At 63.5% G+C, this 56701-nt stretch carries 51 protein-coding genes, 1 tRNA gene and 1 pseudogene (2 of these 53 running past the window's edge); 27 read left to right on the top strand and 26 right to left on the bottom strand.

The window, feature by feature from the left end; all coding sequences use genetic code 11:
* Window positions 1-654: the 3' portion of a LysR family transcriptional regulator gene (locus Q0Y42_RS01230; protein WP_297799282.1), read on the top strand. Its footprint begins 231 nt before the window's first position; only the last 654 of its 885 coding nucleotides appear in the window; the start codon falls outside the window, past its left edge; it ends in the stop codon at window positions 652-654.
* Here Q0Y42_RS01230 and Q0Y42_RS01225 read toward each other — a convergent pair.
* On the bottom strand, window positions 651-2102 hold the full coding sequence (locus tag Q0Y42_RS01225) for an amidohydrolase family protein (protein ID WP_297799280.1): 1452 nt from the start codon (window positions 2100-2102) through the stop codon (window positions 651-653). The genes Q0Y42_RS01230 and Q0Y42_RS01225 overlap by 4 nt on opposite strands.
* A 42-nt stretch (window positions 2103-2144) precedes the next feature.
* Between Q0Y42_RS01225 and Q0Y42_RS01220 the strand changes: the two genes are divergently transcribed.
* A complete protein-coding gene (locus tag Q0Y42_RS01220; RefSeq protein ID WP_297799278.1) occupies window positions 2145-2864 on the top strand; it encodes an NAD-dependent deacylase in 720 nt (239 codons plus the stop codon).
* Here Q0Y42_RS01220 and Q0Y42_RS01215 read toward each other — a convergent pair.
* Window positions 2861-3184 (bottom strand): YnfA family protein, encoded by a 324-nt coding sequence (locus Q0Y42_RS01215; RefSeq protein WP_297799276.1) that lies wholly within the window; start codon window positions 3182-3184, stop codon window positions 2861-2863. The genes Q0Y42_RS01220 and Q0Y42_RS01215 overlap by 4 nt on opposite strands.
* Before the next feature lie 147 nt (window positions 3185-3331).
* Here Q0Y42_RS01215 and Q0Y42_RS01210 point away from each other — a divergent pair, with 147 nt between their 5' ends.
* The 5 genes from Q0Y42_RS01210 (at window position 3332) to truA (ending at window position 6370) form a co-directional block, all read left to right on the top strand.
* Complete coding sequence (locus tag Q0Y42_RS01210; protein WP_297799272.1) at window positions 3332-3751, top strand: acyl-CoA thioesterase; 420 nt, start codon at window positions 3332-3334, stop codon at window positions 3749-3751.
* 89 nt (window positions 3752-3840) lie between these two features.
* Window positions 3841-4401: a peptide deformylase gene (def, locus tag Q0Y42_RS01205; RefSeq protein WP_297799270.1), complete on the top strand. Its 561-nt coding sequence runs from the start codon at window positions 3841-3843 to the stop codon at window positions 4399-4401.
* Window positions 4402-4614, top strand: a complete 213-nt coding sequence (locus tag Q0Y42_RS01200) for a hypothetical protein (RefSeq protein ID WP_297799268.1) — start codon at window positions 4402-4404, stop codon at window positions 4612-4614.
* A gap of 65 nt (window positions 4615-4679) precedes the next feature.
* On the top strand, window positions 4680-5618 hold the full coding sequence (fmt, locus tag Q0Y42_RS01195; protein WP_297799266.1) for a methionyl-tRNA formyltransferase: 939 nt from the start codon (window positions 4680-4682) through the stop codon (window positions 5616-5618).
* Window positions 5619-5620: 2 nt separating this feature from the next.
* Entirely contained in the window at window positions 5621-6370 is a 750-nt protein-coding gene (gene truA / locus Q0Y42_RS01190) for a tRNA pseudouridine(38-40) synthase TruA (protein ID WP_297799264.1), read from the top strand.
* Here the strand turns inward: truA and Q0Y42_RS01185 are convergent, their stop codons facing one another.
* Window positions 6371-6817 carry a YidB family protein gene (locus tag Q0Y42_RS01185; protein ID WP_297799262.1) on the bottom strand — a complete coding sequence of 149 codons (447 nt, stop codon included), beginning with the start codon at window positions 6815-6817 and terminating at the stop codon, window positions 6371-6373. It abuts the gene before it with no gap.
* A gap of 248 nt (window positions 6818-7065) precedes the next feature.
* Between Q0Y42_RS01185 and Q0Y42_RS01180 the strand changes: the two genes are divergently transcribed.
* From Q0Y42_RS01180 to Q0Y42_RS01170, 3 genes are all read left to right on the top strand, one after another.
* Entirely contained in the window at window positions 7066-7644 is a 579-nt protein-coding gene (locus Q0Y42_RS01180) for a CHAP domain-containing protein (protein WP_366107865.1), read from the top strand.
* A 122-nt stretch (window positions 7645-7766) separates the two neighbouring features.
* Window positions 7767-8612: a tryptophan 2,3-dioxygenase gene (locus Q0Y42_RS01175; RefSeq protein ID WP_297799260.1), complete on the top strand. Its 846-nt coding sequence runs from the start codon at window positions 7767-7769 to the stop codon at window positions 8610-8612.
* A 68-nt stretch (window positions 8613-8680) separates the two neighbouring features.
* Complete coding sequence (locus Q0Y42_RS01170; protein WP_297799259.1) at window positions 8681-9130, top strand: PA2169 family four-helix-bundle protein; 450 nt, start codon at window positions 8681-8683, stop codon at window positions 9128-9130.
* Between the two features lie 63 nt (window positions 9131-9193).
* Here Q0Y42_RS01170 and rplS read toward each other — a convergent pair whose 3' ends face one another.
* The 4 genes from rplS to Q0Y42_RS01150 form a co-directional block, all read right to left on the bottom strand.
* Window positions 9194-9604, bottom strand: coding sequence for a 50S ribosomal protein L19 (gene rplS / locus Q0Y42_RS01165; protein WP_292054068.1), 411 nt, complete (start codon window positions 9602-9604; stop codon window positions 9194-9196).
* Window positions 9605-9620: 16 nt separating this feature from the next.
* Complete coding sequence (gene trmD, locus Q0Y42_RS01160) at window positions 9621-10331, bottom strand: tRNA (guanosine(37)-N1)-methyltransferase TrmD (protein ID WP_292054065.1); 711 nt, start codon at window positions 10329-10331, stop codon at window positions 9621-9623.
* 86 nt (window positions 10332-10417) lie between these two features.
* Window positions 10418-12259, bottom strand: a complete 1842-nt coding sequence (locus Q0Y42_RS01155) for a DUF885 domain-containing protein (RefSeq protein WP_297799255.1) — start codon at window positions 12257-12259, stop codon at window positions 10418-10420.
* Between the two features lie 106 nt (window positions 12260-12365).
* Complete coding sequence (locus Q0Y42_RS01150) at window positions 12366-14030, bottom strand: thiamine pyrophosphate-binding protein (RefSeq protein WP_297799253.1); 1665 nt, start codon at window positions 14028-14030, stop codon at window positions 12366-12368.
* 148 nt (window positions 14031-14178) lie between these two features.
* Here Q0Y42_RS01150 and Q0Y42_RS01145 point away from each other — a divergent pair, with 148 nt between their 5' ends.
* On the top strand, window positions 14179-14316 hold the full coding sequence (locus tag Q0Y42_RS01145) for an entericidin A/B family lipoprotein (protein WP_297799251.1): 138 nt from the start codon (window positions 14179-14181) through the stop codon (window positions 14314-14316).
* Window positions 14317-14327: 11 nt separating this feature from the next.
* Here Q0Y42_RS01145 and Q0Y42_RS01140 read toward each other — a convergent pair whose 3' ends face one another.
* From Q0Y42_RS01140 to Q0Y42_RS01125, 4 genes are all read right to left on the bottom strand, one after another.
* Complete coding sequence (locus Q0Y42_RS01140; RefSeq protein WP_297799249.1) at window positions 14328-14783, bottom strand: hypothetical protein; 456 nt, start codon at window positions 14781-14783, stop codon at window positions 14328-14330.
* Window positions 14784-14920: 137 nt separating this feature from the next.
* Window positions 14921-15280, bottom strand: a complete 360-nt coding sequence (locus Q0Y42_RS01135) for a YdbL family protein (RefSeq protein WP_297799247.1) — start codon at window positions 15278-15280, stop codon at window positions 14921-14923.
* 14 nt (window positions 15281-15294) lie between these two features.
* Window positions 15295-15486, bottom strand: a complete 192-nt coding sequence (locus tag Q0Y42_RS01130; protein WP_297799245.1) for a YnbE family lipoprotein — start codon at window positions 15484-15486, stop codon at window positions 15295-15297.
* Window positions 15487-15581: 95 nt separating this feature from the next.
* Window positions 15582-18788 (bottom strand): YdbH domain-containing protein, encoded by a 3207-nt coding sequence (locus Q0Y42_RS01125; protein ID WP_297799243.1) that lies wholly within the window; start codon window positions 18786-18788, stop codon window positions 15582-15584.
* 450 nt (window positions 18789-19238) lie between these two features.
* Here Q0Y42_RS01125 and Q0Y42_RS01120 point away from each other — a divergent pair, with 450 nt between their 5' ends.
* Window positions 19239-20591, top strand: a complete 1353-nt coding sequence (locus tag Q0Y42_RS01120) for a M23 family metallopeptidase (protein ID WP_297799241.1) — start codon at window positions 19239-19241, stop codon at window positions 20589-20591.
* Window positions 20592-20662: 71 nt separating this feature from the next.
* On the opposite strand, the gene Q0Y42_RS01115 is transcribed toward Q0Y42_RS01120, so the two are convergent.
* Window positions 20663-22303 (bottom strand): TadG family pilus assembly protein, encoded by a 1641-nt coding sequence (locus Q0Y42_RS01115; RefSeq protein WP_297799238.1) that lies wholly within the window; start codon window positions 22301-22303, stop codon window positions 20663-20665.
* Window positions 22303-22719, bottom strand: a complete 417-nt coding sequence (locus tag Q0Y42_RS01110) for a TadE/TadG family type IV pilus assembly protein (RefSeq protein WP_297799236.1) — start codon at window positions 22717-22719, stop codon at window positions 22303-22305. Before Q0Y42_RS01110 ends, Q0Y42_RS01115 begins: the two co-directional genes overlap by 1 nt.
* Window positions 22720-22877: 158 nt before the next feature.
* Here Q0Y42_RS01110 and lepA point away from each other — a divergent pair, with 158 nt between their 5' ends.
* Window positions 22878-24686 carry a translation elongation factor 4 gene (gene lepA, locus Q0Y42_RS01105; RefSeq protein ID WP_297799234.1) on the top strand — a complete coding sequence of 603 codons (1809 nt, stop codon included), beginning with the start codon at window positions 22878-22880 and terminating at the stop codon, window positions 24684-24686.
* Window positions 24687-24744: 58 nt separating this feature from the next.
* Here lepA and Q0Y42_RS01100 read toward each other — a convergent pair whose 3' ends face one another.
* Both Q0Y42_RS01100 and Q0Y42_RS01095 read right to left on the bottom strand, forming a co-directional pair.
* Window positions 24745-25842: an FUSC family protein gene (locus tag Q0Y42_RS01100; protein WP_297799232.1), complete on the bottom strand. Its 1098-nt coding sequence runs from the start codon at window positions 25840-25842 to the stop codon at window positions 24745-24747.
* The gene (locus Q0Y42_RS01095) at window positions 25839-26312 is read right to left on the bottom strand and encodes a MarR family transcriptional regulator (protein ID WP_297799230.1); all 474 of its coding nucleotides are present in this window, start codon (window positions 26310-26312) and stop codon (window positions 25839-25841) included. Before Q0Y42_RS01095 ends, Q0Y42_RS01100 begins: the two co-directional genes overlap by 4 nt.
* A gap of 132 nt (window positions 26313-26444) precedes the next feature.
* On the opposite strand from Q0Y42_RS01095, the gene Q0Y42_RS01090 reads away from it, so the two are divergent.
* The 4 genes from Q0Y42_RS01090 (at window position 26445) to Q0Y42_RS01075 (ending at window position 30528) form a co-directional block, all read left to right on the top strand.
* Window positions 26445-27206 carry an NYN domain-containing protein gene (locus Q0Y42_RS01090; RefSeq protein ID WP_297799228.1) on the top strand — a complete coding sequence of 254 codons (762 nt, stop codon included), beginning with the start codon at window positions 26445-26447 and terminating at the stop codon, window positions 27204-27206.
* A gap of 110 nt (window positions 27207-27316) precedes the next feature.
* A complete protein-coding gene (locus tag Q0Y42_RS01085; RefSeq protein WP_297799226.1) occupies window positions 27317-27607 on the top strand; it encodes a hypothetical protein in 291 nt (96 codons plus the stop codon).
* 81 nt (window positions 27608-27688) lie between these two features.
* Window positions 27689-29557: a cobaltochelatase subunit CobT gene (gene cobT, locus Q0Y42_RS01080; protein WP_297799224.1), complete on the top strand. Its 1869-nt coding sequence runs from the start codon at window positions 27689-27691 to the stop codon at window positions 29555-29557.
* A complete protein-coding gene (locus Q0Y42_RS01075) occupies window positions 29554-30528 on the top strand; it encodes an esterase-like activity of phytase family protein (protein ID WP_297799222.1) in 975 nt (324 codons plus the stop codon). Before cobT ends, Q0Y42_RS01075 begins: the two co-directional genes overlap by 4 nt.
* Here the strand turns inward: Q0Y42_RS01075 and Q0Y42_RS01070 are convergent.
* The 3 genes from Q0Y42_RS01070 to Q0Y42_RS01060 form a co-directional block, all read right to left on the bottom strand.
* Window positions 30525-31109 (bottom strand): demethoxyubiquinone hydroxylase family protein, encoded by a 585-nt coding sequence (locus Q0Y42_RS01070; protein WP_297799220.1) that lies wholly within the window; start codon window positions 31107-31109, stop codon window positions 30525-30527. The genes Q0Y42_RS01075 and Q0Y42_RS01070 overlap by 4 nt on opposite strands.
* Before the next feature lie 10 nt (window positions 31110-31119).
* Entirely contained in the window at window positions 31120-31659 is a 540-nt protein-coding gene (locus Q0Y42_RS01065; protein WP_297799218.1) for a disulfide bond formation protein B, read from the bottom strand.
* A 61-nt stretch (window positions 31660-31720) separates the two neighbouring features.
* Entirely contained in the window at window positions 31721-32299 is a 579-nt protein-coding gene (locus tag Q0Y42_RS01060; RefSeq protein WP_297799216.1) for a YqaA family protein, read from the bottom strand.
* Between the two features lie 204 nt (window positions 32300-32503).
* On the opposite strand from Q0Y42_RS01060, the gene Q0Y42_RS01055 reads away from it, so the two are divergent.
* The 6 genes from Q0Y42_RS01055 to Q0Y42_RS01030 all read left to right on the top strand — a co-directional run bounded on the left by Q0Y42_RS01055 (window position 32504) and on the right by Q0Y42_RS01030 (window position 35862).
* A complete protein-coding gene (locus tag Q0Y42_RS01055; protein ID WP_297799214.1) occupies window positions 32504-32698 on the top strand; it encodes a hypothetical protein in 195 nt (64 codons plus the stop codon).
* Window positions 32699-32806: 108 nt separating this feature from the next.
* A complete protein-coding gene (locus Q0Y42_RS01050) occupies window positions 32807-33838 on the top strand; it encodes an isoaspartyl peptidase/L-asparaginase (RefSeq protein ID WP_297799300.1) in 1032 nt (343 codons plus the stop codon).
* A complete protein-coding gene (locus tag Q0Y42_RS01045; protein WP_297799212.1) occupies window positions 33838-34311 on the top strand; it encodes an isoprenylcysteine carboxylmethyltransferase family protein in 474 nt (157 codons plus the stop codon). The genes Q0Y42_RS01050 and Q0Y42_RS01045 overlap by 1 nt, the downstream gene beginning before the upstream one ends.
* Complete coding sequence (locus Q0Y42_RS01040) at window positions 34302-34586, top strand: hypothetical protein (RefSeq protein WP_297799210.1); 285 nt, start codon at window positions 34302-34304, stop codon at window positions 34584-34586. Before Q0Y42_RS01045 ends, Q0Y42_RS01040 begins: the two co-directional genes overlap by 10 nt.
* A gap of 85 nt (window positions 34587-34671) precedes the next feature.
* Window positions 34672-35679, top strand: a complete 1008-nt coding sequence (locus tag Q0Y42_RS01035) for a fumarylacetoacetate hydrolase family protein (protein WP_297799208.1) — start codon at window positions 34672-34674, stop codon at window positions 35677-35679.
* Window positions 35680-35777: 98 nt separating this feature from the next.
* Window positions 35778-35862 (top strand) — tRNA-Leu (locus Q0Y42_RS01030).
* Between the two features lie 19 nt (window positions 35863-35881).
* Here the strand turns inward: Q0Y42_RS01030 and Q0Y42_RS01025 are convergent.
* From Q0Y42_RS01025 to Q0Y42_RS00995, 7 genes and pseudogenes are all read right to left on the bottom strand, one after another.
* On the bottom strand, window positions 35882-37720 hold the full coding sequence (locus tag Q0Y42_RS01025) for a LuxR C-terminal-related transcriptional regulator (protein WP_297799206.1): 1839 nt from the start codon (window positions 37718-37720) through the stop codon (window positions 35882-35884).
* On the bottom strand, window positions 37717-38907 hold the full coding sequence (locus tag Q0Y42_RS01020; protein ID WP_297799204.1) for an HlyD family efflux transporter periplasmic adaptor subunit: 1191 nt from the start codon (window positions 38905-38907) through the stop codon (window positions 37717-37719). Before Q0Y42_RS01020 ends, Q0Y42_RS01025 begins: the two co-directional genes overlap by 4 nt.
* Window positions 38900-41020, bottom strand: coding sequence for a type I secretion system permease/ATPase (locus tag Q0Y42_RS01015; RefSeq protein ID WP_297799202.1), 2121 nt, complete (start codon window positions 41018-41020; stop codon window positions 38900-38902). Before Q0Y42_RS01015 ends, Q0Y42_RS01020 begins: the two co-directional genes overlap by 8 nt.
* The gene (locus tag Q0Y42_RS01010; protein WP_297799200.1) at window positions 41017-42294 is read right to left on the bottom strand and encodes a TolC family protein; all 1278 of its coding nucleotides are present in this window, start codon (window positions 42292-42294) and stop codon (window positions 41017-41019) included. Before Q0Y42_RS01010 ends, Q0Y42_RS01015 begins: the two co-directional genes overlap by 4 nt.
* A 124-nt stretch (window positions 42295-42418) precedes the next feature.
* Entirely contained in the window at window positions 42419-48793 is a 6375-nt protein-coding gene (locus Q0Y42_RS01005; protein ID WP_297799198.1) for an Ig-like domain-containing protein, read from the bottom strand.
* A gap of 170 nt (window positions 48794-48963) precedes the next feature.
* Window positions 48964-49401 (bottom strand): nuclear transport factor 2 family protein, encoded by a 438-nt coding sequence (locus Q0Y42_RS01000; RefSeq protein WP_297799196.1) that lies wholly within the window; start codon window positions 49399-49401, stop codon window positions 48964-48966.
* A gap of 11 nt (window positions 49402-49412) precedes the next feature.
* A pseudogene (locus tag Q0Y42_RS00995) lies at window positions 49413-51428 on the bottom strand (NADPH-dependent 2,4-dienoyl-CoA reductase).
* Between the two features lie 112 nt (window positions 51429-51540).
* On the opposite strand from Q0Y42_RS00995, the gene Q0Y42_RS00990 reads away from it, so the two are divergent.
* The 3 genes from Q0Y42_RS00990 to Q0Y42_RS00980 all read left to right on the top strand — a co-directional run bounded on the left by Q0Y42_RS00990 (window position 51541) and on the right by Q0Y42_RS00980 (window position 55526).
* Window positions 51541-52092, top strand: a complete 552-nt coding sequence (locus Q0Y42_RS00990) for a PadR family transcriptional regulator (RefSeq protein WP_297799193.1) — start codon at window positions 51541-51543, stop codon at window positions 52090-52092.
* A 111-nt stretch (window positions 52093-52203) separates the two neighbouring features.
* A complete protein-coding gene (locus tag Q0Y42_RS00985) occupies window positions 52204-53448 on the top strand; it encodes a multidrug effflux MFS transporter (protein ID WP_297799191.1) in 1245 nt (414 codons plus the stop codon).
* A gap of 53 nt (window positions 53449-53501) precedes the next feature.
* Window positions 53502-55526 (top strand): M1 family metallopeptidase, encoded by a 2025-nt coding sequence (locus tag Q0Y42_RS00980; RefSeq protein WP_297799188.1) that lies wholly within the window; start codon window positions 53502-53504, stop codon window positions 55524-55526.
* 79 nt (window positions 55527-55605) lie between these two features.
* On the opposite strand, the gene Q0Y42_RS00975 is transcribed toward Q0Y42_RS00980, so the two are convergent.
* Window positions 55606-56106: a hypothetical protein gene (locus Q0Y42_RS00975; protein ID WP_297799186.1), complete on the bottom strand. Its 501-nt coding sequence runs from the start codon at window positions 56104-56106 to the stop codon at window positions 55606-55608.
* A 211-nt stretch (window positions 56107-56317) separates the two neighbouring features.
* Here Q0Y42_RS00975 and Q0Y42_RS00970 point away from each other — a divergent pair, with 211 nt between their 5' ends.
* A protein-coding gene (locus tag Q0Y42_RS00970) for a complex I NDUFA9 subunit family protein (protein WP_297799184.1) crosses the window boundary here: on the top strand, window positions 56318-56701 show its 5' end (the start). 582 nt of this gene lie beyond the right edge of the window; only the first 384 of its 966 coding nucleotides appear in the window; it begins with the start codon at window positions 56318-56320; its stop codon lies beyond the right edge, outside the window.

Raw genomic sequence — 56701 nt, 5'->3', positions numbered from 1 at the left:
GAGGCGCTGGCGGCCATCCAGCCCGATGACCACGCCCCGCGCGGCCTGCTGCGGATGACCTGCTCCGTCTCCTATGGCGAGCGGTTCATCGCGCCTGCCGTCAACACCTTTGCCCGTCAGTATCCCGAACTGCGGATCGACCTCGATCTGGATAATCGCCTGCGCGACCTCGTAGGCGAGGGCTATGATCTGGCCATCCGTTTCGGCCATCTGACAGACTCGCGGCTGATGGCACGCCGTCTGGCCTCACGCTCGCTGATCCTGTGCGCTAGCCCCGACTATCTGACCCGCCGAGGTGCCCCGCGCGACCTGTCCGAAATCGCCAGCCACGACACGCTCAGCGGCACATCCCAGCAATGGCGTTTCACCGAGAGCGGGCGCGAAATCACCCTGACGCCCATGAGCCGCTGGCGCTGTAACTCCGGCACGGCGGTGATGGATGCGGCCCTGCAAGGGCTGGGTCTGTGCCAGCTGCCGGACTTCTATGTGCGCGAGGCCCTGAAAACCGGAGAACTGGTCTCTGTTCTGGATGCACACCGTCCGCCCGATGAAGGGGTGTGGGCTGTCCATCCCCACCCGCGTCACGTCCCGCCCAAGGTGCGAGCCATGATCGACTGGCTACAGGACCATTTGGCGGCGACCACCAGACCCTAGGGGTTGGCAGCCCTCGCCTCGGCCACCTTGGCACGGATGTCGGCATCCAGTTGCTGCAAGGCTTCCAGATCATGGACACGCCCGCCCAGCACGACCGTCCGGATTTGGCGGGTGGCCGCAATATCCTCAAGCGGATTGGCCTCCAGCACGATCAGGTCCGCGACCTTGCCCGCCGCGACCGAACCATAGTGGGCACCCTGCCCCATCAGGGCCGGACCGTTGATGACCGAGGCTTCCAAAGCCTCGCGCGGTGTCAGGCCATTGGCGACATAGAGCGCCAGTTCGTCATGAAGCGAGAAGCCCGGATAGTTGTAGCTGTTCAGATAGCCCGCATCCGTCCCCGCCAGAATACGCACGCCCGCCTGACGCAGCAGCGGCAGGGTCTTGAGCGTCACCTCTTCGACGAAATGGCGGTCGGCCACCATCTGCGGAGTCGCCTGCTTCGACCGCTCGACGCGCCAATCATAGGTGGCGACAATCCCCGGCCCTACATAGGCCAGTTCGCGGTCGGCGGAATGATCCCCGCTGTCCAGATGGGCAATAACCGACGAGCCATGCTGGGTGGGCGAGGCCATAACGCCCAGCTCGACCAGACGGCGATAGGCGCGAAGGGCGACCTCTTCGTCAAAGGTCTGTGCATAGCGGGCCATGGCCTCGGCATAGGTCAGCCTGCCCGCGATATAGTCCGCCGAAATCTGCGCCTCGTCGCGCGATCCGGCCTTCATCAGATAGTTCAGATGCTCGATGGTCGACAGGCCTGCCTCCGCCGCCTGAAGCACCGTTAATTCCATCGGAATATGGGCCGACGTCTTCATGCCCCGCGCCTTGGCCTGTGATACGGCATAGAGGAAAAGCTCGGGCGTCAGGGTGTTGTCGGTGATCTTGACGAAGTCGACATCGAGCGCCTGAAGTCGGTCCAGCGCCGCATCCACATCGGCCTCGCTGCCCGCCTCGATGACACCTTTCCAGACGGGGGCGATGCCTTCGATCTTGGGACCGGAGGTGAAGATGCGCGGTGCAATCGCGCGCGGGCTTTGCGCCCGCCATTCCAGAACCGTCTGCGCCAGATCGCCCGCCGCATCGCGCACCGCCGTTACACCGTTCAGGACAAACAGAGGCAACAGGTCAGCGTTTTCCTCTTCCAGACCCGCACCGCCAAAATGGATGTGATTGTCCCACAGGCCGGGCATGACATAGTCCCCCCCGACATGAAGCATCCGGCCCGCGTCATACCGCTCGGCCTGATCACAGTCGGCGACCACATCGACGATCACCCCGTCGCGGATGGCGATCGACTGGTCCGGCATCACGCGGCCCGCTGCCACATCCACAACGCGGGCATTCTGGATGATCAGATCGACCTGTACCGGCTCGGCATGGGCGGCAGAGGCCAGAACAAGACCCAAGGTGCCAAGGGCGACGGTGGCGGCATACAAACGCTTGAACATCGTTCGACTATGATCAAGGGTTGATGACCTCACAATCCCGCCGTGTGGATTTCCATGAACATTGTCGTCCTGACCGGAGCCGGAATATCTGCCGAAAGCGGCGTGCCGACCTTTCGGGCCAGCGATGGCCTGTGGGAAGGGCATCGCGTGGAAGAGGTCGCCACGCCCGAAGGCTTTGCCGCCAACCCTGCACTGGTCCAGCAGTTCTACAACCAGCGCCGCGCCTTCCTGTCAGAGGTGGAGCCGAACGCCGCCCATCTGGCGCTGGCCGAACTGGCGGCCCGTTGGCAGGGGGATTTCACCCTCGTCACGCAGAATGTCGATGACCTTCACGACCGCGCCCACGAGCGGATCAAACCCGCCGACGGTTTCTCCCTGATCCACATGCACGGCGAGCTGCTCAAGGTCCGCTGTACCCGCACCGGCAAGGTCAGGGACTGGCACAGCGATCTTCAGCCCTATCACCCGTCACCGTTCGATCCGGCGGGCTATCTGCGCCCGCACATCGTCTGGTTCGGGGAGATCCCGCTGGAGATGGAACGGATCGAGAAGGCCCTGTCGGAGTGCGAAATCTTCCTGTCCATCGGAACGTCGGGCAATGTCTATCCGGCGGCGGGCTTTGTGCAGCTGGCCGCCATGGCGGGCGCACGGACGATCGAGATCAATCTGGAGCCGACCGTCGGCCGCAACCTGTTCTCGGAGCATCTCTACGGTCCCGCGACCAAGGTCCTGCCGCCTTTTCTGGCTGACCTGCAGCCCTAGGTTCTCGGTCCAAGCAGGATGATGGCCGCCCCGATCAGGCAGACCGCCCCGCCGATCAGGTCCCAATGGTCCGGCACGGTCTTTTCAACCACCCTCATCCACACCAGAGACGCACAGATATAGACCCCGCCATAGGCCGCGAACGCCCGCCCAGCCGCGTCGCTGGGCACCAGTGTCAGCAGCCACGCAAAGGCGATCAGGCTCACCACCCCCGGCACCAGCCACAGCGGCGAGCGGTCGAGCTTCAGCCATGCCCAAAAGGCAAAGCATCCCGCAATCTCGGCAAACGCCGCCAAGGGATAGACCAGAGCCAGTTTCATCCCCTGTGTGAAGCATCCAAGCCCCCGCCACACAAGCGTTTCATCCCGATACCCAAGGTGATTTGCGAAAACGGGTCGTCATCGCCATTTTGCGACGCAACAAAGGCCCGCCCCCTTAGTTTTCGTTTTCGGGCCAACGGATTCATCATGACGACCGACGCCATCAATCCCCCGACCCTGCCGACGACCAAGCCCTATGGCCGCATCATTGCCATGCCTGCCGACACCAACCCCGACGGCGACATCTTTGGTGGCTGGCTTCTGGCACAGATGGACTTGCACGGTGCCACCCCTGCGTTCGAGCGCGCCGGTGGCCGCTGCGCGACCGTGGCTCTGGACGGCATGGTCTTCCACCAGCCGGTGACCATCGGTGACGAGGTGACCATCTATGCCCGCATCATCCACACGGGCCGTACCTCGATCCGCGTCCACGTCGAGGCCTGGAAGCGTGCCCGTGGTCAGGCCGAGGAAGAAAGCGTCCGCGTGACCGAGGGCATCTTCACCTATGTCGCCATCAACGAGGACCGCAAGCCGCGCCCGATCCCGGAAGTCTCGCCGCTGGCCTGATCGGCAGCGCCTTCGTCCCAAATGTGATACTATGATGCCAAGGTCGCGCATTCCTTGACCTTGGCATCAGCAGACCCTACCTCCCGACCATGGCTATCCGACGCATCCTGACCATCGACATTCCGGCCGATCTGGCCATCCTCAAGACCGTGGCCAAGCCGGTCGAAAGCGTGACGGACGAAACCCGTGCGCTGATGGATGACATGCTGGAAACCATGTACGACGCCCCCGGCATCGGCCTGGCCGCGCCGCAGATCGGCGTGCTGGATCGCGTTGTGGTCATGGACCTGGGCGACGGCATCGTCCCTGAGGGTCTGGAAGGCGAGGAAGCCGAGAAGGCCGCCCGTAACCCGCGCTATTTCGTCAATCCGGAAGTGCTGTGGGCATCCGAAGAGACCCAGCCGTACGAAGAAGGCTGCCTGTCGGTCCCGTCCTACTATGACGAGGTCCAGCGCCCGGCCCGCGTGCGCGTCTCCTACCTGAACTATCAGGGCGAGAAGATCGAGGAAGAGATCGACGGCCTGTACGCTGTCTGCTTCCAGCATGAACTGGACCACCTCAACGGCGTTCTGTTCATCGACCACCTGTCGCGCCTGCGTCGCGACCGTGCTGTGACCAAGGTCAAGAAACACCAAAGGATGGCTGCCTAAATGTCCCGTCGCCAACGCCGTGAAATCCAGTCCCGCCGTCCGATGACCCGCGCTGCCAAGGTGGGCGTGGCTTCGGCTGCGACCATCGTGGGCGTCGCCGCCATCGGCGTGATCGCCGGCCTGCTGCTGGATCGTCTGCTCGATTTTGACGACGCGCTGGACGCGGGCGGTGCATGGGATCTGGACGGCTCGACCCACACCCGCTGGCAGTAAGCCTCACCTTCCTTTAAAGGCGAGGCCCTCCCGTCCATGTTCCGGCACGGGATGAAGGAGTCATCATGCGCCTCGCCTTTATGGGAACCCCCGAATTCGCCGTGCCGTCGCTGGCCGAGCTGATCGCCGCCGGTCACGAGATCGTCGCGGTCTATTCCCAGCCGCCCCGCCCCAAGGGCCGTGGCCAGAAGCTGACCCCCTCGCCCGTCCATGCCTTTGCAGAGTCGATGGGCCTGCCGGTGTTTACGCCGGAATCCATGAAATCGGATGAGGCCATTGCCCAGTTCCAGTCGCTGGATCTGGATGCCGCCATCGTCGTCGCCTATGGCCAGATCCTGAAAACCGAAGTGCTGGAAGCGCCGGCTCTGGGCTGCTTCAACCTGCATGGCTCCATGCTGCCGCGCTGGCGCGGTGCCGCCCCGATCCAGCGCGCCATCATGGCCGGTGACAAGCAGACCGCCGTTCAGGTCATGCGCATGAGCGAGGGTCTGGACGAGGGTGCCATCATCTTGTCGGAAGTCATGGACATCCTGCCGACCGACACCGCCGCCTCCCTGTCCGAGCGTATGAGCCACACCGGCGCCGCCCTTTGGTCGCGCGCCCTTGCCGCCATCGAGCGCGGAGGTGCCCAAGAGGTCGAACAGGTCGGCGAGGTCACCTACGCCAAGAAGATCACCTCCGCCGAGGCCCAGATCGACTGGACCCGTCCCGCCGCCGAGGTCGACTGCCACATCCGCGGCCTGTCGCCCTTCCCCGGCGCATGGTTCGAGGTCGAGGTCGATGGCCAGCCCGTCCGCATCAAGGCACTCCTGTCCGAAGTGGTGGATGCCTCGGGCCAAGCGGGCGAACTGCTGGACCAGAACCTGACGATTGCCTGTGGTGAAGGTGCCGTACGCCTGATCCGCGCCCAACGTGCGGGCAAGGCCCAGCAGTCGGGCGCGGAGCTGCTCAACGGCTTTAAGATCCCGACGGGGACCATTTTTAGTTCGGCTCAGCGCACCTAAAGATGCCCCGCTATCGCTTCACGGTCGAATACGACGGCTCGGCCTACAACGGCTTTCAGGCCCAGAAAGACCAGCCCACGGTTCAGGGCGCGCTGGAAGCTGCCATCAAGGCGTTCAGCGGTCAGGACGTGCGGATCGCCGCTGCGGGCCGCACCGATACGGGCGTCCACGCTACAGGACAGACCTGCCATGTCGATCTGGACAAGGACTGGCCTGCCCGCACCGTCATGAACGCCATGAACGCCCACATGCTGGACGAGCGTGTGTCGGTGCTGGACTGCGTTCCGGTGTCGGATGAGTGGCACGCGCGGTTCACCGCCAATGGCCGCAAATACCTGTACCGCATCCTGAACCGACCGGGCCGTCCGGCCATCGATCAGGGCCGCGTCTGGCACGTCAAAAAGCCGCTGGATGCCGAGGCCATGCACGCGGCCGCGCAATATCTGTTGGGCCAGCACGACTTCACCACCTTCCGTGACGCCCAGTGTCAGGCCCAAAGCCCGATCAAGACCATGGACGTGGCGCGTGTAACCCGTGTCGGCAACGAGGTGCATCTGGTGTTCGAGGCGCGCAGCTTCCTGCACCGTCAGGTGCGCTCCATGACCGGATCGCTGGCCGAGGTGGGCCTTGGCCGCTGGACGCCCGAAGATTTCAAGGCCGCCCTCGATGCCGCCGACCGCACGCGTTGCGGACCGGTTGCACCGTCGGACGGCCTTTATCTGACCGGCGTCACCTACGACACCGAAAGCTGATTACTTCTTCAGCATCCCGCCAAGGATGCTGCCCAGGTTGCCCAGTCCGCCACCAGCACCGCCACCCAACAGACCGCCGAGGATGTCGCCCATATCCACGCCCTGTTTCGGGTTGGCGGCATCGCCATCGGGCGTCAGCTTGTCGATGATGATCGGCAGGGCCATGGCCAGCACGCCTGCGGCCTGAGCGGGCGAGACACCCAGCTTTTGTGCGAATTGGCCAATCGGGCCAGAGCCGATGATAGCTTCGATCTGCTGGGCCGAGATCGGCAGGTTGTTACCGCGACCCAGCCACGACTTGGCAATGTCGCCCAGTCCGCCAGCGCTGAACTTCTGGGTCAGGCCCTGCACGCCGCCCTGTGACTCGATCAATTCCTGCACGCCGCCGATCGCTTCGGCACCGCCCGGAAGGCCGCCCTTACCCATCAGTTCTTCCAGAAAGCTCATGGCAACCTCCACACTGTGCGCCGTTTGACCGGTCAAGCTGGCATTAGCTGTGGATTTTTCTATCCGCGTAAATGCAAACCTCTGTGACCGTCAAACACAGGTCTACGAGTGCCCAAAAGCCCTGTGATTTCGCGGGAGCAGCATGATCGGTAACAGCAAAGGTTAACCCCGCATTAACCTTTCAAATCCACATTTTCACAGTGGTTTTGCAGTGACAATCCGAAACAAAGCTTCAAACCCGCAAAAACATGCGCTACCAGTTTGCCACCAACAGACAACCAGCCAGGGGAGCACGCCCGATGATGAAACGGCTCACTGCTGCTACGCTAGCGGCTGCACTCGGCTTTTTCTCGTTCAATCCGGCACCGGCTCAGGCTGGCGATCCGTATTGGCAATGCGTCACCTTCGCCCGGATGTTCTCCGGGATTCAAATTTTCGGCGATGCCTGGACCTGGTGGCGCCAAGCGGTTGATCGCTTCCGTACAGGTAACGCACCAGAGACCGGTTCGGTTCTCGTTTTTCAGCCACACGGTCGTATGCGTTCCGGTCACGTCGCTGTCGTTTCGGACGTGCTGACCGATCGGGTGATCCGCGTCACCCACGCCAACTGGGGCGGAAGCCGCGGAAAGGTCGAAGAGAATGTCACCGTCGTTGACGTCTCTCCCGAAGGCAACTGGAGCCGCGTGAAGGTCTGGTACAATCCGATCAACGGACTGGGGACCACCATCTACCCGACCTACGGCTTCGTTTATAACAATGCCCGTAACGCCATGGCCGAGGGCCGACAGATCGCCCAGAACGCCATTTCGGCACACGAAACCAACTGAGCCCCGCTCGGTTGAAACAAGCCCCGGCCCACCGCCGGGGCTTTTTCGTGGGCGCTGTGCGGCGGCTCACGTTAAAAATCTGCACACTGGAATGACACGGCATAACGGGCGATAGATTCCGTATGACAAAGTCATCCGACCAAATCCGCAGCCAATCCATCGAGAACGCCCGTCATGAGCCGCAAGGGATCACCTATGCCGGCTATCTGGCGCTGGACGAGCTTTTGTCGGCCCAGAAGCCGCGATCGGACGAGCATGACGAGATGCTGTTCGTCATCATCCACCAGACCAAGGAACTGTGGCTCAAGCAGATCCTGCACGAGGTCGCGCTGGCCCAAAGCCTGATCCGTGCGGGCAATCTGGTGCCCGCCTATAAGTCTCTGGCCCGCGTCAGCCGCATCCAGTCGGTCATGACCCAGAGCTGGGACATTCTGGCGACCATGACGCCTGCCGACTACTTGCGCTTCCGTGGCGACCTTGGCTCGTCCTCGGGCTTCCAGAGCGACCAGTTCCGCCGTCTGGAGACCATGCTGGGCCTGAAGGACCCGCGCTTCCTTCGCTTCCACGCCGAACGGCCAGAGGCCCACGCCGCCCTTGTCGCCGCACTGGAGGCCCCCAGCCTCTATGACGATGCCCTGCGCCAGTTGGCGCTCGCGGGCGTATCGGTGCCGCAGGAGGTGCTGGAACGCGACGTCTCCCAAACCTATGAGCCACACCCCGGTGTCGAGGCCGCGTGGCTGGAGGTCTATCGCAATACCGAGAAATGGTGGCCCCTGTATCAGTTGGCCGAAAAGCTGGTCGATCTGGACGACGCCCTGCTGACGTGGCGGCACAAACATGTGGTCACGGTCGAGCGCATCATCGGCCGCCGTCAGGGGACGGGCGGCACCGACGGCGTCGGCTATCTGGTCGAGACATTGAAACGCCGTTGTTTCCCGGAACTGTGGTCGCTGCGTACAAAGTTGTAACCTAGCAACCATTCCTCGAGGGCGGGAGTTCACGTCATTCCCGCCTCCCCGGCACAAAGGAGTCTGACATGAGTGCAAACGCCCATGATATCAAAGTCCTGAACGGACTGATCGAGGCTCTGATCGATTGCGCAGACGGATATACCGAGGCCGCGCGCGACACCCCCGAGCCGCGCTATTCCCAATGGCTGGACCGCCGCGCCTCGCAATATCTGGCGCTGGTCGAGACCCTGAAGGCCGAGGTTCGCGCCCGCGGCGGAGCGCCCGAGGATAACGGCTCCATCCTCGCCAAGGCCTCGCGGGCCTTCAGCGGCTTCAAACAGGCCGTACTGGGCCATCAGACCCCCATCTTCCAGATGATCCAGTCCGCCGAGGATCAGGTCCGTGGCCGCTTTGAAAAGGCCTCGGCCGACACCGAGCTTTCGGTGACCACTCGCGACATCGTCCGGCGCGGTCTGGAACAGCTGCCGCTCAGTCAGGAAGACCTGAGCGAACTGGACGCCATGGGCCATTCCTGAGGCCAACAAAAAACCCCGTCGCATCCGCGACGGGGTTTTTCATTATCAGCCTTGGGGCCGATCTCAGCCTTCGGTCGACTCTTCAGCGCCGGTGGTCGGGACCGAAACCTTGCGAGCGGTCTGACGCTCGGCGATACGGGCCGACTTACCGCGACGGTCGCGCAGGTAGTACAGCTTGGCGCGACGGACGACACCGCGACGCTTCACTTCGATCGACTCAACGTTCGGCGACAGGATCGGGAAGCGGCGCTCGACGCCTTCACCGAACGAAATCTTGCGGACCGTGAACGTCTCGTTGATGCCGCCGCCGTCACGGGCGATGCAGACGCCTTCGAAAGCCTGGATACGTTCGCGATCACCTTCCTTGATGCGCACGTTAACGCGCAGGGTGTCGCCCGGTTGGAAATCCGGAATGGTCTTGCCTTCGAGCAGGCGGGCTTTTTCTTCAGCAGCGAGCTGTTGAACGATGTTCATGGTCAATCTCCGGAGCTTATTTGCTCTTTACCTGTAAGTTGGCGAGATACTGCTCCCAGAGGTCTGGGCGCCGTTCCCGCGTCGTGATTTCCCGCTGTTCCTGACGCCACTTTGCGATCTTTTTATGATCGCCCGACAGCAGGACCTCGGGAATGTCGTGGCCTTCGAATGTCCGCGGTCGCGTGTACTGCGGATGTTCGAGCAGGTTGTCCTCGAAGCTCTCGGACGACAGGCTTTCCGCCGCACCCAAGACCCCCGGAACCAACCGGACGCACGCCTCGATCGCCACCATTGCCGCCGCCTCGCCACCGGCGAGGACCGCGTTTCCGACGGAGACCTCCTCGAACCCGCGCGCATCGAGTACGCGCTGGTCCACCCCCTCGAAACGGCCGCACAGCACGACGATACCGTCGGCTTTCGCCCATTCCTTCACTCGCGCCTGCGTCAGGGGCCGACCGCGTGCGCTCATGTACAAAAGCGGCCGAGGGGGACCTTGCAGGCTGTCGAGAGCCCGCGCCACCACGTCCGCTTTGAGTACCTGACCCGGACCGCCACCCGCAGGGGTGTCGTCCAGGAAGCCGCGCTTATCCTCGGAAAACGCGCGGATGTCCAGTGTTTCCAGACTCCACAGCCCCTTCTCGCGCCATGCGGTGCCGATCAGCGACACGCCGAGCGGGCCCGGAAAAGCCTCGGGGAACATGGTCAGGACGGTTGCGGTAAAAGCCATGCGCGGCCTTTAGCGCCGAACCCCCGTAAAAGCAAAAGGGCGGAAGGTCTGAAAACCTCCTGCCCCAAGCGTTCATCCTGTTCGGCTTACAGGGCCGGTTGGCCACCGCCCTGCGCGATCCAGCGATCCACCTGCTCTTCCAGCACTTCGAGCGGCACAGCGCCCGAGCCCAGAACCACGGTGTGGAAGTCGCGGATGTCGAACTTGTCTCCCAGCGCGGCCTGGGCCTTGCGGCGCAGTTCGAAGATCTTCAGCTCGCCGATCTTGTAGCTGACAGCCTGACCCGGATTGGTGATGTAGCGCTCGACTTCCTTCTGGATGTCACGCTCCGACAGAAGCGAGTTCTGGCGGAAATAGTCCATCGCATCCTCGCGGCTCCAGCGCTTGGCGTGAAGGCCCGTGTCCAGCACCAGACGCACGGCGCGCCACAGCTCGGTCGAAAGACGTCCAAAGTCGGAATACGGGTCCTGATAGAAGCCCATCTCCTTGCCCAGCTGCTCGGAATACAGGCCCCAGCCTTCCGAATAGACGCCATAGCCGCCGAAACGACGGAAGGACGGCACGCCCTCCATTTCCTGAGCATAGGCGATCTGGAAGTGGTGGCCCGGCGCGCCCTCGTGCAGGCTGATGCCCTCGACCTGCGGCTTCAGCACCTGGGTCATGTCCGACAGGTTCATATAGTAGATGCCCGGACGCGAGCCGTCCGGTGCCGGACGCATGTAGAAGGCGACCGAGGCGGTGGCTTCACGGAACGGCTCGACCGCGCGCACTTCCAGAGCCGCCTTGGGCAGGACGGAGAACCACTGGGGCGCGAGCTCCATCACGCGGTTCACATAGCCGCGCGCGTCGGTCAGGAAGGCTTCCTTGCCTTCCGGCGTGTTCGGATACTGGAACTGCGGGTCGGTTTTGATGAAGGTGAAGAACTCCTGCAGGGTGCCGGTAAAGCCAACCTGCTCCTTGATCTTCTCCATATCGGCCTGAATACGGGCCACCTCGGCCAGACCGATGTTGTGGATTTCATCGGCGGTCAGGTTGGTGGTGGTCGAGAACTTCAGACGCGAGTTGTAATAGGCCTCGCCGTCCGGCAGGCGCCACACGCCATCATTGCTGTCCGCCTTGGCCTGAGCCTCGCCCAGAGCCACCAGAACGGTCTCGAAACCGCGCTTGTACGGGCCGGTCAGAGCCGCTTGGGCCGCAGCGAACAGGCGGTCCTTGGTCGCCTGGTCGGTGTCGAGGGCGTTGACCTTCTTCTGGAAGTCTTCCCACACCGGATTGACGCCTGCGCCCTCGAACGGCGCGCCCTGAATGACGGCGCGGGTATTGTCGATGCTCGGCTCGAACACGAAGATCGGCGAGACAATGCCCTTGGCCGTGCGGTCACGCAGGGTGTCCGCGACCTGACCCATATAGCGTTCGGTATCGACCAGACGCGCCACATAGGCCTCGGCATCCGAGACGCTGGTGATGCGGTGGTTGTTGATCATGAACACCGGCAGGCTGGTGGTCGGGTTGCCGTTGGCCGCGAACTGGAAGCCCCAGTCGCGCCACTGGTTCATCAGACGGCTCTGCTCGACCTGATATTCAAACAGGCGGACCGACAGCTGGTTCTGGGTCGACAGCTTCGACACATCGAACGACGACTTCAGCTCAGCCAGTTGCGCCTCGGCCAGCGCCAGCGAGCGGGCTTGGGCTTCCGGCGACTGGTCATCCAGCTTGTCGTAATCGGTCTTCAGACCCATCGACGTCATCTGTTGCGGGCTGAGCGCCAGACGGGCCTGATAGGCGGCCTCGAACCAGTCGGCCAGACGGGCGTCCTCGCTTTGGGCTACAGCCGTCGCAGCCGCCGGCAGGGTGCCATGAGCCATGGCAGCTCCGGCAGCACCACACAGGGCCAGTGCGGCCACGGACGAAATCAGAATACGGCGCATTGCGCTCCCCCTCGTTACGAACTCCGGGGCGCACAGTTTCAGCAAACGGTCTGGCTTACAAGATTACGCCAAGTTGAAATGAGCGCCCGCGCCGCCAGAAGCGAGCCTAGCCCTGACGCAGCTGGGTGATCGTCTTGGCGGGCGAGATCTGCTCGGCATCGGTAATCAGATGAACCAGTGCCGGCTGTCCCTTGGCTGCTGCGTCACGGGCCTTGGCCAGTGCTTCGGGGAAGGCGCCGGTTTCGGTCACACGGATGCCGAAGGCCCCGAACGCCTCGGCATATTTCACGAAGTCGGGGTTCTTCAGATCGGTGGCGATCACGCGGCCCGGATAGTGGCCTTCCTGGTGCATGCGGATGGTGCCGAAGGTGCCGTTGTCGACCACCACGACGATCACGCCCAAGCCGTATTGAGCGGCGGTGGCCATTTCATTGGCGCTCATCATGAAGTCGCCGTCTCCGGCGACGCAGACCACTTCGCGGTGCGGGGCCACAGCCTTAGCCGACAGGGCCGCCGGATAACCATAGCCCATCGCGCCCGAGGTCGGGGCCAATTGGGTGCCGCGCGCGCTGTGGCGGTGGAAGCGGTGAAGCCATGCGGCGAAATTGCCCGCGCCATTGGTAATGATGGCGTCCTTGGGCAGGGCCTCGGCCAGATGGGCGATGACCTCGCTCATGTTCACATCGCCGACCGTCTGGATCGGGGAGGAATAGGCCAGATAGTCGGCATGCGCCTGCGCGGCCTGATCGTGCCACTGGCGTCCCGGCTCGATCTGCGAAAGGGCCAGCGCCGCCAGACTGTTGTCCGCCGCCCCCGACAGCAGCGGTGCCCAGACACGACCCAGCTCCTCGGCCCCCGGATGGATATGGATCAGGGTGTCGGCGGTGCGGTCGCGGTCCAGAACCGTATAGCCCAGCGTCGGATTCTCGCCGAGGCGGGCACCTATGGCGATGACCAGATCAGCCTCCTTGAGGCGCTGGATCAGCTTGGGGTTCGGCCCCAGACCCAGATCACCGGCATAGCAGGGATGCAGGTTGTCGATCAGGTCCTTGCGGCGGAAGGACAGCGCCAGCGGCAGGCCCATCCCTTCGGCCCATGCGCCAATGGCCGTGGTCGCCTCTTCGGTCCAGCCCGAACCGCCCAGAACCAGCAGCGGGCGTTCGGCATGGGCCAGTTTTCCCGCCACCTGATTGACGAAGGCGGGATCAAGCGCGGCGCGAGCGGGCGTGACAGGACGCCTGGGGGCCGGACCGCCATCCTCGTGCAGCAGGTTTTCCGGCAGGGCCACGACCACCGGACCCATCCGCCCCTGAAGGGCGGTGGCAAAGGCGCGCTCTACGATCTCGACCGTACGCGACGGGGTCTCCAGCTCGGTCGCCCATTTGGCCAGACCACCGAACACCTCGCGATAGTCCACTTCCTGAAACGCGCCACGGCCGCGGTCCGACAGGGCGATCTGGCCCACGAACATGATCAGCGGGGTCGAATCCTGATGGGCGGTATGAATGCCGATAGAGGCGTGGGTGGCCCCCGGTCCACGCGTCACCATGCAGATGCCCGGCTTGCCCGTCAGCTTGCCATAGGCCTCGGCCATATTGGCGGCGCCCGCCTCGTGACGGCAGACGATGACCTCGATTTCCTCGCGCACATCCGCTAGCGCATCCAGCACCGCCAGATAGCTCTCACCTGGCACGCAGAACACCTTGTCCACGCCATTGAGAACCAGCGTCTCGACCAGTCGACGGGCGGCTGTGGCGGGTGATGCAGTCATGACTACCTGTATTGGCAAGCGGCCCGACGGTGTGCCGAATTCGGGCTCGAAATTCCGTGGCTCCACACTATTGTGAAGTCAGACCGCTGTCTTAACCCTATAAAACAGCGCTCGCCAACCAGAACAACGTGAGATCCGGAGAGATTTAATGCGCAAAATCGTCGCCCTCGGCATGATTGCCGCTGCGCTTGCCGTTTCGGCCTGCAATACTGTTTCCGGCATTGGCCGTGACGTTCAGGCCGCTGGCCGTGCCGTCACCAACACGTCGGAATCGGCCCGCCGCTAAACCCCGCGCGCCTATTCGACGCGACCGCTTTCGCCCGCCTTGTCCAGAGCCGCCTTCGATGCGGCGCAACCGGTGTAGGTCGTCTCGCCCAGTTGCAGGCGGGCGGCAAGCGGATAGGTCCGATCGCTCATACCGTCGCTGCAGTCGGTCCCTGCGATCGTCAGCACCGCGTGGGTGCCGTTGGACAGGGATGCACGCCATTCGGCGACATTGCCTGTAATGACCGGACCCTGCACCGTGCCCTCGACCGGCGTGGTCAGCTCGGGATCGGAATAGGCCGCCTTCTGGCCGTCGATATCGATATTCCAGAACGGCTCATTGCCCAGAGCCACAATGGCCTTGTCCAGATCGACACCGGCCAGCAGCCGAGGCTCGGGCGGGGCCACCGGCTCTGATTTTTGAGACGTACACGCCGCCAGCGAAACAGCCGCCAGAGCAGCGACGACAACACAACCCGATTTAAGCATTCCAGCCTCCCCGTCTGCGCCAGCGATGATATCCGCGCGCAAGACATGATCCTAATACGAAAAAGGCCGGTCTTCGTTCCTGAAGACCGGCCTTAATCGACTAAAGCGTCAAACTCCGCACGATGGCGGAGAGGGCTTTATTTCTGGACCCATTGCCCTTGGGCATTGCGATACCACTGGCCCGAGGAGATACGCGGGAACAGTTGGGTTTCGAACATGCGGGTCGCGGCCACCTCGGCGGTGGTGCCGGCCTGGGCCGCGCTGCGGGCATAGGCCTCGCGGCGGCCGTTGTTCACGGCGCTCACGGCTTCGCGGGTGTCCGGCTCGACCTGGGTGCGGATACCCAGATAGCCGTCAGCCTGCTCGCCGACCTTGCCTTCGGCCTTGGCAGCGTCAACCAGAGCCTTCTGGCTGGACGTCTGGGCCATAACGCCGCCGGCCACGCCCAGAGCGGCAGCCGCGGTCACAGCGATGAAGAGTTTACGGTAGGCCATCATTCTATGCCTCCAGATCAGAACAGGTTCGGGTTTTGCTGGAGCAGCTTCTGCAGCTCTTCGTCCAGCTTGATGTGGATGTTCGCGTTCAAGTTCGCATTGATTTCAAGCGGCTTGTCAAACGCGACCTTCACTGTAGGGGAGCAAGCGGCGACACCGGCCACCGCCCCTGAAAAGGCGAGGATGGTGAACTGTCGTTTGTTCAACATTGTCGATGTCTCCGGCAGGGTGGGGGAACAGGGTGCCATTGGGTCACTTGGCACCTGAACCTCCAGTGAATGAGGTTTAAAGCAATAAGGCGGCACTATCGCTGTTGGGAACTAGAATCCGTCGCGGACGAACTGGTTTCAACCCGATCAAAGCGTTTCTGCATGACATTGTAGATTTCGGTCGCCAGCTCATTGGCATTCCAGCTGGTATTCAGGCGCAGGATGACCGGGGCCCGCGACGGCAGGTCCAGCTTACGCTGCATGAAGTCACCGCGCAGAAGGTCCATGATCGACAGGCGCAGTTCCTTGCGCTGGGGCGGATCATAATGGCCGTCGATGACGAAGTTGATCGCCAATCGCCCTTCCGGAAGGGTGAAGACATTGGCCGACAGGTCCTCGATCGCCAGATTTTCCAGCGCCTGATAGGCCAGATCCTGAACGGCATTGGGCTGGACGGGCACCTCGACGCCGCCCTCGGCCACCACCTCATTGCCCTCGGCGGACATGCCGGTCAGAACTTCGCGCTGGATTTGCAGACGGCCCGACGAGGCGCTCAAGCGGCCATCGCGGATCTGCCAGCCCAGTCGCTCACCGTACTCAAAGGCAAAGCCGCCCGTGACCTTGGCATCGAAAATCGCCTTGTCGCCCAGATTGGCTGCGGCCAGCAGATCGTTCAGCTGGACATTGTCCAGTTCCAGCCGCCCGTGAACCGTGCGCGAGCCATCCAGCGGCACGATGATTTCCGGCGCATGGACACGGCCGTCATTCAGTTGGAAGGCCGCATCGACGATCCTCAGCTTGCGATCGCCAAGGTCGACATTCACCGTCAGATTTTCCATCGGCACCACCGCATCCAGACGGCGCGCGCGCACGGTCTGAAGTCCTGCACTGGTCGGATTCAGCAGGTCCGTCAGGGTCAGGGTGCCTGTCAGCCCCTGCAGACGGCCCGCAGGCGTATCGAAGGTCAGGCCCTCATCATCCCCGGACAGGTTGAGCACGCCGCCGCTTTGGACACCCGCACGCGTCCAGCCGATCTGGCCGTTCAGTGTCAGGCCGCGCCCCTGCACATTGGTCATATAGCTGGCCAACATCGGGCTGATGCTGGCGGGTTGAAGACCGGACGGGCTAAAGTCCAGACGCTCGCTGGCAACGCCCAGCTGCCCCATGCCCGTCGATCCATCGTGCGACAGGTCCAGTCCTGCCAGCCGGATACCTTCACGCGCGAGATCCAGATGTCCCGTCCATCGACCGCTTTGCAAGCGGACCTGACCGGTGGCCTGAACCGGATTGAAGCGAAGCTGGGAGCCCGCCTCTGCGCCTGTAGGGGTCGGCGTCGTATCGGACAGGCGAGCCGCAATGCCGGACAGGGCCACGCCCAGCTGCCCGCCGCGCGACTGAACCTTCAGGCTGCCAGAACCGTCCGTCAGATCGGCATTCAGGAAATCCGCCGACAGGCGCGTGTTGCGAAGCTGTCCGCCCAGCTCCCAAGCCCCGCCCGCCATCACAAAGACCGGCCCGCCATTGGGGCATAGCTGGCCCTGAAGATTGTCCAGACGGTTCTCGCCCATATCGACCTGACGGGCCGAAATATCGGAACAGCCGTCCGGCGTAAAACGGGTTGTCCCGCCGCTAGAGGTCAGGGTGCCCTTGGTCTGCAGGGCGATGCCGCTGACGGGCGTGAAGTCCAGCGCGGCCTTGCCGTCCAGTTGGGCCGACAAACCGCCGTTGATGGCCTGCCAGCGCGGGATGTTCACATCGATCTGCGGCATGCCCTCGCCGCCCATGACCAGACGGGCCGCGCCGACGGGCGCACCGCCATCCAGCCGCATGACCGGACCCGACAACTGCGCCAGCGTAACGACCGCGCCATTGCTGGCACTCAGTCGTGCCGGAGCGTCCAGTTCCAGCGCCGTCGTGCGGTTGGTAATGGTCAGCCGAGCGTCCGGGACATCCAGCGCGAAACTCTGTGCCGCTTGTTTGAGGTGCGCCAGTTCCGGCGCATCGGATGCCGTGAGGGGTCCCAGCCCGCCATAACGCCCCTGCGCCTTCAGACGTCCGTCCAGCCGGATGCGGGTGGCGATGCCGCGCGTGGCATCCAGCGCCATCACACCGCTGACCTGTTGCAGGTGCAGGTCCGAGGTCTGCATACGGGCCACTGCGAGATTAAGCGGGCCACTGGCCTCGAACTGGCCATTCAGACCTTTCAACGACAGGGCACGGGCATTGATACGGACATTGTCGCCCGCGACGCCCCCCGTCAGAACATGACTTGCGGTGACATCTACCGGCCCTGCGAGCGACCACTGGATCCGCCCGCCTTCCTCGGGAGCCTGTCCGCGCGACAGCGACACCACCAGATCGTGCCCCTGCACATCAAGATTGCGCGCCGACTGGTTGCCGGAGGCCAATTGCGTTGCCGTTGTCGCCAGTTGCGCACGGCCATCCAGCACAAAGCGGTCGATCCAGCCTTCCAGCAGGCCGTTCCACTGTAGCTGTGCCGCGACATCCTTGCCCTTCAGGGCCTCGGAATCGACCTGCCCGATATTCGCATTGGCCAGCAACCGCACCGGCCCCTTGGCCGCGCGGACATTCTTGGCCGGATAGGGCACCAGGCCTTCAAGATCGGAGGCAAAGCCGGAGGCGTTGAAGCCCGTACCCGTCACCTTTTCGGCCAGTGCCCGCCCCTTGAAAGTCAGGGCGTCTGCGGTGCTGCGGGCTTCGACCTCCAGAGCCACACCCTCGGCGCGCTTGCCGTCCAGCGTCAGCACGGCCGGGTCCAGCGAGGCTTTCAGCCATTCCAGACGCGAATCGTTCAGGCGCGCATCTGCCGTCAGGGACAGCGGCCCGTACGGGGTCGTGACGATGCCCTTGCCGCCATTCACAATGACGATCGGCCCCGGCGATTTGCCCGGCGGGCGCGAGGTAAACTCTTTGATCAAAGGATCGAGCGAACCGAAGGACAGGGCCTTGCCCGTCCATTCGGCCTTGATGACCGGCCGCTCCAGAACCACGCGCTTGGGCGTCAGGCCAAGGCCGTCACGGCTCCACGGCAGACCGATCAGGTAGTCGACATCCACGCGCTCGACGCGGACATCCGGGTCCGCCGGATCGCCCACGATAATGCGGCCCGTAAACCCGTCCCATTCCAGACGCTGGACCTGCACATCCGCCGTAATCCCGCGACGATGCAACCAGCCCACGAGTACTTCCTCGGCCACCGCACGGCGACCGACATAAAGACCACCCAGCCCGAGGGCGATGGCCAGACCACCGATGGTCAGTCCCGTCCCGACACGGCCCATGGGCAGGGTTCGGCGACGGCTTGGCTTCGCGGTTGGCGCGGGCTCGGGAGAAGAAATGTCAGGCGTTTCAGAGTTCACGGACCGGACTGTCCACCGTTTGCGGCCAAGGAACAAGCCAAACCCGCCAATGCAACGAAAGTTCAAGCTTTTGAGTTTACTAATGGCTGCTCAGTTATCGCGGATTGTAAAATCGGTCCCGCGATTTGCGTATCTGGAGTGCCGCAGACGTAAGTCTGGCGGAACGATCTGTTGCGTCGTCTAATTTTCGCCCAAAGCTTCGTAGAAAAGGCTGCAACCTAAACGCGCACCTCCGCTCTCGTTACACAATTGTAACAGACAGCTTCCCATCTTGAGACAGTCGGTCTATATAGGTCGCTTGCGTTTCTAGAGGGAAGGAAGCGCAAACCAGATTTCGTTGGGCGCAGTAGCGTCGTCGAATACCGGGGAAAAATGGCCCAGTTCGATCCTCGCCGCCAACCGTTGCGGCTTGCCCCTCACCTGCTGACAACAGCAGCTGCCATCGGCCTCGCCCTGATGGCGGGCAAACCCTTCGCGGCCTCCGAGGCTCAGGAATTGCCCGTTCTGACCCCGCAGCAAACGGCCTATCTTGAAACCCAAGCTTACGCTGCTGCTGCCGCTCCTGCCGGTCTTAACGCACCGGAAGCCGTTCCGGTTCAAATCCGTCGCGGCGAATCTTTCGAAGATGCCATCCGTCGCTCGGGTGTCGGCGCAAATGACGCCAGCGCCGTAGCCGCGACCATCGCCAGCGCCTTTGACCTCAAGGACATCCGTGCCGGCGACAAGTTCGAAGCCGCCGTGTCCCGTCCGCGTGGCGGTGTGGGCGAGGCCCGCCTGATCGGCCTGACCATGCGCACCGGACCGGCCAGCCAGCTGACGGTTTCGCGCAGCTTTGACGGTGCTCTTCGTCTTCGCGCCCTCGATGAAAAGGTGACCCACGAGACTGTGGTCGCCAATGACAAGGTTCAGGGCTCGCTGTCGGCCAGCGCCCGCGAACTGGGTGCCACCTCTGCGGTCATCCGCAAGGCCAGCCAGCTTTTCGCCCACAAGTTCGACATGCAACGCGATGTGCGCGCCACTGACGAATTCACCCTCGTTTTCGACCGTTCGGTCACCGAGGCGGGCCGCACCATCGAAACCGGCGACCTGCTGTATGCGGAACTGAAGGGCGTGTCCTTCTATCGCTTCCAACGCCCGGGCTCGAACAAGGTCGAATATTTCGACGCCACCGGCAAAAACGTCCGCTCGGTCATGATGCGGACCCCGCTGCAAAGCTTCCGCCGCGTCTCGTCCAACTATGGCTTCCGTACCCACCCCATCGCGGGTTACCGCAAGATGCACCAGGGTATGGACTTCGCCGCTTCCAGCGGCACCCCGATCATCGCACCGGCTGACGGCGTCATCGTCGAAGCCCGTCGCTGGGGTGGTTATGGCAACTGGATCCGTGTGCGTCACTCGAACGGTCTGGAAACCGGCTACGGCCACCTGTCGCGCTATGCATCGGGCATGCGCCCGGGTCTGCGTGTGACCCAAGGTCAGGTGATCGGCTATGTCGGTTCCACCGGCAACTCGACCGGCCCGCACCTGCACTATGAAATGTGGCGCAACGGCCAGCGCATCAATCCGGCCAGCGTCCGCACCCAGGAAGGCACCGTCCTATCGGGTAGCGAACTGGCCGCTTTCCGCGCCGAAAAGGCCCGCATCGACCGCATCATCGCCGCCGGTGGCCAAAGCCGCCCTGTCACGATGAACGCTTCGAACGGCCTGCGTCCGATCAACAGCTGATCGACCAACTATCAAAGTTAAAAGGCGCCGCCCTCGGGGCCGCGCCTTTTTCTTTTTGGGGATGCTGCGTATCAACCCACGAGGTAGGGGATACCGCCCACACCGCCCGGGCAGTTAATACCCAGCACCCGCACATCGGCTTCGCCCAGCCCAATGCCCAGAATACGCAACAGCGGGTTGATGATCATATCGACGAGATAGCCAATTGGCGTCAGGAGCGGGCCAAGCAGATTGACCACCCACCCCAGCTCAAGGCCGCCAATCGACAGCTTGATATCCTTGGTCAGGTTGTTCAGCAGACTGCCCACCAGCTCTTGCGAACGCACCGTCTTCGGAGACTGTTCGGTGATTTCGCTTTGGTTGAACCTCAGGGTCTGCCAGTTGCGATCCTTACTTTCGACATTTGCGTAGAGCTTGATCGGAATGAGCAGCACCTCCGCAAGGGTCAGTTGCTCGGTATTGATCTTGCGGGTGAAGTCTTTGAGGTCCCCCGGATTGGTGACCCTGCCGATAGTCACGCGGGCCACACCCGGCCGGGCCTGAACGTCGACGCTGCGGTTTGCCCCGCACTGGATGCTTGAAATCTTGGCTTCCGCAGAAGCAACCTCGGCAAAGGCCTGCAGATCAACATGCAGAAGTTGCGGCACCAGATTCTTGGTCTCGGCCTTCACAAAGACCCGCGTCTGGGCCGTGGTCAGGACGGGCGTCCCGCCGGACGATACCGTGAGCCATGACGACTGATTGGGGCGCTCGCCTATAGCGACCATGACGGTAACGTCCGCGAGGATCGCATTGATGTCCCCGTTCAGAGCTAGCTGTCGGTTGCCGTTGGCGGTCTCCAGCGACGCGATCAGCAAGTCCAGCGCCGCCACATCGAGGTTCAGCGCACGACGCAGACCGTCTTTGGCATCCGCATTCACACCCAGCAGGTCGCCGACCTTGATCGGCACACTGAGGCGCGAGCCGGTAATCGCTCCCAGCACCGCCCGTTCATCATCATCTGCGATCAGACGAAGGACATCCAGCACCTGACCGGTGGTGACATCGTGCGCCAGCAGCGCGTCATAATCCCCCGCCTCGACATTCAGCTTCACCGCCAGAGCGTCAAAGAACTCCAGCAGGTTCACCTTGGTCCCGACGAGGGTATTGTAGTCCATGACGTTGAGATTGACGCTCGACCCCAACAAACCGCCGAGGATCATGTTCAGCACGCCACGGTTCAGGCTGAGCAGCCGCGAGCCGATAGAGAACATAGCCGAAGGCTTGGCCCCCGGCAGGGCGGCAATGGCTTCGCGGGTGATGGTCACATCATGATAGCCAATGATCCGCGCGAAAAAGAGCGGAGCCTTACCGGTAATACGAACCTTGGCCGCATTGATACTAGACCCGCCGACTGTAAAGCGCTGCCCCACCGGGATCGCCGCGTCACCGACATAGGTGCCGGTGGTCGTAACGACGGTAATATCGCTGCCCAGATTGGCCTGCGCCGTCGATAGGGCGGCCGCCGGTGCGCGCGGAAGATCGCGTGCCGCCGCCAGAGAAGCGAGGTCCGCTGCACCCTGAACATGGCGCGCTTTCAGCACCATCGAGCCGAGATCGATGGCCAGCGCCGCCAGAATAACAAACAGGATGGCCGCAAAGGCCCCGATGATGGCCACGCCGCCATCAGTATCCTTTGCAAACCGGCTAAAGGGGCGGCGCGGGCGAGCCATCAATAGCCACCCAGTCTGACCACAGCCTCGCGTTCAATGGTTTGGGGCGGCGGAACCGTCAGATTCCGCAGTGTCATGATCGGGTGGTTGGAGACGTTATAGCCGATGCGTACCGCCACGGTCTGGTTGTCGCTGGTGACCTGAACGGCGGCCGGGTCGACAGGCACGCCCATCTGCTGTCCGCGCGAGGCGACAAAGTCGAGCGCAAGCTGGCGGCGTTCAGTGGCATCCAGTCCGCCCAGTGAGGCGCGGGCGGATTCATAGGCGAGTGATTGCACGGAATGGGCCAGCCAGAACCAGCCGCCATAGACAATCATCCCGATCAGCATGAACAGCAGAATCGGGAAAACAAGAGCGAACTCCACCGCGATGGAGCCATCACGCGACCGGTCCTTGCCGGGAACTATTCGAAGCATTGGGGGGAAACTCCAAATATCAGCGTTACTCTAGACTCCACCGCACTTAACAGTCGGTTATCGGTCATGGTGAACGCGCGCCCCCGCGCGGTCCGCTTTCATGCCCCTATGTCATGTGGAAGTAGCCTTTATGTGCGCGCGATGCTAAGCGCCGCTGCATGACAACGCCTCCTATCGAACGCATCCGGAATTTCTCTGTGGTCGCCCACATCGACCACGGCAAATCGACGCTGTCTGACCGTCTGATCCAATTCACCGGCGGCCTGACCGCGCGCGAGATGTCCGAGCAGGTGCTCGACAATATGGACATCGAGAAGGAGCGCGGCATCACCATCAAGGCTCAGACCGTGCGTCTGAAGTACAAGGCCAAGGATGGTGAGGAATATATCCTCAACCTGATGGACACGCCGGGCCACGTCGACTTCGCCTACGAAGTCTCGCGCTCGCTGGCCGCCTGCGAGGGCTCGATCCTCGTTGTGGACGCCTCGCAGGGTGTTGAAGCCCAGACTCTGGCCAACGTCTATCAGGCCATCGACAACAATCACGAGATCGTTCCGGTCCTCAACAAGATCGACCTGCCCGCCGCCGAACCCGAGCGCGTGAAGGCCCAGATCGAGGACGTCATCGGTTTGGACGCCTCGGACGCCATCGAATGCTCGGCCAAGTCGGGCATCGGCATCGAGGACGTGCTGGAAGGCATCGTCACCCGCCTGCCGCCGCCCAAGGGCGATGTGAACGCCCCGCTGAAGGCCATGCTGGTCGACGCATGGTACGACCCCTACCTCGGCGTCGTGCTGCTGGTGCGCGTGTTCGACGGCGTGCTGAAGGCTGGCATGCGCGTGAAGATGATGCAGTCTGGCACGACCCACCTCGTGGACCGCGTCGGCGTCTTCCTGCCGAAGAACACGCCGGTCGAGCAGCTCGGCCCGGGCGAGGTTGGCTTCATCACCGCCCAGATCAAGGAAGTGGCCCACGCCGCCGTCGGCGACACCATCACCGACGACAAGAAACCGACCGCCGAACCGCTGAAGGGCTTCAAGGAAGTCCAGTCGGTGGTGTTCTGCGGCCTGTTCCCCGTGGACGCCGCCGACTTCGACGACCTGCGCGCCGCGATTGCCAAGCTGCGCCTGAACGACGCCTCGTTCACCTATGAGATGGAATCCAGTCCCGCTCTGGGCTTCGGCTTCCGCTGCGGCTTCCTCGGCCTGCTGCACCTTGAAATCATTCAGGAGCGTCTGAGCCGCGAGTTCAATCTGGACCTGATCGCGACGGCCCCCTCGGTCGTCTACAAGATCAACCAGCGCGACGGCACGACGGTGGACCTGCACAATCCGGCCGACCTGCCGGACGTAATGCAGATCGAAAGCATCGCGGAACCGTGGATCAAGGCCACCATCATGACGCCGGACGAATACCTCGGCGGCGTGATCAAGCTGTGTCAGGACCGTCGCGGCAACCAGCTGGAGCTGTCCTATGTCGGCAGCCGCGCCATGGTCATCTACGAACTGCCGCTGAACGAAGTGGTGTTCGACTTCTATGACCGCCTGAAGTCGATCTCCAAGGGCTATGCCTCGTTCGACTACGAGATCACCGAATACAAGATCGGCGACCTCGTGAAGATGAGCATCCTCGTCAACTCCGAGCCGGTCGACGCCCTGTCGATGCTGGTCCACCGCAACCGCGCCGAGACGCGTGGCCGCGGCATGGTGGAGAAGATGAAGGAACTCATCCCGCCGCATATGTTCCAGATCCCGATCCAGGCCGCCATCGGTGGCAAGATCATCGCCCGCGAAACCGTCCGCGCACTGCGTAAGGACGTGACTTCGAAATGCTACGGCGGCGACGCCACCCGCAAGAAGAAGCTGCTGGAGAAGCAGAAAGAGGGCAAGAAGCGCATGCGCCAGTTCGGCAAGGTGGAGATTCCGCAGGAAGCCTTCATCGCCGCCCTCAAGATGGACGACGATTGATCGGGTCTTCCAACATCCCGAAAACAAAAGCCCCGACCGGATGGTCGGGGCTTTTTCATTAGGCTTGGCCTGTGTGGTTGCTGTGTAGCTGGCTGCGATCCTTGCGGGTGGAAATGATCACTGCGATCAATATGCCGATGGCGGCGCCCAGCACGGTATCCAGCACCCGCTCGGGAGCCATGGTCGCGCCCGAACTGCCCGGGTTGGACAGATAGGTCATCATCAGCGCCATAGGCGTCACAAACACCTGTCCCAGGGCATAGTTGAAGCCGATCACGATCTCGGTGACGATCTGAAGGGCGACAAGGATGGCAAGGCCCATCCAGATATTCGGCTCCTGCGACAGGATCATCCAGATCACGACACTGCCGACCACGGTGCCCGCCACACGCTGGAGCGCGCGATGATAGGTGGTGTGAAGATGCACCCCCTGAAGCGCAGCCGTGGCCCCCATGGCGGCCCAACCGGGGTGGGCCTGTCCCATACTATAGGCAATCAGCCCTGCGATCGCGGAGCCGACCGAGATCCGCAGGAAGGCCGGCGCGAACTGTGCCAGCTGGTTGCGGACCGAAGGCACGGACTGGGGATTGGGCCCCTCGCCCTTACGCAGGAACTCGGTCGCCGCGCAGACAACCACCGCAACAATGCCGCCAAACACCGTGGCCGCGACACGCAACCCCACCTCTGTCAGGCTGGACGGAGCGTGCATGCCCGCCATGCCTGCGAACATGAAGATCAACGCCCCCGGAGGTCCAAACCGCAAGATCATACAGATCAGGAAATAGACGGCTCCCAAGACCGACAGCAGCACCAGCAGCACGGGCATCGGCAAGCCAAAGAATGAGGCCAGCGACATGCTGCCGATCGAGACCATCATGCACAGGGCGGCATAGCTGACGATGATCGAGCGTCTGCGTTTGGGCGCGAACCGGCCAAACAGCGCCGCCATGGCCCCGAGGCTGGCCGCGCCGATCAGGTTGGACCACGGCGAGACTGCTACCAGCCCGACCGCCAGCGCCACAGCCAGACCGGCCTGAACACCCGCCAGAATGGAGTTGCCCCATAGGGGCGGGCGCGCGACGCGAAGCGATGCCGACATCTGTTTGCGCGACATCAGCATGCGGGCGGCGTCGCGGCGACGAACCGGCTTGTTCATTTCGCGCCCTCCCGCCCTGCGCGCTCTTGCTGGCGCAGGGTCAGTCTGGCGTCGATGCGGCCAAGCGCATCCATCATCAGGGCCAGTTGGTCATCATCGAGATCGACCAGCATTTCCGCTTCGCTGGCGTCCAGCAGGCTGCGGATACGCAACACCTGCTCCAGCCCCTGCGGCGTCAGGTTCAGGATGCGTGCACGGCCATCCATCGGGTCGGGCGTGCGCGTGATCAAACCGCGCGTCTCCAGAATATCGACCAACCGCACCAGCGTAGAGGCATCCACCCCCACCAGCGCTGCCAGCTGTTTCTGGGTCAGACCGCCGCCCGTCTCATGCAGATGGACCAGCGGCGACCACGTCGCATCGCTCAGGTCCGCCTCGGCCAGCGCGGCTTCCAGCTCTCTGCGCCAGCGGCGGGCGACAATCGAAAAATGTATGCCGAAACGGCTACGCACATCATCACTACGGGTCATCGCCCCTATTTAGGGCATTTAGTTGGATATTCAAACTATTTGAAGTTCGGGAGCCTTATGGGGCCGGAACCGCTTTGTGTTGACCTCTGGCCGAACGGTTCTGAATATGGCCGTCAATCTTCAGGAGTTGCCATGACGACCAATGCCCAACCGTTGAAGCTTGCGCTGTTGATCGATGGCGAGAATGCCTCTCCGAAGATTGCCGAGGCGCTATTCACCGAGATCGCCACCATTGGCGAGCCGACGGCGCGCCGCATCTATGGCGATGCGGCCAGTCCGGCCTTGCGGAACTGGGTCGAGGTCCTGCCGCGCTGGGCGATCCAGTGGCAGCAGAATTTCCAGAACACCAAGGGCAAGAACTCGGGCGATATCGCGCTGGTGATCGATGCGATGGACCTGATGCACTCGGGCCGTTTTGACGGCTTCTGTCTGGTGTCGTCCGACAGCGACTTTACCCGTCTGGCCTCGCGCATCCGCGAACAGGGCCTGCCCGTTTATGGCTTTGGCGAGCACAAGACGCCCGAAAGCTTCCGTCAGGCCTGCACCCGCTTCATCTATATCGAAAACCTGCTGCAATCGGCCGAGCCGGCGGCAGAGGCCCCGAGCGCCCCCTCAGCCGAACCGCCCGCCGCCAAACCGGCCCGCGCCGCGCCCAAAAACATCAATCAGGCCCAACAACTGATCATCAACGCCCTGAATGCCAGCGATGATGACGGCGACGGATGGGCCGCGCTGGGTCCGTTGGGAACGCGTCTGAAAACCACCTATCCCGACTTCGACCATCGCACCTACGGCTTCCAAAAACTGTCCGATCTGGTCCGCGCCCTGCCCAAGCTGGAGATCGTGTCCTCGGGCGGCAACGGTCTGAAGGTCCGGATCAAGCCGGGGAAGTAGCGGGCCGCCATTCGCGATAACATTGTTGTTTATGCAGCCATCGGTTACGGTCGCTCCGGTATGGAGGATCGGCGATGATAGGCTTCGCATTCGCAGTGGTTGCGTCAGTCATGGCGACAACCCAGCACCCTGCTCCTCCGGCTCAGGCCCCACTGCCGCGCCCCGCACCGGCAGCCTCCTCATCCTCCGTCAGGTCGATTACCGCTCAGAGCGCCCCGCGCGCCGGAACCCCGACGCGCACCAGCTGCGCTTGGCAGGCAGAGACCGGCAGCACCCTGCGCCGCCGCGTCTGCCGTGAAGTGCCGATCAATGGCGCACCCGGCGATCCCGAGGCGCAGGCTATGCTGCGCCAGCTTCAGGGCATACGCCACGATCCCCAAACCCGTCCGGGTGGCGGCTAAGCTGTAATCCGGACCGTTCAACATCGCCTTTGAGACCCTGCGCCCTCTTCCCCTTGGCGTAGCATCGTCTATGTGTGGGGCATGGCCGGACCCGAGACACCGCAGGAAACCTTTAAACGCGCCTTGGCCCATGCTGCGCGCGCGCTTGCCGAACATCCCGAGCTGGAAGTTCACTTTGCCTCGGACGGTCCCAAGCTGGTCGGCAACATCCTGACCCTGCCGCACCCGCCGCGCGATCCTTCGTCCAACGAAAGTGCCGCCGTGCGCGGGCAGGCCGACCGTATGGCGCTGAAGCTGGCCAACCACGACGCCGCCATCGACGCCAAGGCCCGCCCGCTGGACCGTACCGCCGCCGAGGTCTTTGACGCCATCGAACAGGCGCGTGTGGAGACGATTGGCGCGCGCAAACTGGCCGGTGTTCGCGCCAATCTGCGGGCGGCCCTGACGGCGCGACTGGAACGCACGGGTGCCCTGCGGGCCGAGCCGGACCGTATTCCGCTGAGCGAAGCGGCTGCCCTTCTGGTGCGCGAACGCATCATGCAGACCCGCGCCCCCGACGCGCTGGGGGCCATGCTGGACAAGGTGCGCGACGATCTGGAAGCCAAGGCAGGACAGCAGTTCGATGCTCTGGCCGAAGCGGCTGATGACCAGAAACTGTTCTCCAGTCGCCTGAACGACCTTCTGCGCGCGCTTGATCTTGAGGCAGGCTCTGCCGACACGCCGGACAACTCCGAGGACGAAGGCGAGGACGAACCGGACCAAGCCCAGCAGGACGCGCCCGACGAGGAAGAAGAGGAAGAGGACGGCGAGGCCGAAGGTGGCCAGTCTCTCGAAGGCAGCGCCGACGAGCAGACCGCCGAGGAAGAGCGCCAGACCCGTCCCGATGGCCGCCCCGCCGATGCCGAGGGCGAGCCGGGCGAGGAAGATCCCGAACTGAGCGAAGGCACGCAGGCCAATCGCAACGAAATGCCCGACGACGGGCGCAAGGCCGAGCTGTACCACGCCTTCACCACCGCCTTTGACGAGGTGGTGGACGCCGCCGACCTGTGCGATCCGATGGAGCTGGATCGTCTGCGCGCCATGCTGGATGCCCAGCTGGCGTCGCTGGGCAGTGTGGTGTCGCGTCTGGCCAACAAGCTGCAACGTCGCCTGATGGCCCAGCAGAACCGCTCGTGGATGTTCGACCTCGAGGAAGGCATGCTGGACACGGCGCGCCTGACCCGCGTCATCACCGACCCGTCCAGCCCGCTGTCGTTCAAGATGGAAAGCGAGAGCGCCTTCCGCGATACGGTCGTGACCCTGCTGCTGGACAACTCCGGCTCCATGCGCGGTCGCCCGATCATGGTGGCCGCGGTCTGTGCCGACATCCTCGCCCGTACGCTGGAGCGTTGCGGGGTGAAGGTGGAAATCCTCGGCTTCACCACCCGTGCCTGGAAGGGTGGCCAGAGCCGCGAGGCATGGATCAATGCCGGCAAGCCCACCAATCCGGGCCGTCTGAACGACCTGCGCCACATCATCTACAAGGACGGCGATGCCCCGTGGCGCCGCGCCAAGAAGAACCTTGGCCTGATGATGCGCGAGGGCCTGCTGAAGGAAAACATCGACGGCGAGGCCCTGCAGTGGGCGCACAACCGCCTTCTGGCCCGCAGCGAGCAGCGCCGCATCCTGATGGTGATCTCGGACGGCTCGCCCGTCGATGACTCTACCCAGAGCGCCAATGCCGCCCTCTATCTCGACAAACACCTGCGTCAGGTCATTGCCGAGATCGAGACCGCCTCTCCGGTCGAGCTGCTGGCCATCGGCATCGGCCACGATGTCACCCGCTGGTACAGCCGCGCCCTGACCATCAGCGATGTGGAGCAGCTGGCCGGGGCCATGACCGAGAAACTGGCCGAGCTATTTGACGCCCAGCCCGCCACCGCCCAGACCCGCAGGCGCAAGGCCGCATGAACCGCAAACTCTATCTCTCCGCGATTGCCTGTCTGACGCTGGCCGCCTGTGCCAGCGCAGCGATCACATCGCAGCCGTGGACAGATAGTGCCTCTGCCGGATGGACGGCCCAGTCCGCCAGCACCCGCACCGTGGGCTTAGGGATGGGCGGATGGACGCTGGGTGACGGCGTGACCTTTGCGGGCGGGGTCCAGATATTGACCCCCACCGTCTCTACGCTACGCAGCCTGTCCGATCTCAAACTGGTGGGCGACGACGGCTTTGTCGCCGTGTCCGATGCCGGAGATCTGGTGCGCGGGCAGATCAAGCTGGACGAGGACGGGCGGCTGGTCGGGCTGGAACAGTTCCGCAGCCATCGGCTGTCGCTCACCGATGGTTCGCCCATCACCCAGAAGGTCGATGGCGACGCCGAGGGCCTCGCCATCCTGCCCGATGGTCAGCTGCTGGTCAGTTTCGAGCGCGAGCACCGCATCTGGACCTATGGTCCGCTCGATGCCCTGCAAAATCCGGCAAGCCTGCCGCGCCCCATCTGGCCGTTCAACGAGAACGGCGGGATGGAAGCCATCGCCGCTGCCAGCCAAGACAGCTGGCGCGTCGCGGGCGAGGATGGCGGTATCTGGGACTGCACCCGCATCACCTGTTCACTGGTGCAGATGCCGCCCGACGAACCGCTCAAGGATTCCGATTACCGCATCACGGGCATGGACCGCGATCCTGACGGTCACGGCTATTGGGTGGTGCAGCGATCGTTCAAGCCGCCGCTGGATGCCCGCGCGCGCGTGCGCCACATGGCCGAGGACGGCACGCTTGGCCCCGTGACGGTCGAGCTGAAACTGCCCGGCACGACCGACAATTTCGAAGGCATCGCCGCAACGAAAAGAGGCGGGAAGACCCGCCTCTACATCCTGTCAGACGATAATGAGAACCCGCTTCAGCGCACGCTGATGCTGGCCTTTGATGTCACGCCCTAAACGCGCTCGCTGATCTTGATCGCGGCCTTGCAGCCGATCTTGATGACACTGCTCAGCAGACGATAGGCCGGAGCCTCGCGGCTGCCGTGTGCTACGGCATGGTCGTGGTGCATCAGCTCCTCGTCGCGGAACTGGGTCAGTTCAGCCGCCAGTTCCGGATCGCGGTCTTTGATCTCGGCGATCTGGTCGGCGTAGTGTTTCTCGATGACGCTCTCGACCGCCTCGGTGCAGGCGTGCGCGGCCTTCTCGCCTAAAAGCGCCGTACCGGCTCCCAGCACGGTGGCCGCCACCTTCCACACCGGAATCATGGCTGTGGGGCGGACCTGATGCTCGTTCAGCAGGGCGTTGAAGCGGTCCAGATGAACCTGTTCATGGCCTTCCATCTCCACCAGATCACCCGAAATCTCCTGCTTGCCCGCGCGGTCGCCAAGAATGGCGCGTTGGGCGCGATAGATCTGGACCGCCGCGAACTCCCCGGCGTGGTCCACGCGCAAGATCTCGGCCATGCGGCGCGACTGCGCGCCTGCGCCCGGACGGGGCAGAGGAACACGGCGGGCATCGGCAACGGTGTCTTGGGTCATGGCCAAATCCTTAGTTCCGCGGAGCGCGGGCGTCCTTTGGACGTTTTGCCGCGATCAGGCTCATTACAGCCAGCGCCAGCGAAATCATAAAGTTCCATGCAGCCATGGAAAGACCGAGGAAGCTCCATGGAATATCGCCGCAGCTGGTGATCGGCGCAACCTCGACCGAGCCGTCGAGAATGCCTGCCAGATTGCCCAGATCGACATCCAGCGGATTGCCCGCCGAACAGGTGGCCGGAAGTTCCCACCACTTCTGCTCGCCACCGGCGTGATAGCCCGCGGTGATGGCACCGGTGATGAAGACCAGACCCAGCACAAAGGCCGCCAGCCTCGGCGTGCCACGACGTGATCGGCTGATCAGGTGCCATAGGGTCGCCAGTCCCGAGACGACCAGCGCGGCCCAGTAAACCTCGCGCTGTTTCAGGCACAGATTACAGGGGTCCAGCCCGCCGAAACGCTCGAATGCGTGTGCCGCCGCCAGCATGGCACCGGAAGCCACAAATGCGACCGCCGTCCACCAGCGCTTCAGTTTGGAATACAGAGCCTTCATGAGGGCAGTCTTAGCTCCCCTTGGCCCCGCCGTCATCATTACCGATGGGTCAAGCGCCCGATCAGTGAATAAAGCGCACGGCCACAAAGCCCAGGACGAAGATCACCAACAGCAGCACGGTAAATAGCGTCAGCCGCTTCTCGACGACTTCCAGCATGCGCGGCCCCCACGTCTTGAGGACAAAGGCCACCAGAAAGAAGCGCGCGCCCCGCGTCACCACACACAGGGCGATGAACAGGGCCAGATTGAATTTGAATATGCCCGCCGAGATGGTGATCAGCTTGAACGGGATCGGCGTCAGCCCCTTGATCAGGATCACCCATTCGCCGTGTTCCTGAAACAGAGCCTTGGAGGTTTCGAAGGTGTCGGCCTTGCCCATGGTCGCCAGCAGCCACAGGCCCAGCGGTTCCAGAAAATAGCCGATCAGATAGCCCAGCAGGCCGCCCAGAACCGACGCGACGGTACAGACGGTGGCATAGAAATAGGCACGGTCAGGACGCGCCAGCACCATGGGGGCCAGCATGACATCCGGCGGGATCGGAAAGAACGCGCTTTCCGCGAACGACACCGCCGCCAGTGACCGCGTCGCATGCCGGTGACGGGCCAGCGAAAAGACCCAGTCATAAAGTTTGCGCAGCATTTCTACTCCGACAGCTCGCCTACGGGGCTGTCTTAGCAAGACCTGTGCCCGACGGCGAGGCGACCTCCTGCCTCACCCGATTACGGCCAAAGCTTGACCATAAACCGCGCCCCGCCTAGCTTTGCCGCGTTAACCATTGAGTGTGTTCATTTGCTCGTGTCCCTGCGTCGCCGCCTGTCCAGCCTCCGTCTCGAGAGACTTGCCATGCCTATGCACACGCCATCCTGGTTTCCCTGGCTCGGCCCCGTCTGCGCTTTGGCGGGCGGCTGGCTGCTCGGTATCCTGCTGTTTCAGGGCGGTTTCGGAACCGTGCTGATGACCGGACTAATCTGCGCCTTCGTGCCATCCCTGACCGTTCGCCTGCATCATCACTTCAGAAGACGCCGCACCAACGGGTGACATTCTCAAGACTGCGCCCTATCACCCCCGTGTGGAGTAACGGAGGGAACGGTTTTGAAACACTCAATCTTGATCGCGGCAGTGGCCGCCTCGCTGGCGACGGCAGGCATGGCGCAAGCCCAACCGACGGACGGGCGTTGGTCGCTGGCGATCCACGGCGGCGCAGGTGTGATCAACCGCAGCGACCTGACGCCGGAGCGCGACGCCCTCTATCGCCAAGGCCTGAGCGAGGCCCTGCAAGCCGGTGAGGCCGTGCTGGCCGCTGGCGGCACCGCTATCGACGCGGTTGAAGCCGCGGTTCAGGTGCTGGAAAACAACCCGCTGTTCAACGCCGGCAAGGGCGCGGTCTTTACCTCTGCCGGCACCAATGAAATGGACGCCGCCATCATGGATGGCACGGACATGAACGCCGCATCGGTGGCCGGTCTGACGCGCACCCGCAACCCGATCCGTGCCGCCCGCGCCGTTCTGGAGCATTCGCCACACGTCATGCTGATCGGCGAGGGCGCCGAGACCTTTGCCGCCTCGCAAGGTCTGGAACAGGTCGAGCCCGCCTACTTCTTTACCGAAAGCCGCTGGCAGGCCCTGCTGAAGGCCCTGCGTGAGCGTGGCGAGGCCCTGCCCGCCCGTCCGGCTGGCGCACCGCCCGCCCCGCAAGAGTTCGGCCCCGCCGCACCCTTGGCCTTCAACCTGCACGAAGCGCCGCTGGACGAGCGCAAATACGGCACGGTCGGCGCTGTCGCCCGTGACAGTCAGGGCCGTCTGGCCGCCGCCACCTCGACCGGTGGCATGACCGCAAAACGCTGGGGCCGTGTAGGCGATGTGCCGGTGATCGGCGCAGGCACCTATGCCTCCAACGCCGATGGCTGCGCCGTCTCGGCGACGGGTTCGGGCGAGTATTTCATCCGCGCCACCGTCGCGCGCGACATCTGCCATGGCACAGCCAGCGGCAAGACCATCCAACAGGCCGCCGATGCCGAGATCGCCGAGGTTGGCCGTCTGGGCGGCGACGGCGGCGTGATCGCGATTGCGGCTGACGGCACGATTGCCTTCTCGATGAACTCGTCGGGCATGTATCGCGGCGCCGTCTCCAGCGACTCTGCGGCCCGTGTGGCCATCTACGGCGACGAAGAGAACTGATGGCTCCGGTCCACGACACACCCGGTATTCGCATACCCCCGCCCCTCATCTACCTCGCCTTCCTTCTGGCCGGATGGGGCGTGGAGCGGGTGGTCGTGGACTGGACCTTTGGTCTTGAGGAAACCGTCCAGCGCGTGATCGCGCTGGTTCTGGTGGTGGCGGGTCTGGTGCTGGACGGCATGGCTGCCGGCCAGATGCGCCGCCACAACACAGCGGTCGAACCGTGGAAAGGAGCGACCACCCTTTTGACCGACGGTCTGTTCGCACAGACCCGCAACCCCATCTATCTGGGCTTTGCGGTCACCTATGCGGGCTTTGCCGTGGGCATGGATTCGCCGCTGGCTCTGGGCCTTCTCGTGCCCTGTCTGGTGGTGATGGACCGCCTTGTCATTCCGCGAGAGGAAGCCCACCTGAAGCGCGTCTTCGGGACCCCATACGAACTCTATTGCCGGAAAGTGCGACGTTGGCTGTAAATCCTCCTCCCCACGAAAACGAACTGTCGGAAATGGCTCTGGAGGAGCTGGACGCCGCCTGCGGTTTGCATTTTGCGGAGATGCGCCAGATCACGCCATGGGGCGATACCTATGAGGCCATGGCTCCGTCGGGCCGAGAGGTCGAGGTCGAGCGCCGCTATCTGTGGGACAATGGCACCACCGGCGGTGCCATCGTCGTCGAGGTCGAGGTGCGCGATCCGATCCAGCAAACCGGTGCCGAGGCCCGCGCCGTCATTTCCCCGCCCTTGGCCTGATCCCTTCACGCGCGAGTGAACGCGCAGCCCTGTTCCGGTGCCAGTTCGGCCTTGCCAAATGGACAGCGCGGTCTAGCGTTCACTCATGAAACTTGCCTCGCTCAAGCATGGCCGTGATGGCCGCCTCGTCGTCGTTTCCGAAGACCTTCGCTGGTACACGGACGCCTTCCTGATCGCCCCCACGCTCCAAGCGGCGCTGGATGACTGGGAGCGGTGCGAGCCTTTGCTTCGCGCCCTGGCCGACAGTCTCGAACACGAAGCCGTGCCGCGTGGCCGCTTCCACGAGCGCGAAGCCGCAGCGCCCCTACCGCGTGCTTTCCAATGGGCCGATGGCTCGGCCTATGTGAACCACGTCGAACTGGTCCGCAAAGCCCGCAACGCCGAAATGCCCCAGACCTTCTGGACCGATCCGCTGATGTATCAGGGTGGATCGGACGGCTTCCTCGGCCCGCGTGACGCCATTCCGCTCAAGGACGAAAGCTGGGGCTGCGATCTGGAAGCCGAGATCGTGGTGGTGACCGGCGATGTTCCGCTGGGGGCCAGCCGTGAAGACGCCTTGTCGGCCATCCGTCTGGTCGGGCTGGTCAACGATGTGTCGCTGCGCAACCTCATTCCGGCGGAACTGGCCAAGGGTTTCGGCTTCGTCCAGTCCAAGCCTGCCAGCGCCCTGTCGCCTGTCTTCGTCACGCCGGATTCGCTGGGCGAGCGTTTCAAGGATGGCAAGCTGCACGGCCCACTGCTGGTCAGCATCAATGAGCAACCCTTTGGCAAGGCTGATGCGGGCGTCGATATGACCTTCGACTTCGGTACCCTGATCGCCCATCTGGCCAAAACCCGCAGCCTGTGCGCGGGCACGATCATCGGGTCCGGCACCGTCTCCAACAAGGATGCCGACGGCGGTCCGGGCCGCCCCGTCAGCGAGGGTGGTCTGGGCTATAGCTGTATCGCCGAGGTCCGCATGGTCGAGACCATCCAGCAAGGCGCGCCCAAGACCGGATTTCTCAAACACGGCGACGTCGTGCGGATCGAAATGCTGGACGAAAAGAACCACAGCATTTTCGGGACTATCGAACAGAAGGTCAGCCCCGTCTGACCATTTACAACGCCGCTCTTCGGGGCGGCGTTTTTCTTTTCACCAACCGATTGACCACAGCGAAGGCATCGCTAGATTGCGCCTCCTTCCCAGACCGTGCCGGTGTGGTGGAATTGGTAGACGCGCCGGACTCAAAATCCGGTTCCGCAAGGAGTGTCGGTTCGAGTCCGACCACCGGCACCATGGGACCTTCCCCGAAAACCTATCCGTTGCGGCGGCTCGGCTCTGCCAGATAGTGCGGCCCGACGATACGCATCAGGTCGGCCAGTGACCGTGCGCCAAGCCTGTCCATCAGGTGCGCGCGATGGGCCTCGACGGTGCGCGGGCTGAGGTTCAACTGCGCCGCGATCACCTTGTTGGTGCCGCCCGCCAAAAGACCTTCCAGCACCTGCCGCTCACACTTGGACAGGGCGGCAATCCGCTCGGCGCTGTCGGAGGGGACGATCTCGTCCTTGACGGGCGGCGGGATGGCTTCGCGCACGGCGGCCAGAAGTTCGGCCCTTTTCACATCCGGCGGCAGGACCGTCTGGGCACCGTTCCGCATCAACTCGACCACCTCCAGCGTCGTGGTCTCTGACTGGGCCAGCACCAGCCACGGGAAATGGGCACGGTTGCGCGACAGCATGTCCAAGGCCCCGCCCAGATCATCGCGGGGCTGGCCCGAGCGGATCACCACCGCCCCGCGCCGCAGGTCGCCAAGGCTGATGGCGAAATCCTCCAGACTGTCGAAACGATGGACCCGCGCCCCCAACAGCGACAGACAACGCGCCAGCCTGCCCCGCTGGGCCGGATCGTCACCGATCATATCGATCAGATAGATGCGCTGCTCCGGTCGCTTCTCGACAGGGGCCAGCACCCCGCCCAGTTTGCGGACCACACCGTCCGGGCTTTCAATGGAAAAGACCGTGACATGCACGTCGCGCTCGGTGCCATCGGGCGTAAAAACGGTCCAGAGGTCCTCGGCCACACCGCCTTCAGCCGCGATGGAGAAGGTATCGTCCGCACGCTCGCGCTGGTCCGGCGGAAGGCGCATCAGCCAGTCGGCCCACAGTTCCGGCGGCCCCTCAAGATTGAGCCCCCACTCCTGCCCCCCGACCGGATCGAGCGGTCGCATCCGGCCCGTCTCGATATCCGCCACAAAGGCGAACTGCTCGCGGCCATAGCGGTCATAGGCGGGCCGCGCGCCATAGGGGCCTTCGTGTTCGGCCAGCACCCGCGTGGCGGCACTGGCTGCGTCATGCCAGTGCTGGATATCCACACCCGAACCCGCCCAGGCATGGACCGCGCCCTTCACATCCGTCAGCGGCGTGAAATGCATCAGGCACCACCGTACCCCCGCCGAGGCCGAGCGGACGCGCACCTGAATGGTCATGGGCGTCTTGGTGGCCAGATGGCCCTGAAGCTCGGTCATCAATACCGCCAGATCGGGGGACAGGATGATCCGCGACAGGTCCAGCCCTTCCATCTTCTCGACGCCGATGAACTGTCGTCCCAGACGGTTGATCCAGATCGGACGCCCGACCGGATCAGTCCGCCATAGATAGCGAGGCTGCTGGTCCATCAGGCCCAGCATGGCTTCCTCACTGGCCACCAGCGCCTGTTCGGCCAGTTTGCGCGCCGCGATGTTAAACAACAGGACCAGCCGTCCCCTGACCCGCCCCTCGGCATCGTGCAGCGGCGACTGGTTCACCTGCCACCAGTCGGTGACGCCTTTGGCCGCGATGGACACCTCGCTGCCGCCCGCGCGATAGCTGACCAGCGACTTCCACAGGGCATCGCTGGTGTCACCGACAGATTGCCCCTGTACGAGGTTGCGGTCGGAGAAGGCCTGTTCAAACGCGCCGTTGAAAAACAGCCGCGCATCAGGCCCCCACAACAGGGCCGCGGGCACGCCCATTGGCAGCATATAGGCCAGCGCAGACAGCAGTCCCTGATCCCACGATGCCAGCGGACCGAGAGCATGCCGCGACCAGTCCCGCGCCAAAATGCGCTGACCCTCGGCGGTGGCTTCCAGTGCGGGGGTAAAGGGCGCGGCGATCATGTCAGTCGCGCCTTCAACAGCGGTTTGAGGAGATAGGACAGGATGGTGCGCTGGCCCGACTGCACATCGACCTGCGCCACCATGCCGGGGCGGATCGGCAGGCGCCGGCCATTCTTTTCCAGATAGGCGCGGTCGGTACGGATCAGCACGCTATAGAAGGCCATCTTCCCGCGCGGCGTGTCCTCCTCGATCGTGTCCTCGCTGATCTGTTCGACACTGCCCGGAAGGTCGCCATAGACCGTATAGTCATAGGCGGTGATCTTGACCCGTGCGGGCATGCCCTCGCGCAGGAAGGCCACATCGCGCGGCTGAATCTTCACCTCGACCAACAGCTGGTCCTCGACGGGGGTCAGCTGCATGATCGGCTGGCCCGGCTGGACCACCCCGCCACGGGTGGTGATCATGATGTCATTGACCCGCGCCTTGACCGGAGCCGTCAGCTCGGTGCGTTCCAACTGGTCGCGCCGCTGGTTCAGGATCTGGGTCTGGGCGGCCAGTTCGGCCTTCTTCGACGCCAGTTCCGAATAGGCTTCCTGCATATAGGTGTTGCGGACCTCGGTCTGTCGCCCGGTCAGGGCCGCGATATCCTTGCCCAGACGAAGCGACTCCACTTCGGACACCACGCCGCGCTCGGCCAAGGGGCGGACCATGGACAGCTGGCGCTGGGCATAGCTGGTTTCCGATGACAGGGCGGCGAGCGTGGCATTCAGGTTGTGACGACGGGCGCGAAACAGGGCGCGCTCGGAGGCGATCACCGGATCATTCGCGGGGATGGTGTCGGGGAAGCGGATTTCCGTCTGGCCCAGCACCTCGGCCTCGAGGCGGGCAATGGCGGCGGTCAGGGCCTTGACCTGAGCCTCGGTCTCTCCGGCGGCGGTGTTGAAGCGAGTGTCGTCCAGCTTGGCCAGCACCTGACCGGCTTCGACGATCTCGCCCTCGCGCACCATCAGATCACTGAGGATGCCGCCTTCCAGACTCTGGATCGTCTGCACGCGGCTGTTGGGCACGATCTTGCCCTCGCCACGCACCACCTCATCCACCGTGGCCCACGACGACCAGACCACAAAGATAAAGACCACACCGACACAGGCCCACAGTATGGGGCGGGCCAGAGGATGGGCCTCGCCCTCGCGGGTGTCGGCAAGGGCGCGGCGCAGCTGGCGCGAAATGGCGCGGTCACTAGCCATGGGCCACGCGCCCCCTATGCACCACACCACCTGTCGCCGGACCGGACCCGACCACGCGGCCATTGGACAGGGCCACCATGCGATCCGTCAGCGTCAGGACCGAGCGACGGTGGGTGGCGATCACAGCCGTCCGTCCCTCCAGCCACTGTTTCAGGAAGCCGATCAGGCGCGCTTCGTTATTCTGGTCAAAGGCCGCCGTCGGTTCGTCCATCAGGACAATGCGCGGGTCCTGCAGGATCAGTCGCGCCATGCCGATGGCCTGACGTTGGCCGCCCGACACGCTTCCGCGTCCCACCAGTGGCAAGTCCAGTCCCTGCGGATGGGCGCGCACATAGCCGCCCAGCCCCACCGCGTCGAGCGCATCCAGCAAGTCGTCATCGGAGTGACGCCCGCCATCCAGCGTCAGATTGTCCCGCAGCGTGCCGTGGAACAGCACCGCATCCTGCGGCAGGTAGCCGATCGCGTGGCGACGGTCTGCCGGATCGATCTGGCTGAGGCTGACATCGTCCAACAGCAGACGCCCCGCCGTGATGTCGCCAAGGCCCGACAGCGACCGCAGCAGGGTCGACTTGCCCGCACCATTGCCGCCAATCAGGGCAATCCGCTCGCCCGGATGGATTTCCAGCCTCTGGATGTTGAGCACGGGCGCGGCGTCAGCACCAAAGGCCACCTCGACGCCTTCGAGTTTATAGTGGCCCTGAAGATCGGTTTTGCGGGTGAAGGTGCGGTCCTGCGGGCGCTCGACAGGGGCAGCCATCAACTGGTCCAGCCCTTCCAGCGCGACCTTGATGTACTGCCAGCGCGACATGATGCCGACGAACTGGTTGGTTGGCGAAATCGCGCGCGACACCAGAAGCGAACAGGCAACCAGCGCGCCCATGGTCATGTGACCGCCCGCGATCTGATAGACGCCGATCACCACAGCCCCGACATAGGCCAATTGCTGGACGCTGGACCCGATGGCGCTGAGCGCTGTCGAGAGGTTGCGTGTCTTGAGGCCGGACTCCGCCAGCGTCGCCGACATCAGATCCCATTGGCGCAGGTTCCGCCCCTCGCCCCGTGCGGCTTTCAACCCTTCCAGATTATCGACGGTTTCCAGCAGCAGACCGTGTTTGACCGCCCCTTCGCGCAGGTTCTCTCGCGACAGGGCCGCCATCTTGGACTGCATCAGCCATGCGGGCACGATCATCAGGATCACCGCCGCCAAGGGTGCAAAGGCCACCGGACCGCCCAATATGGCAATCACCCCGATAAACAGCAGGATGAAGGGCGCATCGCTGAAGGCGGCGACGGTCGAGGCGGTGAAAAACTCGCGCACCGACTCGAACTCTTTCACCTGACTGGCAAAGGCCCCCGTCGATCCCGGCTTGGCCGACAGGCGCACGGCCATGACCTGCTCAAACAGTCGCGACGACAGTTTGAGGTCCAGCGACTTTCCCGTCGCCTCCAACAGATGTGCGCGGAGCTGACGCAGCAACAGCTCCAACAGGATGGCGATCACCACGCCGGAGGCCAGCACCCACAGGGTCGGAAAGTTCGACGTGGGCACCACGCGGTCATAGACCTGCATGGCAAACAGCGACGTGCCCACCGCCAGAAGGTTGGCAAAGATGGCGGCGGCCCCGACCTCGATAAAGCTGGGCCACGCCTCGGCGACCGTGCCGCGCAGCCAGTGCCTAGGCTTGGGGCGGGCATAGGCCCCCGCGCGGTCATCGCTGCGATAGACCGGACGGGCAAAAACCATCTGTCCCGCATAGTTGGCCTTCAGCCGCTCCATCGGCACCAGATGGGCACCGCCATCGGTAAAGGGGCTGAGCACAATGGCCTGATCACCGTCGCGCCCCGCAAACACCAGCGTGCGCCCGTTCTTCAGCAGCAGCAGGGTCGGGAACAAATCATCCGGCACATCATCCAGCGCCAGCGGCACCACCCGTGCCGACAGCCCCGCGCGCCGCATGGCCCGCCGTACCTGATCCAGCGGCAGGCGGCCATCTTCCAGCGGCAGCCCGTCGCCCAACATGGCGGCTGTGGTCTTGCAGCCCAGCTCTGCGGCCAACAGGCTGAGGCCTTCTCTTAGGGGGTCAACCTCCGGGGGGAGAGGGCGGCGGGTCATCGGCTGGCGGTCCCCCCCGATGGGGCGAGAGCCTCGGCAAGCAGCCCCAATTGGGCGGCGGCCCTGTACTGGGTGCGCAACCGTTCGATGGTCAATTCGATAATCTGCCGCTCGGCCTCGAAATATTCGTTCTCCATCAGGACGAGGTCCTGAATGTCGCGGCGACCGACCACAAACTGCTCGGCATAGGTCGAGCGCACCTGATCGGACTGGCTGACCTGATCGGCCAGCGCATTGATGCGGCCTTCGAGAGCGCGGTCGGAGACCTGTAGCGAGGCCACCTTGCGGCGCAGTTCGCGGGCGATGGTTTCGGTGCCCAGCCGCGCCGCATCGCGACGGGCCTGTTCGGCGCGCGGGCGCTGGAACGCCGATAGCCCCTGTTGGGTGTTCATACGAAGGCGTAGGCCGATCGAAGAGTCATCGATCAGCCGCCCGCCGATCTCGCGCTTTTGCACCGATCCCTCGACCACCAGGCGCGGACGGGCCGAAGCCCTCGCCTCGGCATAGGAGGCATCGGCCGCCTCGGCGGTATGGACGGCCCGGCGATAAAGCGGCGACGCCGTGATGGCGGCCTCAAGCTGCGGACCACTGGCGACGGCAGCCATAAAGGCCGGTTGGTCGGGGATCAGGACACGGGTAGCGGGATAGCCGACCAGTTCCTGAAACGCATTTTCGGCCTCGGCCAGATCGCCGTTCAGGCGGGCACGTGTCGCCTGTGCGGTCGAGACGGCCAGATTGGCCCGCCCCAGCTCCGCCTGATCCGAATAGCGGCCCGCCACCCGTTCCTGCGCCATGCCCTGAAGGCGGGACAGGCGTTCGATATGGCCACGAATGAGATCGAGCTGGGCACGGCCCTGGGCGATATCCAGCCACAGCTCCACCACTTCCAGCGCCACATCGTCGCGCTTGATCAGATAACTGGCACGCTGTTCAGCGGTGACGGCATCGGCGCGTTGCACGGTCGCGCGAATCTGACCCCAGTCGTAGAGGGTCTGGGACAGGCTGACGTCATAACCGACACCCGCAGATTCCGGACCCGCCGAAGCATTCAGCGCAGGCAGGTAACCGTTACGGGCAATGTCGCCCTCGACCTCGGCCACCTCGACCTCGGCATAGGTGGCCCGCACATCGGGATCGCGCCGCAACGCCTCTCGGACAGCCGCCGCCATCTCTGCCTCGCCAGCAGGGTCGCGGGCCAAGGCTGGCGTGCCTGCCGACAAGACCAGAGCCAGAACCGCCGCTGCTGTTGGTTGCCCTACCCGAAAGAACCGCACCTTTACGCCCCCGCTCTGGAATATCCGACTCAGTGGTGAGTTTGAGATAACAATGAAACACTAAACCGAGAGGTTAAGCTTCACCATGCCCTGCGTGTTTTCCGCAGGGCATGGTGAGCCATCGTCAGATCACCAGGTCGTGGTGATCGTCACTCAGGGGCGGGAGCGGCGCGGTAAAGACCGGCTCTGCCGCAAAGCCGTGATCAAAGGCCGTTCCGGAAGCGGCGAGGGCATCGTCCTGAAGACCGGCAATCACCAGATCGTCGTCCTCAAGCCACTGGTCGAAATCGACGCCGTCATCGCAGTCGCCGCGTCCCCAATCGCCGCCGTGGTCGTGGCCATAATCATGATCCGGCACATCGATGAGGTCCTGATCAAAGGCGAACGTCCTGAAGCCCGTGCTGCCCCCCACCAGCGGCTGGTTGATGCTGTTGAGCGCATTGACGTTCAGGAAGGACGACAGGGTCGCCTCGGACGACTGGCCCCACACATCCTCGGCATAGAGGGTCATATTGGCCAACAGATCGACCGACAGCAGGCTGCTGGACAACAGGTCCCCCTGAAGATCAACCAGACGCACGGTAGCGAGGAATTCGTTGATCTGTTCATTGTCCAGCGGGTCGCCGGACGCCGAGGTGATCACGATCCGTGCCGAGGGTGCGACCACGCCCAGCAGACCCTCATTGGCCACCAGCTGGACGTTATAGCCATACAGGGTCGCCAGGCTTTCATCATAGGCAAAGCCCAGCGGCGACAGGTTCACTGCCAGCAACGGACGATAGGCCACCTCGACCTTGGCGAGGTTGTTGTCCGCATCGGCGACCAGCAGGTCCTGACCGTTCAGGCTGTAACCCAGCAGCCCCCCCGTCAGGAACCAGCTGTCGGCTTCGGCACCGACTACCGGAGCGTGGTTGCCCGCCCCCGGGGTCAGCAGGTCCTCACTGATGATGACCGACGTCTGACCGCCATCGCCGTCGCCATCGACCACATCGGCAATGATCTCAAGATCGCCATGGCCACCCGCCGACGAAGTCTTCAGCACATCGACGATCAGCTTATTGCGCGCCAGCAGGTCATTGATGATCGCGACATCGCTGTCGAAGCCGGCGGTCAGGTCAACGCCCTTCAGCAGGATGCGGTGATCGGTGGCGATCTGGTTCATCGGGCCATAGCCACCCGCAAAGGCCCCCACCGTCGAGATGTGGATCACAGTCCCTTCGGCCGTGGCCTCAAAGTGCAGATAGTTGGCCAGATTGCCCGCGGTCTTGCCGATGCGCCCCTCGCCCTGCAGCAGGCTGGACAGATCCAGCACATCGCCGCCGCTCGACAGCGAGGCGTTGCTGAAATCCTCGATCACGTCGCGCAGGGTAGAGTTGATGCCGAACGCATCGCCCTTTTCAAAGCGGAACAGGTCCGATCCAGCCCCGCCCGTCATGATATCGACGCCCGTCCCGCCGATCAGGATGTCGTTACCATCACCGCCGTTGAGGATGTCATTGCCCGCGCCGCCACGCAGCAGGTCGTTGCCGCGATTGCCGTTCAGGACATCGTCGCCACCGTAACCATAGAGGCGGTTATCCAAGCGGTTGCCCGTCGCATTGTCGTTGCCGTTCAGCACGTTTGAGTCGTTGTTACCCGACACGTTCACGTCAGGCAGAAGCGCTTCCAGCAGACCCTTGCCCACTCCAAGGTCAGCCAGTTCCACATCGCTCAGGCTGGTTTGCTCACCTCTGGAGTCGGTCGCAACCATGCTCAGCCCCGACAGGACGGAGGCCGTCAGGACGTTATTGCCGAAAGTGACCGAGCCTAGAAACTCGTTCAGCTTCCAGCTGTCCATTTGGCCGCCATCCAGCGCCGTAATGGTGATGCCGATGTCGCCGAACAGACCGGCACCGCCCAAGGCCTGCCACGGCGTCTCGGTGATCTTCAGGCCCAGTTCAAAGGCCAGAGCGGCATTATAGTTGAACGAGCCGATAGACAGCAGCGAGCGGCTGGACAGCTTCAGAGAGACAAGGTCGTTGTCCGCATCCGTCGCCGTATAGAACTGTTGCGTATCCAGACGGATGACACCCAGCACATTGGCATCGATCAGACCCAGCAGGCCGCCCGAAGTGGCCATGCCCACAACAGGATTGGACGGCGTGGCGACCTGTGCGCCCTGTCCGGTCACATCCACCGAATAGGCTCCGGTGGCGGTGTCGATCTCGACGGTTTCACCGCGCACAGTCGTCAGGCGGATGACATCGCCATCCACCGACCACGAGATCACGGTCGAAGAAGTGCCGGTCGGGCTCAGTTGGCCGGACGCATCACGGGTAAAGGTCAGACCATCCACCGTAACCGAGCGCAGCTCACCGCCATCGGCCCCCATATCGGTGACCAGAGTGCCGACCACCGTGCCCGGCGTGGCCGGAGACACCGTTCCAGGCGCCGCCAGCACCGGAGCGCCATCGGCAATGGCGACATTGATGGCACCCGTGGCCGAACCGGTATCGTCGGTAGCCGTAACCGTGATCGGCAGGATCAGGGTGTCACTGTTGGCAGGGTGGTCGATGCCGTCAAACAGCTGGACCTCATAGCCCCCCTGCGCATCGACCGAAGCCAGGACGACCAGACGTCCACCCGCGCGGCCTTCCAGCGCGCCGTCATTATTCAACGACCAGACGATGGTCTCGCCCTTGGACGTAAAGGTCGCCGTCGGGCCCGAAAGCACCAGCGACACCGATCCCGTCACGTCTTCCAGCGGCAGATTGCCGGTGGCGACAGCCGACAGATCACTTTCGCTGAGGCTGGCAGAAGCGGTACCCGGATCCAGCTGAACCGCATCCACCGCGAACGAGACGGGGCTCGACGAAGCCGAGCTGTTGCCCGCTGCGTCCACGATACGGGCAGAGACCTGATAGGCCCCGTCCGGCAGGGCCGAACCGAGGGGCACGCCCACCGTTCCGGCCAGCAGGTCGCCAGCGGTGATGACATGTTCGACCGTCGTCGTTCCGGCAGGGCCGGTGATCGAGACCATGATCTTGTCACCGGCCTCCGCGTCCTGCGGCAGGCTGACCTGAGCGGTCACACCATCAGCCAGCTCAGCATCGTCAATGACACCGTCAGCGGCCGCCGGAACCGACACGCTGGGAGCAGATGGCGCGGCCAGATCGACCTCATAGGAGCGGGTGGCGGTGAAATCCTGAACGCCCTCGGCGGTCGTGGCACGAACCACGGCGGTCAGGGTGCCACCGGTCAGCATGCTGCCGGGCAGGCCGATGGAGAAACGGCCATCGGCGGCCACCACACCGTTAAAGGTGGTGTTGCCCAGAGTGATCTGGACGATGTCGCCAGCCTGATATTCGCCCGTCACCTGACCCGAGACGATGACGCTGCCCTGGGCTTCGGCGGCGTTGATGACATCGTCACCGGCCACCGGATCGAGGCTTACCGTCGTACCGCTGGCAACGGGCAGAATGTCGTATGACACCGGATCGGACGCAGGCGATGTACCGCCGCTGCCCACGATTGTGGCCGACACCGTATAGGTCCCCGCAGGGCCTGCCGGAATGGTCAGGGTCACCGACCCCGCGGCGATATCGCCTGCGGTCAGCTGGTACTGCATAATCTCGCCGTCCTGATCGGACAGGATCACGGTGTCACCCTGTGCGGAGTTCGGCGTCAGGGTCACGACCACCTGAATACCGTCAGCGGCCTCGGCACCGGTTACGCCATCTGCCGCTTCGGGAATATCAACCGAGGGCTTGGGCGGGGTGACCACGCTCGTATCGACCGTGATCGGAACCGGAGCGGATACCGGACTGACCCGGCCATCGGCGACTTCCACCCGCGCGGTGACCGAATAGGTGCCATCGCTGAAATTGCTGCCGATATTGATGCTGGCATAGCCAAAGGCGATGTCATCGCCCGTGATGGTGTGCGTCACCGAATAGGGCGCGCCCATGGAGCTGACGACCACGATGATGGTGTCGCCCACATCCGAGCCCTGGATCAGGTTGACGCGGACCTCGATACCGTCAGCCAGCTCATCGGCATCGATACCGTCGACGGCCTCCGGCACAGTGACGACAGGCGCATCCAGCGGGAAGCTGCCGTGGTTCGGCTCACCGGCGATGACCTCGAAGTCCACCGTGTTGGAGTTGGGGCTGGTGCGCCCGTCATCCGACACAACATAGGCGTAGGCCGAGTACAGGCCATCGACGTGGCGGCCGATATTGATCTCGACATAGCCGTAGGCGATGTCGTCGCCGACCATCTCCTGCTCGAAGGTATAGACCACGCCACCTTCGCCCTGCAGCACGACATAGAAGATATCCCCCACGTCCGAGCCTTCAGGCAGGCTGATACGCACGGTAATACCATCCGCCAGTTCGTCGGCGTCGATACCGCCCGCAGCCTCGTCAATCGTCAGAACCGGCTGACCCAGCGGGTCGCCCGTAACGATATCCGGCGCATAGGCAATGGCCGGCTGGGACGGGTTGCCCGCTGCATCACGCAGCACAACGCCCAGCTCTCCGCCCGTCTGTTGCGGCGGCACCAGATCAACGCTGAAGGTGCCATCGCCATTTACCGTGCCCGTACCGACAAGGTTGCCGTTCTCGTCGCGGACGTCAATCGTGGCGCCGGCTTCGCCACGTCCGGTCATGACGGTCCCGTCCAGGGTCACGCTCAGATCCGTCGCCGCATCGGGCGGGGTCAGATCGGGACCCGTAGCCGTCACTGGTTGTGAGCTGTTGCCCGCCTCGTCCGTCAGGACCACACGGACCACATCATTGTTGACCAGTGTCGGCGAGACCGGAACCGAGAAGGTGCCGTCCGCGTCCACCTGACCGGAACCAATCACATTGCCGGAAGCATCGCGGATCTCCACCGTGGCACCGACCTCGCCGCGACCTTGAACGCGGGTACCGTCGGCACTGACGGAGACATCGCTGGCCGCATCGGGAGCCGTCAGGTCAGGGGCCGTCGCCGTTGCGGGCGGCGAGCTATTTCCGGCCTCATCGATCAGCACCACCCTCACCCTCTCGCTGTCCAACAGCGCGGGGGACAGCGGGAGCGAGAAGGTGCCGTCCGCGCCCACCTGCCCCGAGCCGATCACATTGCCGGAAGCATCGCGGATTTCGACCGTGGCGCCGGCCTCGCCACGACCTTCAACGCGGGTTCCGTCCGCACTGACGGTTACATCGCTGGCTGCATCAGGAGCGGTCAGGTCCGGGGCCGTCGCCGTTGCGGGCTGGGAGGTATTTCCAGCCCCGTCCGTCAGCACCACCGTCACCGTCTCGCTATCCACCAGCGCGGGGGACAGCGGAACCGAGAAGGTGCCGTCCGGCCCCACCTGACCCGAGCCGATCACATTGCCGGAAGCATCACGGATTTCGACAGTGGCACCGGCCTCGCCCCGACCTTCAACACGGCTACCATCCGCACTGACGGAGACATCGCTGGCCGCATCAGGGGCCGTCAGGTCCGGTGCCGTCGCCGTTGCGGGCTGGGAGGTATTTCCGGCATCGTCGATCAGCACAACCGTGACCGTCTCTGCATCCACCAGAGGCGGCACGAGCGGGATGGTAAAATTGCCGTCGGCGCGGATTGTGGTTTCGGCCAGAACATTGCCGTTGCCGTCCCTGATCTCGACGGTCGCGCCGGGTTCGCCCCGACCGGTCAGTTCGGTTCCATCAGGGTTGATCTCCACATCCGAAGCCGCCGCGGGCGGGGTGATATCCGGTGCAAAAATCTGGGCCGGGTCCGACACATTGTTGGCTGCATCGGTCGCCACCACCGTCACCGTCTCTCCGTTCTGGAGCGGCGGATTCAAGGTGACTGAAAAAGTGCCGTCCGCGCCTGCGGTAACGGTCCCGATTACCTGCCCCTGTGCATCGCGCACGGTAACAGTCGAACCGGGCTCTGCCGAGCCGGAAAGGGTGCTGCCGTCCGCCGCAAATACCAATCCGGTAGGGGCGGCGGGCGGTGTGGTATCGGGCTGGCCATCAGGCGTCGGATCGGTGTTCTTGTCATCGTCCTGTGCCTGCGCGACGGCAACGCCTGCAACAGCCGCGCCGGCCACGACCGCCATGATGTTGGTCGGAGATGTGCCGCTGTTGGAAGTGCTGTTCTCGCCCGGGGTTTCCGTCAGACTTTCGAACGGAGCGGGCTCGCCCGCACTGGTGGATGACAGGGCCATGGGACCATCGGTGACGGCCCCCGTCTCCATCGCGACCAGACCGTTTTGGCCATCCATCAGCAACAGGTCTTTGACGTTCAGCCCCTCATAGAAGTTCTGGACGGTCAGCAGTTCACCATTGGGGCCGTACACCAGCAGGTTCGCCCCTTCGCGAACCATGCCGGTGATGTTGCTCGCATACTCGGCGAGGTAAATACGATCGAAACCGGCCACATTTACCAAGCCCTGAACGTTCAGGGTTTCAGCAGCGGCAGCCGAGGCTTCACCCGCGACAAGCTTGGCCTTGACGATAAAGGCGTTCGTTTGGGCAGGCATACATACGCTCCAAGGGTCACGCGCCACAGCGCTACAGTTCGACCCAAGGAACGTTACAAATCACCGTTCGGTTGCTACGTGATACTACTAGGTATTTCCCGACAACATCATGTTTCTGCAAGATTTTATGGTTTAAAATTTCTTAACGCCGTTAAGCCTTAAACGTAAAATCAGCCGCCTTTATAAGCCGGTAACAAATGTCCCAGACGGGCCGCCATGGCCGCGCCAAGGGCTTGAAGTCCATTGAACGGACGCACCATGACCTCGAAGTCGGTGATCAGGCCGTTCTCGTCGAACTGGATCATGTCGATGCCCTTCAGGGACTTGTCCCCGACCTTGGCCGAAAACTCCAAAACGACACTTAGGCCATCAGCACCCGCGAAACTGCGGTGATAGGTAAAATCCTCAAACACCTCGATGACATTGCTGAGCACCAGCACGACAGCATCGGCGCTCTCATAACCCTTGAAGGCCATGGGCGAGCGGAACACGGCATCGGGATGCAGGATGGCGCGCAGCGTCTCCATGTCCTTGTTCTCGACCACGCCATGCCAGCGTTCCAGCGTGGCCACGACGTTCGGGTTCAAGTGTGTTTCCTGTGTCAGCATGATCATCCCTCCTAGATAGCAGCGGCCAGAACCGTGCCCTGATTGATGGCCCGTTTGGCATCCAGTTCGGCGGCAACGTCCGCCCCGCCAATCAGATGGACCGACGCGCCTTTCTCGGTCAGGGCCGCGTGCAGCGAGCGTTCCGGTTCCTGACCGGCGCAGATCACGACTGTGTCGGCCTCGATCAGCTGCGGCTGGCCGTCGATGGTGACGTGGACGCCCTTGTCGTCGATCCGCTCATAGGTGCAGCCGGGGATCATGCCAACGCCCTTGGCAACCAGACCCGCGCGGTGGATCCAGCCCGTGGTCTTGCCCAAGCCTGCACCGACCTTGGTGGTCTTGCGCTGCAGCAGGGTGACCTGACGCGCGGGCGCGTGCGGTTGTGGCTCTTTCAGGCCGCCCGCGGTCGACTAGGTGCGATCCACGCCCCATTCGGTGTTGAACAACTCAAGGTCCTGCGACGGGCTGGTGCCTTCATGGACAAGGTATTCAGCCACGTCGAAACCGATGCCGCCCGCGCCGATAATGGCGACCTTCTCGCCCACCGGCTTCTTGTCCCGCAGGACATCGAGGTAGCCCAGCACATTGGGGCCATCCACGCCTTCGATGGCAGGGCGGCGCGGCGCGATACCCGTGGCCAGCACCACCTCGTCAAAGCCGTGCAGATCGTTGGCGCTGACGCGAGTGTTCAGTTTCACGCTGACGCCCGTCTGTTCGAGGCGACGGCCGAAATAGCGCAGCGTCTCGTAGAACTCTTCCTTGCCCGGCACCTGTTTGGCGATGTTGAACTGGCCGCCGATCTTGTCGTCGGCATCGAACAGGGTGACGGCGTGGCCGCGCTCGGCTGCCGTGGTGGCAAAGGCCAGACCTGCCGGACCGGCACCGACCACGGCGATGGTCTTTTTGACCTCTGCCGGTTTGATGACGATTTCCGTCTCGTGGCAGGCGCGCGGGTTCACGAGGCAGGACGTGATCTGCAGGCTGAAGGTGTGGTCCAGACACGCCTGATTGCAGCCGATGCAGGTGTTGATGTCCTCGGCTCGGCCCTCGGCGGCCTTCTTCACGAACTCGGCGTCGGCGAGGAACGGGCGGGCCATGGAGACCATGTCCGCATTGCCTTCGGCCAGCACCTGTTCGGCGACTTCCGGCGTGTTGATGCGGTTGGTCGCCACCAGCGGGATGCCGACCTTGCCCATCAGATTCTTGGTCACCCACGCAAAGGCCGCGCGCGGCACCTTGGTGGCGATGGTGGGGATGCGGGCCTCGTGCCAGCCGATGCCGGTGTTGATGATGGTGGCACCGGCCTTCTCGATGGCTTGCGCCAGCTGGATCACCTCGTCCAGCGTAGAGCCGCCCTCCACCAGATCCAGCATAGACAGGCGGTAGATGATGATGAAGTTCGGGCCGACCTTTTCGCGCACTCGGCGGACGATCTCGACGGGGAAGCGGATGCGGTTCTCGTAGGAGCCGCCCCATTCGTCGTCGCGCTGGTTGGTGCGTTCGGCGATGAACTCGTTGATGAGATAGCCTTCGGAGCCCATGATTTCCACGCCATCATAGCCGGCGTACTGGGCCAGATGGGCGGCGTTGACGAAGTCCTCGATGGTCCGTTCGACCTCCTCGCCTGTCAGCGGGTGCGGCACGAAGGGGTTGATCGGGGCCTTGATGGCCGACGGTCCGACCAGCTCTGACGAATAGGCATAGCGGCCAAAGTGCAGGATCTGCATGGCGATCTTGCCGCCCGCATCATGCACGGCCTGGGTCACGACCTTGTGGTGGTCGGCCTCTTCGGTCGTGGTCATCTTGGAGCCACCCGGCCACGGCGCGGCGCGGCTGTTGGGCGCGATACCGCCCGTGACGATCAGACCAACACCGCCTGCCGCGCGTTCCGCATAGAAGGCGGCCATACGGTTGAAGCCGTTGGGCGCTTCTTCCAGCCCGACGTGCATGGACCCCATCAGCACACGGTTTTTCAGCGTGGTGAAGCCCAGATCAAGCGGGGCGTTCAGATGCGGATAATGGGTCATGTCCATGCCTCAGGTGGGGTCTTTCAACCCTATCTAGAACACCGACGAAAAGTTTTTGCAACGGGTTGCAAAACATTTGTGCTTTGGCCGGAAACACGGTTTAGTCAGGCCCATGTCCCTGCCGCACGCCCTGTTGACCGCCCTGATTGAATCCCCCGGTTCCGGGCTGGAATTGGCCAAGCGGTTCGACAAATCCATCGGCCATTTCTGGCAGGCCACCCACCAGCAGATATACCGAGAATTGGCCAAGCTGGAGGCCGAGGGACTGATCGCCTCGGAAGCCGAAGCCGAGGCGCGGGGGCGCAAGCGCAATTATCACGTCCTACCCAAGGGCCGCGCGCTGTTGGAAAGCTGGCTGGGCGAGGAAGAACCGGTCCCGCCCCTGCGCGATACGCTGATGGTGAAGCTAAGGGCCGAGGCCGTTCTGGACAGCACAGACGGGGCCCGCGCCCTGCGTGCCCGTATGCAGGCGCGTCTGGACCAGCACCGCGCCAAGCTGGAGCAATACCGCCAGTTCGAGACGCGTGATCTGGCCAAGGGCCTGAACGACCGCGCCAGCCAACTGAGGCACATGATCCTGAAGGCGGGCCTTCGCCATGAAGGCGGCTGGGTCGAGACGCTGGAAGAGGCTCTAGCCCTGCTGGATCAACCGGAAAATACCTAATCCCCTCCATTTCCACACGGAAAGCGGGATTTAAGATCACGGTTCATACAAATCTTGTATCAAGCCGCATCTCGGCTTGCGCCCGCGTTCGACAACATTCATCTGCGCCTGATGACAAACGCCACGACCCCCAAAATCAAAGGCCCCGGCTTTGCCGAGTTCGTCTGCCTGATCGCCATCATGATGGCGCTGAACGCGCTGGCCATCGACGCCATGTTGCCTGCCCTGCCGGCCATTGGTGCCGATCTGGGCGTCGTGCACGAGAATACGCGCCAGTGGATTATCACTGCCTATCTGCTGGGATTCGGGGTCGCGCAACTGGCCTATGGCCCGCTGTCGGACCGTTATGGCCGCAAGTCGGTACTGCTGAGCGGCATCGGCATCTATGTGACCTTTTCGGTCGTCGCGGCCTTTTCGCACAGCTTTGCTCTGCTGCTTCTGGCCCGCGTCGGCATGGGTATCGGGGTCGCCGCCACGCGCGTGCTGGCCGTGTCCATCGTGCGTGACCGCTATGAGGGCCGCACCATGGCCCGCGTCATGTCCCTGAGCTTCCTCGTCTTCCTCGGCGTGCCGATCCTTGCGCCGACCGTGGGTCAGCTGATCCTGTTGATCGGTCCGTGGCAGTGGATCTTCTGGCTGTTTGCGCTGTTCGGTGCCGGCTTCATGATCTGGGCCGGTCTTCGCCTGCCTGAAACCCTGCATCCGGAAGACCGCCGCGAAATCCGTCTCTCCCCGATCGTCGAAGCCTTCACCCAGGCCCTGACCAACCGTCAGGCCATGGGCTACACCCTCGCCATGACCTTTATCGTCGGGGGTCTGTTCGGCTTCATCAACTCGGCCCAGCAGATTTTCTTCGACATCTTCAAGGCCCCGCAACTGTTCACCACCGTCTTTGCGCTGGTGGCCTGCGGTATTGCGGTTTCGTCGCTTCTGAACTCGCAACTGGTCGAGAAACTCGGCTCGCGCATGATCTCGCACTCGGCCCTGCTCGGCTTCATTTTCTTCAGCCTGATCCATGCCGGTGTGTCGCTGTCGGGCCATGACAACATCTGGACCTTCTCCATCCTGCAAGGCTGCAAGATGTTCTGCTTCGGTCTGGTTGCGGGCAATTTCGGCTCCATGGCGATGGAGCCGATGGGCCATATCGCTGGCACCGCCTCGTCGGTACAGGGCTTTATCTCGACCATCGTGGGCGCGCTTCTGGGCTTTGCCATCGGCCAGAGCTTTAACGGCACGACCGTCCCGCTGACGGTCGGTTTTGCCCTGCTCGCCATCACCGGACTTGTGCTGGTGCTGTGGGCCGAAAAGGGCAAGTTGTTCAAAGCCCGACATTCATCACACAAGCCTGTAACTTGATCTTTCCACCAGAACGGGGCCACTTCGGCAGCATCTGAATTCAGGAGCTGCCGATGAACCTTCGTCTGGCTGGCAAGGTATCCGCCCTTGCCCTCGCAACCGCCTTGGCTACCAGCCTCGGAGCCTGTGCCACCTCCGGCACCGCGCCCGAGGCCCGCGCCAGTGTCCCGCAGGCCCAAACCTCGGCCGCAACTTCCGCTGCGGCTGCCGCTCTCGAAGCCGCACAGGCCGCAGGCGAGGCCAAGACGGTCCGCGGCTATTACATCAACGACGTGCATTCCTATGCGCGTCCCAATGATGCCGCCGTCACCCACGTCGCGCTGGACCTGACCGCCGACTTTGCCGCCAAGACCCTGAGCGGCACCGCACAGCTGGTTGTCGGCGTGCAGGCAGGCGTGGGCGAGGTGGTGCTGGATGCCAAGGGCCTCGACATCAAGTCCGTGACCGACGCCAGCGGTGCCGCCCTTCCCTTTACGCTGGGCGCATCGGACCCGATCAAGGGCCAGCCCCTGACCATCACCGTTCCGGCCTCGGCGAGCCAGCAGGTGATGGAAATCACCATCCACTATTCCACCCGCCCCGATGCCTCGGCCCTGCAATGGCTGAGCCCGCAACAGACGGCAGGCGGCCAGCACCCGTATCTGTTCTCTCAGGGACAGGCCATCCTGACCCGCACCTGGATCCCGACCCAAGACAGCCCCGGCATCCGCCAGACCTATAGCGCCCGCATCACCGTGCCCGAGAGCCTGCGCGCCGTCATGTCGGCCGAGAACCTGTCGCCTGAGGGCGTCGCCGCAGGCAACGGCCAAAAGACCTATAGCTTCAACCTCGACAAGCCGATCCCGCCCTATCTGATCGCGCTGGGCGTTGGCGATATCGACTTCAAGGCCTTCGACCACCGCTCGGGCGTGTGGACCGAACCGGGCGAGCTGGAGCGCACGCACCACGAACTGGTGCCGACCGCGCCGATGATCGACGCCGCCGAGGCCCTCTATGGTCCGTATCAGTGGGGTCGCTATGACCTGCTGGTCCTGCCGCCCAGCTTCCCGTTCGGCGGCATGGAAAACCCGATGATGACGTTCGCCACGCCGACCATCATCGCGGGCGACCGCTCGCTGGTGTCGCTGGTGGCGCACGAGCTTGCCCACAGCTGGTCGGGCAACCTCGTCACCAACGCCACATGGGACGACTTCTGGCTCAACGAAGGCTTCACCTCCTATTTCGAGAACCGCATCATGGAGGCCATCTACGGCCACGATGCCGCGGTGCAGGAACAGGTTCTGGCATGGACGGGCCTGCAGGAAGAACTGGCCACGCTCGATCCGGCGGACACCCGCCTGAAGCTGGACCTGCAGGGTCGCGATCCTGACGAGGGCATGAACACCATCGCCTATGACAAGGGCGCGGCCTTCCTGCGCACCATCGAACGCATCGCGGGCCGCGAGAAGTTCGATGCGTGGATGCGCGGCTATTTCGAGCGCAACGCATGGCGTCCGATGACGACCGACCGCTTCATGGAAGACATCCGCACCCATCTGGTGAAGGGCGATGCCCAGATGGAAAACGCCCTGATGCTGGAGCAGTGGGTGCACCAGCCGGGCCTGCCGTCGAACGCCGTGGCTCCGGTCTCGAATGCCTTCACCGTGGTCGATCAGGCCGCCGAGGCCTTCTATGTTGCCAAGGGTCCGGCCTCGGCCATTCCGTGGGCCAACTGGAACACCCAGCAGCGCCAGCACTTCCTGTCATGGCGTCCGACAGACGGGGCCAAGTCATGGCTGACCACGACACAGCTGGATGATCTGCAGTCCACCCTGTCGCTGAACGAGACCGGCAATGCCGAGGTCCTGTTCGCATGGCTTCAGGTCGCGCTGGCCCACCGCTACGAGCCTTCGGTGGCGACGGCGGACCACTTCCTGACCAGCGTGGGTCGACGCAAATTCGTCTATCCGCTGTTCCAGACCCTGTGGGGTCAGGGCGACTGGGGTCAGGCGCACGCCCGCGCCATCTATGCCAAGTCGCGTCCGCTCTACCATCCGGTCACGACCAACTCGGTCGATACCCTGATCGGTCGCCAGTAAAAACAGACCAACCCAGTAAAAAGGCCGCCTTCCAATACGGAGGGCGGCCCTTTTTCTATTCGAATTATACCTGTCGGGGTCAGTCCAGCGCGCCACCACGCGCTGCGGCCATCACACATTCCTGAAGTCCGGCCAGATACTGCTGGGCGTCGTGTTCAGCCCCTGCGTTCAAGCTGTCCTTGATGCGGCTGAACGCCTCGTCCGAAACGGCGTCCTTGGAGTCGGGATCGGGCAGACGGTCCTGCCAGTATTCCTGCACCATCATGAAGGAGGCGTCGGGCTCTTCATGGCGCGCCGACAGCTTTTCCATCAGCAGTTCCATATGGGCCGCGCACACCGTCGACTGTTGCAGAGACGGATCGATATCCTGAAGCAGGGCCGGTGCCAGCAAGGGACGACGCACGCGGACAACAGCGGGTCGCACGGTGGCCGGAGCCGACACCGTCTGTGCCTGGGGATATGCCCCTGCCATAGCCAGCAGGGCCAGTGCCGCGATCATCTCGATTACCTTTCGTCCCTCGGGGGTAGGGGGGCAGGAAAATACAACGACAATGAACAGGACCTGAGCAGATCCGGTCATGCCACAACATGCTTACCGGATAGTCACGTCTGTGCGGTTTCGTTCCCTTATCGGCCACTAATACAGGGGCGCGTGGCGCAAAGGTCACGCCCGACAGGCCGGAAACGGGCCCTTTTCTTGCGGGTCGGGCCCGCATCGGTTAAGCCCCCGACGTAGATTTCGTCGCATCCGCCACGGGGCGGAGCGATATGGTGTTTGGAGCACGCAAAGAATGGCTGAACTTGCCCCCGGTCTGGTGACCATTTTCGGAGGCTCGGGCTTTGTAGGCGCTCAGGTGGCGCGTGCCATGGCCCGTCGCGGCTGGCGTATCCGCATCGCTGTGCGCAAGCCCGCACTGGCGCATGAGCTGCGTATGGCCGGCGATGTCGGTCAGGTTCAACTGACCCTGTGCGACATCACCAAGAAGGACGATGTCGTCGCCGCCCTGCAAGGCGCGGATGCGGCCATCAATCTGGTTGGCATCCTGTGCGAGACCGCAGGTCGCAAGTTCGACGCCATCCACGTCGAAGGCTCGCGCAACATCGCCGAGGCCGCTGCCGCCGCTGGCGTCAAGCAGCTGGTGCAGATGTCGGCTCTGGGTGCCGACGTTAACAGC

This window comes from uncultured Brevundimonas sp. (genome assembly GCF_947305955.1).
In the GTDB taxonomy this organism is placed as follows: Bacteria; Pseudomonadota; Alphaproteobacteria; order Caulobacterales; family Caulobacteraceae; genus Brevundimonas.
This window is presented reverse-complemented; position numbering and strand designations above follow the sequence as displayed.

What these genes read in the sequence shown, in the direction of transcription:
- Q0Y42_RS01185 (WP_297799262.1), bottom strand. Translation starts at nt 6,817, where the DNA reads ATGAGCTTTCTGGAAGAACTGATGGGTAAGGGCGGCCTTCCGGGCGGT.
- Q0Y42_RS01100 (WP_297799232.1), bottom strand. Translation starts at nt 25,842, where the DNA reads ATGAACAAGCCGGTTCGTCGCCGCGACGCCGCCCGCATGCTGATGTCG.
- Q0Y42_RS01225 (WP_297799280.1), bottom strand. Translation starts at nt 2,102, where the DNA reads ATGTTCAAGCGTTTGTATGCCGCCACCGTCGCCCTTGGCACCTTGGGT.
- Q0Y42_RS01120 (WP_297799241.1), top strand. Translation starts at nt 19,239, where the DNA reads ATGGCCCAGTTCGATCCTCGCCGCCAACCGTTGCGGCTTGCCCCTCAC.
- truA (WP_297799264.1), top strand. Translation starts at nt 5,621, where the DNA reads ATGCCCCGCTATCGCTTCACGGTCGAATACGACGGCTCGGCCTACAAC.
- Q0Y42_RS01025 (WP_297799206.1), bottom strand. Translation starts at nt 37,720, where the DNA reads ATGATCGCCGCGCCCTTTACCCCCGCACTGGAAGCCACCGCCGAGGGT.
- Q0Y42_RS01075 (WP_297799222.1), top strand. Translation starts at nt 29,554, where the DNA reads ATGAACCGCAAACTCTATCTCTCCGCGATTGCCTGTCTGACGCTGGCC.
- lepA (WP_297799234.1), top strand. Translation starts at nt 22,878, where the DNA reads ATGACAACGCCTCCTATCGAACGCATCCGGAATTTCTCTGTGGTCGCC.
- Q0Y42_RS01090 (WP_297799228.1), top strand. Translation starts at nt 26,445, where the DNA reads ATGACGACCAATGCCCAACCGTTGAAGCTTGCGCTGTTGATCGATGGC.
- Q0Y42_RS00975 (WP_297799186.1), bottom strand. Translation starts at nt 56,106, where the DNA reads ATGACCGGATCTGCTCAGGTCCTGTTCATTGTCGTTGTATTTTCCTGC.
- Q0Y42_RS01110 (WP_297799236.1), bottom strand. Translation starts at nt 22,719, where the DNA reads ATGCTTCGAATAGTTCCCGGCAAGGACCGGTCGCGTGATGGCTCCATC.
- def (WP_297799270.1), top strand. Translation starts at nt 3,841, where the DNA reads ATGGCTATCCGACGCATCCTGACCATCGACATTCCGGCCGATCTGGCC.
- Q0Y42_RS01210 (WP_297799272.1), top strand. Translation starts at nt 3,332, where the DNA reads ATGACGACCGACGCCATCAATCCCCCGACCCTGCCGACGACCAAGCCC.
- Q0Y42_RS01170 (WP_297799259.1), top strand. Translation starts at nt 8,681, where the DNA reads ATGAGTGCAAACGCCCATGATATCAAAGTCCTGAACGGACTGATCGAG.
- Q0Y42_RS01065 (WP_297799218.1), bottom strand. Translation starts at nt 31,659, where the DNA reads ATGAAGGCTCTGTATTCCAAACTGAAGCGCTGGTGGACGGCGGTCGCA.
- Q0Y42_RS00985 (WP_297799191.1), top strand. Translation starts at nt 52,204, where the DNA reads ATGACAAACGCCACGACCCCCAAAATCAAAGGCCCCGGCTTTGCCGAG.
- Q0Y42_RS01050 (WP_297799300.1), top strand. Translation starts at nt 32,807, where the DNA reads ATGGCGCAAGCCCAACCGACGGACGGGCGTTGGTCGCTGGCGATCCAC.
- Q0Y42_RS01045 (WP_297799212.1), top strand. Translation starts at nt 33,838, where the DNA reads ATGGCTCCGGTCCACGACACACCCGGTATTCGCATACCCCCGCCCCTC.
- Q0Y42_RS01215 (WP_297799276.1), bottom strand. Translation starts at nt 3,184, where the DNA reads ATGAAACTGGCTCTGGTCTATCCCTTGGCGGCGTTTGCCGAGATTGCG.
- trmD (WP_292054065.1), bottom strand. Translation starts at nt 10,331, where the DNA reads ATGGCTTTTACCGCAACCGTCCTGACCATGTTCCCCGAGGCTTTTCCG.
- Q0Y42_RS01020 (WP_297799204.1), bottom strand. Translation starts at nt 38,907, where the DNA reads ATGGCTAGTGACCGCGCCATTTCGCGCCAGCTGCGCCGCGCCCTTGCC.
- Q0Y42_RS01095 (WP_297799230.1), bottom strand. Translation starts at nt 26,312, where the DNA reads ATGACCCGTAGTGATGATGTGCGTAGCCGTTTCGGCATACATTTTTCG.
- Q0Y42_RS01130 (WP_297799245.1), bottom strand. Translation starts at nt 15,486, where the DNA reads ATGTTGAACAAACGACAGTTCACCATCCTCGCCTTTTCAGGGGCGGTG.
- Q0Y42_RS01140 (WP_297799249.1), bottom strand. Translation starts at nt 14,783, where the DNA reads ATGCTTAAATCGGGTTGTGTTGTCGTCGCTGCTCTGGCGGCTGTTTCG.
- Q0Y42_RS01175 (WP_297799260.1), top strand. Translation starts at nt 7,767, where the DNA reads ATGACAAAGTCATCCGACCAAATCCGCAGCCAATCCATCGAGAACGCC.
- Q0Y42_RS01200 (WP_297799268.1), top strand. Translation starts at nt 4,402, where the DNA reads ATGTCCCGTCGCCAACGCCGTGAAATCCAGTCCCGCCGTCCGATGACC.
- Q0Y42_RS01015 (WP_297799202.1), bottom strand. Translation starts at nt 41,020, where the DNA reads ATGACCCGCCGCCCTCTCCCCCCGGAGGTTGACCCCCTAAGAGAAGGC.
- cobT (WP_297799224.1), top strand. Translation starts at nt 27,689, where the DNA reads ATGGCCGGACCCGAGACACCGCAGGAAACCTTTAAACGCGCCTTGGCC.
- fmt (WP_297799266.1), top strand. Translation starts at nt 4,680, where the DNA reads ATGCGCCTCGCCTTTATGGGAACCCCCGAATTCGCCGTGCCGTCGCTG.
- Q0Y42_RS00990 (WP_297799193.1), top strand. Translation starts at nt 51,541, where the DNA reads ATGTCCCTGCCGCACGCCCTGTTGACCGCCCTGATTGAATCCCCCGGT.
- rplS (WP_292054068.1), bottom strand. Translation starts at nt 9,604, where the DNA reads ATGAACATCGTTCAACAGCTCGCTGCTGAAGAAAAAGCCCGCCTGCTC.
- Q0Y42_RS01060 (WP_297799216.1), bottom strand. Translation starts at nt 32,299, where the DNA reads ATGCTGCGCAAACTTTATGACTGGGTCTTTTCGCTGGCCCGTCACCGG.
- Q0Y42_RS01135 (WP_297799247.1), bottom strand. Translation starts at nt 15,280, where the DNA reads ATGATGGCCTACCGTAAACTCTTCATCGCTGTGACCGCGGCTGCCGCT.
- Q0Y42_RS01000 (WP_297799196.1), bottom strand. Translation starts at nt 49,401, where the DNA reads ATGCTGACACAGGAAACACACTTGAACCCGAACGTCGTGGCCACGCTG.
- Q0Y42_RS01005 (WP_297799198.1), bottom strand. Translation starts at nt 48,793, where the DNA reads ATGCCTGCCCAAACGAACGCCTTTATCGTCAAGGCCAAGCTTGTCGCG.
- Q0Y42_RS01180 (WP_366107865.1), top strand. Translation starts at nt 7,066, where the DNA reads ATGCGCTACCAGTTTGCCACCAACAGACAACCAGCCAGGGGAGCACGC.
- Q0Y42_RS01085 (WP_297799226.1), top strand. Translation starts at nt 27,317, where the DNA reads ATGGCGACAACCCAGCACCCTGCTCCTCCGGCTCAGGCCCCACTGCCG.
- Q0Y42_RS01125 (WP_297799243.1), bottom strand. Translation starts at nt 18,788, where the DNA reads ATGGGCCGTGTCGGGACGGGACTGACCATCGGTGGTCTGGCCATCGCC.
- Q0Y42_RS01155 (WP_297799255.1), bottom strand. Translation starts at nt 12,259, where the DNA reads ATGCGCCGTATTCTGATTTCGTCCGTGGCCGCACTGGCCCTGTGTGGT.
- Q0Y42_RS01070 (WP_297799220.1), bottom strand. Translation starts at nt 31,109, where the DNA reads ATGACCCAAGACACCGTTGCCGATGCCCGCCGTGTTCCTCTGCCCCGT.
- Q0Y42_RS01055 (WP_297799214.1), top strand. Translation starts at nt 32,504, where the DNA reads ATGCCTATGCACACGCCATCCTGGTTTCCCTGGCTCGGCCCCGTCTGC.
- Q0Y42_RS01150 (WP_297799253.1), bottom strand. Translation starts at nt 14,030, where the DNA reads ATGACTGCATCACCCGCCACAGCCGCCCGTCGACTGGTCGAGACGCTG.
- Q0Y42_RS00980 (WP_297799188.1), top strand. Translation starts at nt 53,502, where the DNA reads ATGAACCTTCGTCTGGCTGGCAAGGTATCCGCCCTTGCCCTCGCAACC.
- Q0Y42_RS01035 (WP_297799208.1), top strand. Translation starts at nt 34,672, where the DNA reads ATGAAACTTGCCTCGCTCAAGCATGGCCGTGATGGCCGCCTCGTCGTC.
- Q0Y42_RS01115 (WP_297799238.1), bottom strand. Translation starts at nt 22,303, where the DNA reads ATGGCTCGCCCGCGCCGCCCCTTTAGCCGGTTTGCAAAGGATACTGAT.
- Q0Y42_RS01145 (WP_297799251.1), top strand. Translation starts at nt 14,179, where the DNA reads ATGCGCAAAATCGTCGCCCTCGGCATGATTGCCGCTGCGCTTGCCGTT.